The 57671-nt window shown below is 47.7% G+C and carries 46 protein-coding genes, 2 tRNA genes and 1 pseudogene (1 of these 49 running past the window's edge); 40 read left to right on the top strand and 9 right to left on the bottom strand.

The annotated features are described in order from the left end of the window. The 6 genes from DW033_RS19795 to DW033_RS19770 all read left to right on the top strand — a co-directional run. On the top strand, positions 1 to 297 hold the 3' portion of the coding sequence (locus tag DW033_RS19795; RefSeq protein WP_005865860.1) for a Fur family transcriptional regulator. The gene continues 141 nt to the left of window position 1, outside the view; 297 of the gene's 438 nt are visible here — the last part of the coding sequence; the start codon falls outside the window, past its left edge; its stop codon occupies positions 295 to 297. An 80-nt stretch (positions 298 to 377) separates the two neighbouring features. Then, positions 378 to 2288: a heavy metal translocating P-type ATPase gene (locus tag DW033_RS19790; RefSeq protein WP_122383053.1), complete on the top strand. Its 1911-nt coding sequence runs from the start codon at positions 378 to 380 to the stop codon at positions 2286 to 2288. Positions 2289 to 2389: 101 nt separating this feature from the next. Then, complete coding sequence (gene ffh, locus DW033_RS19785) at positions 2390 to 3727, top strand: signal recognition particle protein (RefSeq protein WP_122383052.1); 1338 nt, start codon at positions 2390 to 2392, stop codon at positions 3725 to 3727. Between the two features lie 22 nt (positions 3728 to 3749). After that, entirely contained in the window at positions 3750 to 4646 is an 897-nt protein-coding gene (gene folD, locus DW033_RS19780) for a bifunctional methylenetetrahydrofolate dehydrogenase/methenyltetrahydrofolate cyclohydrolase FolD (RefSeq protein WP_005865864.1), read from the top strand. A 98-nt stretch (positions 4647 to 4744) separates the two neighbouring features. Continuing rightward, positions 4745 to 4818: transfer RNA gene (locus tag DW033_RS19775), tRNA-His, on the top strand. A 92-nt stretch (positions 4819 to 4910) separates the two neighbouring features. Then, positions 4911 to 4984: transfer RNA gene (locus DW033_RS19770), tRNA-His, on the top strand. A 141-nt stretch (positions 4985 to 5125) separates the two neighbouring features. Here DW033_RS19770 and DW033_RS19765 read toward each other — a convergent pair. Further along, entirely contained in the window at positions 5126 to 6673 is a 1548-nt protein-coding gene (locus tag DW033_RS19765; RefSeq protein WP_121961628.1) for a M28 family metallopeptidase, read from the bottom strand. A gap of 128 nt (positions 6674 to 6801) precedes the next feature. Between DW033_RS19765 and DW033_RS19760 the strand changes: the two genes are divergently transcribed. The 4 genes from DW033_RS19760 to DW033_RS19745 are packed head-to-tail and all read left to right on the top strand — an operon-like array spanning position 6802 to position 12742. Beyond that, positions 6802 to 7161 carry a hypothetical protein gene (locus DW033_RS19760; protein WP_121961629.1) on the top strand — a complete coding sequence of 120 codons (360 nt, stop codon included), beginning with the start codon at positions 6802 to 6804 and terminating at the stop codon, positions 7159 to 7161. A gap of 48 nt (positions 7162 to 7209) precedes the next feature. Next, on the top strand, positions 7210 to 8319 hold the full coding sequence (locus DW033_RS19755) for an efflux RND transporter periplasmic adaptor subunit (protein WP_121961630.1): 1110 nt from the start codon (positions 7210 to 7212) through the stop codon (positions 8317 to 8319). Positions 8320 to 8325: 6 nt separating this feature from the next. Further along, complete coding sequence (locus DW033_RS19750) at positions 8326 to 11439, top strand: efflux RND transporter permease subunit (RefSeq protein ID WP_005865870.1); 3114 nt, start codon at positions 8326 to 8328, stop codon at positions 11437 to 11439. A 28-nt stretch (positions 11440 to 11467) separates the two neighbouring features. Beyond that, the gene (locus tag DW033_RS19745; protein ID WP_121961631.1) at positions 11468 to 12742 is read left to right on the top strand and encodes a TolC family protein; all 1275 of its coding nucleotides are present in this window, start codon (positions 11468 to 11470) and stop codon (positions 12740 to 12742) included. A gap of 172 nt (positions 12743 to 12914) precedes the next feature. On the opposite strand, the gene DW033_RS19740 is transcribed toward DW033_RS19745, so the two are convergent. After that, positions 12915 to 13178, bottom strand: coding sequence for a hypothetical protein (locus tag DW033_RS19740; protein ID WP_122383051.1), 264 nt, complete (start codon positions 13176 to 13178; stop codon positions 12915 to 12917). 87 nt (positions 13179 to 13265) lie between these two features. On the opposite strand from DW033_RS19740, the gene DW033_RS19735 reads away from it, so the two are divergent. Together DW033_RS19735 and DW033_RS19730 are read left to right on the top strand one after the other, a co-directional pair. Further along, on the top strand, positions 13266 to 14042 hold the full coding sequence (locus DW033_RS19735; protein ID WP_122383050.1) for an EFR1 family ferrodoxin: 777 nt from the start codon (positions 13266 to 13268) through the stop codon (positions 14040 to 14042). A 20-nt stretch (positions 14043 to 14062) separates the two neighbouring features. After that, positions 14063 to 15046 (top strand): TlpA disulfide reductase family protein, encoded by a 984-nt coding sequence (locus DW033_RS19730; RefSeq protein WP_122383049.1) that lies wholly within the window; start codon positions 14063 to 14065, stop codon positions 15044 to 15046. Positions 15047 to 15147: 101 nt separating this feature from the next. On the opposite strand, the gene DW033_RS19725 is transcribed toward DW033_RS19730, so the two are convergent. After that, complete coding sequence (locus tag DW033_RS19725) at positions 15148 to 18486, bottom strand: glycoside hydrolase family 2 TIM barrel-domain containing protein (protein ID WP_370453719.1); 3339 nt, start codon at positions 18484 to 18486, stop codon at positions 15148 to 15150. A gap of 111 nt (positions 18487 to 18597) precedes the next feature. Then, positions 18598 to 19152 carry a DUF3332 domain-containing protein gene (locus tag DW033_RS19720; RefSeq protein WP_005865883.1) on the bottom strand — a complete coding sequence of 185 codons (555 nt, stop codon included), beginning with the start codon at positions 19150 to 19152 and terminating at the stop codon, positions 18598 to 18600. A 326-nt stretch (positions 19153 to 19478) separates the two neighbouring features. Here DW033_RS19720 and DW033_RS19715 point away from each other — a divergent pair, with 326 nt between their 5' ends. From DW033_RS19715 to DW033_RS19660, 12 genes are all read left to right on the top strand, one after another. Further along, positions 19479 to 20363, top strand: a complete 885-nt coding sequence (locus DW033_RS19715) for a hypothetical protein (protein WP_122383048.1) — start codon at positions 19479 to 19481, stop codon at positions 20361 to 20363. Positions 20364 to 20632: 269 nt separating this feature from the next. Further along, complete coding sequence (locus DW033_RS19710) at positions 20633 to 21487, top strand: hypothetical protein (protein ID WP_147423685.1); 855 nt, start codon at positions 20633 to 20635, stop codon at positions 21485 to 21487. Further along, the gene (locus tag DW033_RS19705; protein WP_122383046.1) at positions 21487 to 23103 is read left to right on the top strand and encodes a major capsid protein; all 1617 of its coding nucleotides are present in this window, start codon (positions 21487 to 21489) and stop codon (positions 23101 to 23103) included. The genes DW033_RS19710 and DW033_RS19705 overlap by 1 nt, the downstream gene beginning before the upstream one ends. A gap of 48 nt (positions 23104 to 23151) precedes the next feature. Next, positions 23152 to 23514 carry a hypothetical protein gene (locus tag DW033_RS19700; protein ID WP_122383045.1) on the top strand — a complete coding sequence of 121 codons (363 nt, stop codon included), beginning with the start codon at positions 23152 to 23154 and terminating at the stop codon, positions 23512 to 23514. Between the two features lie 774 nt (positions 23515 to 24288). Next, complete coding sequence (locus DW033_RS19695; protein WP_005865885.1) at positions 24289 to 27378, top strand: TonB-dependent receptor; 3090 nt, start codon at positions 24289 to 24291, stop codon at positions 27376 to 27378. A gap of 30 nt (positions 27379 to 27408) precedes the next feature. Beyond that, positions 27409 to 29016 carry a RagB/SusD family nutrient uptake outer membrane protein gene (locus DW033_RS19690; protein ID WP_121961272.1) on the top strand — a complete coding sequence of 536 codons (1608 nt, stop codon included), beginning with the start codon at positions 27409 to 27411 and terminating at the stop codon, positions 29014 to 29016. Positions 29017 to 29139: 123 nt separating this feature from the next. Beyond that, the gene (locus DW033_RS19685) at positions 29140 to 30105 is read left to right on the top strand and encodes an alpha/beta hydrolase (protein WP_121961271.1); all 966 of its coding nucleotides are present in this window, start codon (positions 29140 to 29142) and stop codon (positions 30103 to 30105) included. A 38-nt stretch (positions 30106 to 30143) separates the two neighbouring features. After that, positions 30144 to 32093 carry an ABC-F family ATP-binding cassette domain-containing protein gene (locus DW033_RS19680; RefSeq protein ID WP_048928023.1) on the top strand — a complete coding sequence of 650 codons (1950 nt, stop codon included), beginning with the start codon at positions 30144 to 30146 and terminating at the stop codon, positions 32091 to 32093. A 584-nt stretch (positions 32094 to 32677) separates the two neighbouring features. After that, positions 32678 to 33844 carry an N-acetylglucosamine-6-phosphate deacetylase gene (nagA, locus tag DW033_RS19675; RefSeq protein WP_008774091.1) on the top strand — a complete coding sequence of 389 codons (1167 nt, stop codon included), beginning with the start codon at positions 32678 to 32680 and terminating at the stop codon, positions 33842 to 33844. 12 nt (positions 33845 to 33856) lie between these two features. Beyond that, a complete protein-coding gene (nagA, locus tag DW033_RS19670; protein WP_005865895.1) occupies positions 33857 to 35023 on the top strand; it encodes an N-acetylglucosamine-6-phosphate deacetylase in 1167 nt (388 codons plus the stop codon). 183 nt (positions 35024 to 35206) lie between these two features. Continuing rightward, positions 35207 to 37192: a glucosamine-6-phosphate deaminase gene (locus DW033_RS19665; RefSeq protein ID WP_005865897.1), complete on the top strand. Its 1986-nt coding sequence runs from the start codon at positions 35207 to 35209 to the stop codon at positions 37190 to 37192. 158 nt (positions 37193 to 37350) lie between these two features. After that, positions 37351 to 37959, top strand: coding sequence for an RNA polymerase sigma-70 factor (locus DW033_RS19660; RefSeq protein WP_122383044.1), 609 nt, complete (start codon positions 37351 to 37353; stop codon positions 37957 to 37959). A 501-nt stretch (positions 37960 to 38460) separates the two neighbouring features. Here DW033_RS19660 and DW033_RS19650 read toward each other — a convergent pair. Further along, positions 38461 to 39216, bottom strand: coding sequence for a WG repeat-containing protein (locus tag DW033_RS19650; RefSeq protein ID WP_117599357.1), 756 nt, complete (start codon positions 39214 to 39216; stop codon positions 38461 to 38463). A gap of 131 nt (positions 39217 to 39347) precedes the next feature. Between DW033_RS19650 and DW033_RS19645 the strand changes: the two genes are divergently transcribed. The 8 genes and pseudogenes from DW033_RS19645 (at position 39348) to DW033_RS19610 (ending at position 45910) form a co-directional block, all read left to right on the top strand. Continuing rightward, the gene (locus tag DW033_RS19645; protein WP_008627610.1) at positions 39348 to 39650 is read left to right on the top strand and encodes an immunity 17 family protein; all 303 of its coding nucleotides are present in this window, start codon (positions 39348 to 39350) and stop codon (positions 39648 to 39650) included. 9 nt (positions 39651 to 39659) lie between these two features. Next, positions 39660 to 39902: pseudogene (locus tag DW033_RS19640) on the top strand (hypothetical protein); the annotation flags it as partial. A 222-nt stretch (positions 39903 to 40124) separates the two neighbouring features. Continuing rightward, a complete protein-coding gene (locus DW033_RS19635) occupies positions 40125 to 40970 on the top strand; it encodes an AraC family transcriptional regulator (protein ID WP_029427377.1) in 846 nt (281 codons plus the stop codon). 147 nt (positions 40971 to 41117) lie between these two features. Beyond that, entirely contained in the window at positions 41118 to 41954 is an 837-nt protein-coding gene (locus DW033_RS19630) for an RteC domain-containing protein (RefSeq protein ID WP_004327325.1), read from the top strand. Between the two features lie 229 nt (positions 41955 to 42183). After that, positions 42184 to 42612, top strand: a complete 429-nt coding sequence (locus tag DW033_RS19625; protein ID WP_004327326.1) for a helix-turn-helix domain-containing protein — start codon at positions 42184 to 42186, stop codon at positions 42610 to 42612. Beyond that, entirely contained in the window at positions 42575 to 44674 is a 2100-nt protein-coding gene (locus tag DW033_RS19620) for a bifunctional DNA primase/helicase (RefSeq protein WP_032854687.1), read from the top strand. The genes DW033_RS19625 and DW033_RS19620 overlap by 38 nt, the downstream gene beginning before the upstream one ends. After that, complete coding sequence (locus DW033_RS19615; RefSeq protein WP_004327328.1) at positions 44649 to 45008, top strand: helix-turn-helix domain-containing protein; 360 nt, start codon at positions 44649 to 44651, stop codon at positions 45006 to 45008. The genes DW033_RS19620 and DW033_RS19615 overlap by 26 nt, the downstream gene beginning before the upstream one ends. Before the next feature lie 410 nt (positions 45009 to 45418). Then, a complete protein-coding gene (locus DW033_RS19610) occupies positions 45419 to 45910 on the top strand; it encodes a dihydrofolate reductase family protein (RefSeq protein ID WP_004327329.1) in 492 nt (163 codons plus the stop codon). Between the two features lie 174 nt (positions 45911 to 46084). Here the strand turns inward: DW033_RS19610 and DW033_RS19605 are convergent, their stop codons facing one another. The 4 genes from DW033_RS19605 to DW033_RS19590 all read right to left on the bottom strand — a co-directional run bounded on the left by DW033_RS19605 (position 46085) and on the right by DW033_RS19590 (position 51334). Beyond that, positions 46085 to 46984 (bottom strand): Abi family protein, encoded by a 900-nt coding sequence (locus tag DW033_RS19605; protein ID WP_009017655.1) that lies wholly within the window; start codon positions 46982 to 46984, stop codon positions 46085 to 46087. A 165-nt stretch (positions 46985 to 47149) separates the two neighbouring features. Then, positions 47150 to 47626, bottom strand: coding sequence for a hypothetical protein (locus tag DW033_RS19600; protein ID WP_005647596.1), 477 nt, complete (start codon positions 47624 to 47626; stop codon positions 47150 to 47152). Next, positions 47623 to 49725 carry a type IA DNA topoisomerase gene (topB, locus tag DW033_RS19595; RefSeq protein ID WP_118327866.1) on the bottom strand — a complete coding sequence of 701 codons (2103 nt, stop codon included), beginning with the start codon at positions 49723 to 49725 and terminating at the stop codon, positions 47623 to 47625. Before topB ends, DW033_RS19600 begins: the two co-directional genes overlap by 4 nt. Positions 49726 to 49813: 88 nt before the next feature. Then, positions 49814 to 51334, bottom strand: coding sequence for a DUF4099 domain-containing protein (locus tag DW033_RS19590; RefSeq protein WP_008627643.1), 1521 nt, complete (start codon positions 51332 to 51334; stop codon positions 49814 to 49816). A 277-nt stretch (positions 51335 to 51611) separates the two neighbouring features. Between DW033_RS19590 and DW033_RS19585 the strand changes: the two genes are divergently transcribed. From DW033_RS19585 to DW033_RS19550, 8 genes are all read left to right on the top strand, one after another. Further along, a complete protein-coding gene (locus DW033_RS19585) occupies positions 51612 to 52742 on the top strand; it encodes a tyrosine-type recombinase/integrase (protein ID WP_182420060.1) in 1131 nt (376 codons plus the stop codon). Between the two features lie 59 nt (positions 52743 to 52801). Next, positions 52802 to 53314 (top strand): Imm9 family immunity protein, encoded by a 513-nt coding sequence (imm9, locus tag DW033_RS19580; RefSeq protein WP_044138613.1) that lies wholly within the window; start codon positions 52802 to 52804, stop codon positions 53312 to 53314. 89 nt (positions 53315 to 53403) lie between these two features. Then, positions 53404 to 53775 carry a DUF2185 domain-containing protein gene (locus tag DW033_RS19575; protein ID WP_118058815.1) on the top strand — a complete coding sequence of 124 codons (372 nt, stop codon included), beginning with the start codon at positions 53404 to 53406 and terminating at the stop codon, positions 53773 to 53775. 69 nt (positions 53776 to 53844) lie between these two features. Beyond that, positions 53845 to 54249: an SMI1/KNR4 family protein gene (locus DW033_RS19570; protein ID WP_008627667.1), complete on the top strand. Its 405-nt coding sequence runs from the start codon at positions 53845 to 53847 to the stop codon at positions 54247 to 54249. Positions 54250 to 54331: 82 nt separating this feature from the next. Next, on the top strand, positions 54332 to 55006 hold the full coding sequence (locus DW033_RS19565; RefSeq protein WP_117709917.1) for a hypothetical protein: 675 nt from the start codon (positions 54332 to 54334) through the stop codon (positions 55004 to 55006). A 76-nt stretch (positions 55007 to 55082) separates the two neighbouring features. Continuing rightward, the gene (locus DW033_RS19560; protein ID WP_009017660.1) at positions 55083 to 55988 is read left to right on the top strand and encodes an immunity 22 family protein; all 906 of its coding nucleotides are present in this window, start codon (positions 55083 to 55085) and stop codon (positions 55986 to 55988) included. A gap of 67 nt (positions 55989 to 56055) precedes the next feature. Continuing rightward, a complete protein-coding gene (locus tag DW033_RS19555; protein ID WP_004328534.1) occupies positions 56056 to 57054 on the top strand; it encodes an SMI1/KNR4 family protein in 999 nt (332 codons plus the stop codon). A gap of 82 nt (positions 57055 to 57136) precedes the next feature. After that, positions 57137 to 57571 carry a hypothetical protein gene (locus DW033_RS19550; protein ID WP_028728890.1) on the top strand — a complete coding sequence of 145 codons (435 nt, stop codon included), beginning with the start codon at positions 57137 to 57139 and terminating at the stop codon, positions 57569 to 57571. The last annotated feature ends 100 nt before the right edge of the window (positions 57572 to 57671 follow it).

Genomic DNA, 57671 nt, shown 5'->3' with positions numbered 1-57671 from the left:
GATAAATCGACCATTTCCCGTTCATTGGCCTTGTTATTGGAACATCATGCGATCCATTCTTTCGAAGATGGTAGTGGCTCTATAAAATATGAGATATGCCAGAGCCGTTCGGAGACATGCCCAGTGGGTGATAGGCATATTCATTTTTTCTGCGAGGTATGCCGTAAAACCTCTTGTTTAAATAATATCAAGATCCCGGTCGCTCAATTGCCGGAAGGATATATAATGGATACCATTAATTATACGGTAAAGGGTGTTTGCCCATTGTGTAATAAGCGACGTTTTCAGAAACCCTGATAATTTGCAATCAAGTTGCAACTCCCTTCTCTTACCTTTGTACCGTAATCAAGAAGTAAATAATTAAAATAGATAAGATTATGAGTACAACATGTGGATGCGAACATTGCCATTCGCACGGAAGTTCCGGTTTATGGATGCCGACGGTTTCTTTCGTTTTGTTGGTGATAGGACTTATCGGGAAGTACTCGGGGATAAGTTGGTTTGCTGAGTCTTGGATAGAGGCCATTTGGTTTCTGGTCGCTTTTTTGCCGGTAGGACTTCCTGTTATGCGAGAAGCTTGGGAAGCGGCTTTGCGGAAAGACTTTTTTAGTGAGTTCTCGTTAATGGCGATCGCCTCGATCGGGGCGTTTTGTATAGGGGAGTATCCCGAGGCCGTAGCCGTGATGCTTTTCTATACGGTAGGAGAGAGGTTGCAACTTCTAGCCGTGAATAAAGCCTCGAAGAATATCAGTGACTTATTAGATGTCCGGCCGGAACGAACGGATGTATGGCGAACGGGTACATATATGAATGTATCTCCGAAGGATGTGAAAGTAGGCGAGCGGATCGAGGTGAAGCCCGGCGGACGTGTGCCTTTGGATGGCGTTTTATTGGAAGCCGAGGTACAGTTCGATACCTCGGCATTAACCGGGGAAAGTATGCCTCGTTCTATCCGTGAGGGTGAGGAGGTGCTTGCCGGAATGATCGTGCAGGGGCAGGCGGTACGTATACAAGTGAATCGGCCGTACGAGCAAAGTGCCTTGGCCCGTATTTTGGCTTTGGTGAAAGATGCCTCGGAGCGGAAAGCGCCGGCGGAATTGTTTATTCGGCGTTTCGCACGGATTTATACCCCAATCGTGATTCTTCTGTCGTTTCTAATCGTGTCGGTTCCTGCTTTGGTAGGGATGGTGACGCCTTCTTTCCAGTATGTTTTCTCGGATTGGTTATATAGGGGATTGGTTTTCTTGGTTATTTCTTGTCCTTGTGCCTTGGTTATAAGTGTTCCGCTCGGATATTTCGGTGGTATAGGCGCCGCTTCTCGTGCCGGGATATTATTTAAGGGTGGTAATTATTTAGATGCGATCACACGGGTAAATACGGTAGCGTTCGATAAGACCGGTACATTGACTACCGGGCGTTTTGAGGTCACAACGGTGGAAAGCACGGGTATCCCGGCTTCTGATCTTTTGAGTGTTTTGTTATCAGTAGAGCGGAAAAGTACCCATCCGGTAGCGCAGGCTGTAGTTCGCTATGCGGAAAAACAAGATAGCGTGCCGATGGAAATCACTGACATGCGGGAATTGGCAGGGCATGGTGTCGAGGCTATCGTGAACGGTCGGCAGGTGCTTGTCGGTAATATTCGTTTATTGGCCGAACGTGATATTCCTGTCCCGAAGGAATTATCCGATAGTGTTTCTACCGTGGTGGTTTGTGCGATCGATGGGAAATATGCGGGGCATCTTCTCCTTTCGGATACCTTGAAGAAGGATGCCGTGGATGCGATTCGTCGGTTAAAGGATCTGGATGTTAAAGATATTTGCTTGTTGTCCGGGGATAAGCAAGAGATCGTGAATCAATTCGCTGAGCGTTTGGGTGTCGATAAAGCGTATGGTAATCTGCTGCCGGAGGATAAAGCCGCTTATATAGAGCGATTAACGGCGGAGCCGGATAAGTCGGTTGCCTTTGTGGGCGATGGGATGAACGATGCGCCGGTACTGGCTTTAAGTGATGTCGGTATTGCGATGGGTGGATTGGGATCGGATGCGGCCATCGAGAGCGCGGACGTGGTTATCCAAACGGACCAGCCCTCTAAAGTAGCGGAAGCTATTTCTATCGGACGTGCTACCCGGAATATCGTCCGTCAGAATATCGTGGGATCTATTGGCGTGAAGGTGATAGTCCTTGTGGCGGGAGCCTTCGGTTTTGCCACGCTTTGGGAAGCTGTTTTCGCGGATGTAGGCGTATCTTTGCTGGCGGTTCTTAATTCGATCCGTATACTAAAACGTTGAGAAGTGAAGAATTTCGAGATCGCTTTCATCGCATACTCATCTCTTTTTCGTACCTTTGTCCCTTAATCCAGTAGAAAATAATATAAATACACATACGAATTATGTTTGAGAACTTAAGCGAAAGGTTAGACAGATCGTTTAAACTGTTGAAGGGCGAAGGCAAGATTACCGAGATCAATGTGGCGGAAACATTGAAGGATGTGCGTAAAGCGTTGTTGGATGCCGACGTCAATTATAAGGTTGCCAAGAGTTTTACGGATACGGTAAAAGAGAAGGCTTTAGGACAGAACGTGCTTACATCGGTTAAGCCTAGTCAGTTGATGGTTAAGATTGTTCACGATGAGTTGGCCAGCTTGATGGGAGGTACGGCAGTCGACGTGAATTTGCAGGGAAATCCCGCCATTATATTGATGTCCGGTTTGCAAGGTTCGGGTAAGACTACTTTCACTGGTAAACTAGCGTCTTTATTAAAGACCAAGAAAAATAAGAAACCATTATTAGCCGCTTGCGACGTGTATCGTCCGGCAGCTATCGAGCAGTTGCGTGTAGTCGGAGAGCAGGTAGGTGTTCCGGTATACATGGAATTGGAGAATAAGAATCCGGTGGAGATCGCTATGAACGCTATCTGCGAGGCACGGGCTAAAGGCAATGACGTCGTGATCGTGGATACCGCCGGCCGTTTGGCTATCGATGAGCAGATGATGAACGAGATCGCCGCTATCAAGAGCGCTATCCAGCCGGATGAGACCTTGTTCGTGGTAGATGCCATGACGGGTCAGGATGCCGTGAATACCGCGAGGGAATTTAATGAGCGGCTGAACTTCGACGGCGTCGTACTTACGAAGTTGGATGGTGATACCCGTGGTGGTGCCGCTTTGTCGATCCGTACGGTTGTTGATAAGCCGATTAAGTTTGTCGGTACGGGCGAGAAGATGGATGCCTTGGATATTTTCCACCCTGAACGTATGGCGGATCGAATCTTAGGCATGGGTGATATCGTGTCTTTGGTGGAACGTGCGCAAGAGCAATATGACGAGGAAGAAGCGAAACGTTTGCAGAAGAAGATCGCTAAGAACCAGTTCGATTTTAACGACTTTATCTCCCAGATCCAACAGATCAAGAAGATGGGTAACTTGAAAGAGTTGGCATCCATGATCCCGGGTGTAGGAAAGGCATTGAAAGATGTGGATATCGATGATAATGCGTTCAAGAGTATCGAGGCTATCATTTATTCGATGACCCCGGATGAGCGCAGTAACCCGGCTATCTTGAATGGCTCACGCCGTCAGCGTATCGCTAAAGGTAGCGGTACGAGCATCCAGGAGGTGAACAAGCTGATCAAGCAATTTGATGAGACCCGTAAGATGATGCGTATGCTTACTTCCGCGAAGTCGGGGAAGATGAAGCTACCTTCGATGAAGCCCTCGTTCAGACGTTAATTAACAGGAGACAATCAATAATATGGAAGAACAACATTATCAATTGCTGGATGGTAAGGCCGTTTCCGCTCAGATGAAGAAGGAGATGGCTGAGGAGGTAGCCCAGATCAAGGCTGCCGGAGGTAAGATCCCTCACTTGGCTGCTATTTTGGTGGGCCATGACGGTGGTAGCGAGACTTATGTGGCTAGTAAAGTCAAGACTTGTCAGGAGATTGGTTTTAAGTCTACCTTAATTCGCTTTGAGGAGGATGTTACGGAGGAAGAATTGCTTCGTAAGGTCGATGAGTTAAATAATGATCCGGATGTGGATGGCTTTATCGTACAGCTTCCGCTTCCGAAACATATATCCGAGCAGAAGGTGATTGAGGCGATCGATTATCGTAAAGACGTGGACGGTTTCCATCCGATTAACGTGGGACGTATGTCTATCGGTTTGCCTTGTTTCGTATCGGCTACGCCTGCCGGTATCTTGGAATTATTGAAGCGTTATCATATCGAGACGCAAGGAAAGCATTGCGTGGTTTTGGGACGCAGCAATATTGTCGGCAAGCCGATGGCTACCTTGATGATGCAGAAATCTTATCCGGGCGATTGTACGGTGACCGTATGCCATAGCCGTTCTAAGAACTTGAAGGAGATGTGCTTGTCTGCTGATATTATTATCGTGGCTTTAGGTGTTCCTGAATTCTTGAAAGGGGATATGGTGAAGGAAGGCGCCGTGATCGTTGACGTGGGAACAACCCGTATGCCAAGCAGCGTAACCAAGAGCGGATTTAAGTTAACGGGAGATGTCTTGTTTAACGAGGTCGCTCCTAAATGTTCCTATATCACTCCGGTTCCGGGTGGCGTAGGGCCTATGACAATCATTTCTTTGATGCGTAACACATTGTTAGCGGGAAAGAAAGCGATCTATAAGTAAGTGGATGGATAAAAAAGTTCGCAAAAGGTTTGTGTAATCAGAATTTATACCTATCTTTGCGCCGTCTTAAAGGGGGAATCCTTTGAAAGGCGGATATGGTGAGAGTAGCTCAGTTGGTTAGAGCATCGGATTGTGGTTCCGAGGGTCGTGGGTTCGAGCCCCATCTTTCACCCATTGTGGTTTTTTAGATAAAAATCTTGTTATGAATAAAACAAGGTTTTATGAACCAAGGCGTCTGTGAAGAATGAAAGGTTTTTTTATATGGTGAGAGTAGCTCAGTTGGTTAGAGCATCGGATTGTGGTTCCGAGGGTCGTGGGTTCGAGCCCCATCTTTCACCCTAGAATGAGAAAAGGATATGTCTATTAGGGCATATCCTTTTTCTATTTCTTATAATGGGCATTGTAAGTCTTTTATGATGCCCATCATAAGGAGTTTACAATGCCTATTGTAAGCTCCTTATAATAGCGATCGTGCTGACCTACTCTTCGGTATATAAACCTTCTCTTGATAATTGCTTATCCAGATTCGCTACACCGAGGGCTATGATAGCGGTAACCGTAGCCGTATGTTCTTGGTATTCGGGGATGTTCTTTGTGTATAAATCCCGTTCCGTATGCCAGATTTCGCCGTAATCAAAATCATATCCTTTGAAATCCTCTGTGGTGAAACCTAATGTGGGGACACCTTCGATGGCGAAAACTGATGCGTCTGTTCCCCCCATGCGTGTCGGGCGTTTACGAGGTTCACGAACTTTTACCTCGAAAGGATAGTCCGGACGGATTTTTTGGATGGGTTCGCTGATCTTCACGAAATCATCATACATGGCTTGAGGGACGGAGATACCGACAGGAGGTTCCGGGCCACCGTCACGGTTGAACAAATTAGCGATTTTCGGTAATTTATCCTTATGCGCTTTCACCCAAGCTTGCGCTCCTAATAAGCCAAATTCCTCACCGGCGAATCCGATAAATACGATCGTGCGCTTAGGCTTGGCTCCGGATTTGGCGATCATGCGAGCGGCTTCCATCATCGGTCCGATTCCAGTACCGCAATCGATGCCTCCGGTAGCCACGTCGAAAGCATCTAAGTGACCGCTGATAATAACATATTCGTCCGGGTATTTGCTGCCTTTGATAGACGCTACGACATTATGGTATTTAACCGGGCCTAATTTAAAATGATTACGAATATCGAACTCTAGTTCGAATGTACGTCTCTCTTTCACCATTTGTTCGATGATCGCGAATTGATGCTCGTCTAATTTGATATCCGGAAGTTCCGGCAGATTGTCGAAGTTCGTATTCGGGTCGTTCATCATTTTCCGGTCGTATAACGCACGGATAGGTACGGTGGAGGATTGGATAAAACCTAAAGCTCCGGCCTCGCACATTTCCTTATAATATAATCCGGGGAATTCTTTATAAGGCAACATCTCGTTTTTCTCCCCGTTTTCCCAGTTGCGGCGTCTTAGATCATTGTTTTTCTTCATGATCTCGTTGTTCTCTTTCTTGATCTCCGCACGGATGGAATCTCCCGAGGCGGAGCGGTCGATAGGCCAACCTACATTTTTCCCTGAAATAAGAACCCAAGCACCATTCAATCTTCCTTTGATTTGCTGGAACTCCTCGTCGTTACGAGGCTCCATCACCGCATGCCCACGTTGCACGCCTTTCGTTCCGGAAGTGTAGGAAGGGGTGGCGAAATGCAGGATCATTCCGTTGTCGCTCAACAAGCGTCCGAACCAAGGTCCTCGATTAAAGCCGACAGGGACGGTACCGGCCTCTTCTAATTGGACATCGAGTCCCCAACTCTTAAACTCACGCACCATCCACTCGGCGGCATTCTCATAAGCGTCGGAACCTATTAAACGTCCGCCAAAGCGGTTCGTAAGGATATCCAGCTGATGCATCACTTGATTATCGTTCTGACCCATCTCGATGATTTTTTTTACGGCAGCGTCCTGAGCTGGTACAGGGGAGACTGTCATGCAGGCTAATGCTGCACAAACAAGTAAGATTTTTCTCATAAAGTAGTGTTTATTTCATTGATATGACTGTTTATTATTCAGTGTATGCAAATAAAGGAATAAATTTTGACTTATTGCAAATGAAATGGCAGTTTCTTTTATAACTTTGCGGAGTAAACAGATGGCGAATGAAAACAATGCGTAGCTTGAAGTGGTTAAGACCCCTCTTGATAGTACTCTTTATGAGTTACTACGTGGGTGGCACGGCCTTTACCCATACGCATCATTTCCTAAACTATAGTATCACTCACTCTCATCCCTATCTGCCGGGAGCCGACGGCTTGCCTCATCATGAGCATAGTACGGTAGCGTTTAATACGATTGAAGAGCTGACCGAATTGTGTATGGAGTTAATTCCGTACTTACCTTTGGTTATGGCTTGGGCGCTTTTGATGGTAGTGCTCGTCTTTCTAAAGAAAGAGGTTGTCTTGCGTCTTGTGCGGCGTAGCGAATCCCGTGCGCCTCCCTCGTTTGGTATAGTAATTTGAATCAAGCATTAGAATCACTTTTTATACTAAACATTTTACGCATCTTATATGAAATCTATATTTTTACTATTGCTTCCAGCAATAGTATTATGCTCTTGCCATACCCAAAAGCAAGAGGATGAGTCTGCGCATGCCGTAACACTCAAAGGAGATATTATACATATCGGTTCCGAATCCCCTGTTTTATCCAAGTTGACAAAGGAAACGGTTAAACGGGAACCTTACCGTATGGAGTTTACCACCTCGGGGGTCGTACAGGCGATTCCTTCTAATTACGCAGAGGTGGCTTCACCGGTAAGCGGGCGAATTACGAAATCGTTCGTTCGCTTAGGGCAAAAAGTGGTCCCGGGTAGTCCGATCTTCGAGATTAGCGCTCCCGCTGTTTATGAGGCGGGGAAATCTTATTACCAAGCTCGCCAAGAGATGGAACTGGCCTTGAAAAGCTTGAATCGGGAGAAAGACTTGATGAAAAACAAGGTTGGTGTCCAAAAGGAATTGGAAGAGGCCGAGGTGAATTACGAGTTAAAGAAAAAAGACTATGAGAATATGGTCGCCGCATTGAAAGTCTTTCAGATTAATCCGGATGAAATGGCTTTGGGGCAACCATTGATCGTTCGCTCGCCTATAGCCGGTGAGGTCGTGAAAGATCGGATCGTAATCGGGCAATATATGAAAGAGGACGCCGAGCCTGTAGCTGTCATCGCCGATTTGAGCAAGGTATGGGTGGTCGCCCATGTAAAAGAGAAGGATTTGAGTTTAATACAGGCTTTGGATGAGGTGGAAATTCGGTTGGTAGCCATGCCGGATAAACCGATATCGGGAAAGATTTATCATATCAGCGAGATGCTGGACCCCGATACCCGTTCGGTGGAGGTCTTGATCGAGTGCGATAACAGTACCCGTTTGATGAAACCGGAGATGTACGGCACGGTCAAGTTGAGCGACCGTGAGGCGGAGGTGATTCGTATACCTACTTCCGCTATCTTGCAGGAAGAGGAGAATATGTACGTATTGGTGGAATTGGGGAATAACGATTACCGGAAACAAAAGATCGAGACCGGCCTTACTGAAGATGGCAAGACGGTGGTTTTATCCGGCTTGAACGTAGGTGACGAGATCGTAGCTACGGGAGCGTTTTATTTACTTGACGCACGCTAACGGATTATGAAAAGGATTATTTACTTGGCGATACATCGGCGAGGACTGATGTTCGTGTTATTTCTGTTCTTAGCGATCGTTGGTTATTATTCTTGGACGCGGTTGGCGATAGATGCTTATCCGGATATCGCCGATACCACCGTGCAAGTCGTGACGCAGGTTCCCGGATTGGCCGCCGAGGAGATCGAGCAACAAATCAGTATTCCGATCGAGCGGGCTATGAATGGTCTGCCGGGACTAAACGTAATGCGTAGCAAGAATACGTTTGGTTTATCTACGGTCGTATTGGTTTTTGATGATGGTATTGAGGATTATTGGGCCCGGCAACGTGTACAAGAGCGGTTGGTAGACGTGGAGCTTCCTTATAATGCGGTTCCCGGCTTAAATCCTTTGACTTCGCCGACGGGAGAGATCTTTCGTTATGTGGTGGAAAGTGACCGTTTAGACTTGAGGGAGTTGACCGATTTGCATAAATGGGTAATTATTCCGAGACTGAAACAGGTTACAGGTGTAGCGGATGTAAGTAATTACGGCGGTATCACTACCCAATATCAGATCGAGGTGAACCCTTATAAGATGGAGCAATATGACATTACCTTAGGGGATATTACGGAAAAGATAGAGAAGAATAACGTGAACGCCGGTGGTAGTATGTTAAGCCGGGGGGATTTGAGTTATGTGATCCGTGGAATCGGTCTGGTTAAGGACTTGGAAGACTTGGGGCATATCGTGATCAAGACCGTGAATGGTGTCCCGGTCTACTTGAATGATATCGGTAAACTGAAATACGGAAACTTGGAGCGTAAGGGCGTTTTAGGTTTTACGGACGATACCCGTGATTATTCCGATGGCGTGGAAGGCATCGTGCAAATGCTCAGGGGGGAGAATCCGTCCCGGGTGTTGGATGATGTGCATAAGGCGGTAGACGAACTAAATAACGAGACACTTCCCGAGGGAACCCGTATCCATCCGTTTATGGATCGTACGGATTTGGTTAATACGACCTTGCATACTGTATCGCATACGTTGTTCGAGGGGATGGTACTGGTTGTCTTAGTACTGATCTTATTCTTGGGGAGTTGGCGTGGCGCTTTGTTGGTGGCCTTAACCATTCCCTTGTCTCTATTGATTGCCTTTATCTTGATGCATGTTACGAATATTCCTGCGAACCTACTATCCTTAGGCGCTATAGACTTCGGTATTTTGGTAGACGGAGCGATCGTGATGATGGAGACGGTCTTGAAGAAAAGAGAACGGCATCCGGATGAGGTATTGACGGAAGATTCGATCTTGCGCCGTACGACTGAGGTGGCTCGCCCGATCTTTTTCTCTACATTAATTATTATAACGGCCTATCTTCCTTTGTTCGCTTTTGAGCATATTGAGAAAAAATTGTTTACGCCGATGGCTTATACCGTAGGGTATGCTTTGCTGGGCGCTTTGTGCGTGGCCTTGTTCTTGATTCCGGGATTGGCCTTTTATGCGTATCGTAAGCCGGGAAAGATTTACCATAATCGTTGGTTGGAGAAACTTTCCACGGCTTATCATTCACAAATTGTCCGATTGATGGAGAAGCCAAGACGGGTTATTGTACCGTTACTGGCGATATTGCTGGGAGCGGGGATTTTAAGTTATACCGTAGGAAAAGACTTCTTGCCTCCGTTGGATGAGGGGGCGATCTGGATACAGGTACAGCTTCCTCCGGGTATTTCCATTGAGAAATCTAAGGAGATGGGGGCGGAGCTTCGGAAGACTTTGAAAGAGTTTAAGGAAGTCTCATATGTAATGACCCAAGTAGGTCGCGATGATGAGGGGGCGGAAGCGTTCTCACTCTCCCATGTGGAGTGTGGCGTGGGATTGAAGCCCTATAGTACATGGGAGTTCGGTAAGACGAAAGCGGATTTGATCGAGGAGATGGCAGCTAAGTTGGAGACTATGCCCGGCTACTCGGTCGGTTTTTCACAGCCGATCATCGATATGGTGATGGATCAGATCGCCGGGGCTCATAGTGATTTGGCGCTGAAGATCTATAGCGATGATATTACGGAAAGTCGCCATATCGCAGATCAAGTCGCTAATGTGTTGAAGGAAATACCGGGTGCTGCCGACGTAGCGGTAGATCAAGAGCCTCCGTTGCCGCAATTGCAGATTATTGCGGATCGTGCCCGTATCGCCCAGTATGGCTTGAACGTGTCGGATGTGGCCGATTTGATTGAGTTAGCGATCGGTGGAGCTTCTATTTCCCAGATATTTGTCGGAAGTAAAAGTTATGACGTGATTTGTCGTTTCGATGACGCTAGTCGCAATTCTCCCGAACGTATCGGTAATCTATTGTTGACTACCGGTTCCGGAACGAAGATTCCTCTTTCGCAAGTAGCGGAGATTAAGATGACAACCGGTGCCAGTACGATTACCCGTGAGATGAATAAGCGGCACTTGACGGTACGGGTTAATTTACGTGGCGTGGACTTGACGGCGTTCTTGAATAAGGCGAATGCGTTGATTGATAAAGAGGTGAAATACGATCATGATTCCGTGCATTTGAAATGGGCCGGACAGTTTGAGAACCAGCATCGTGCGTATGCCCGTTTGGGGGCTGTGGTTCCTTTGGCGTTGGGACTGATGCTGCTTCTGTTGTTTGCGGCTTGCGGTAAATTCCGGCAGGCGGCTTTGATGATGAGTGTCGTTCCCTTGGCTTTGTTTGGTGGTATGTTGGCGTTGAATGTGCGGGGAATGACATTGAATGTTTCCTCGGCGGTTGGTTTTATTGCCTTGGTCGGTGTCGCTATCCAAAATGGCGTGATCATGATTTCCCATATCAATAACTTACGTACAAGGGAACGAGATTTGAAAGATGCGGTGATAACGGGAACTAAGCACCGTTTCCGTCCGATCTTGATGACGGCTACGGTTGCGGTCTTGGGATTGCTTCCTGCCTCTGTTAGTACAGGTATCGGTTCGGACGTGCAGCGTCCCTTGGCTACGGTAATCGTTTACGGGCTTTTATTTGCTACGGTTATTACGCTTTATGTACTTCCCGCTTTATACTATATGATCGAGAAACATTATGAGGGGAAGGATTTGACGCCGGTATCGGAGGAAAAAGAGCTGCACGCTTAATCCGGAGGTGGGATTAAAAAGATATACTATGTTTAGATTAGAAGATATGAAGAAATATATAATCCTGTCGTTACTCTGCGGATGCTTATCCGTGAATGCCCAGACCATGGTTCCGCTTACGTATCGGCAATATATGGAGCGGGTTGCGGAAGGCAACCTTGAGTATGCGTCGGAGAAATTGAATGTGCCGGCCGCTAAGGCTGAGGTAACGGCGGCAAAGGTGTTTAACGATCCGAACCTTTCCGTGTCTTATTTCAATAATGAGAATAATTCCTTGCAAATGGGAGAAGGTGTTGAAGTAGAACTGAGCAAAACTTTCTCTTTTGGAAAACGGGGTGCGAATATCTCATTGGCACGTAGCGAGAGTGAGTTGACCGAGGCCTTGTTGGCTGATTATTTCCGGAATCTCCGGGCAGACGCTACGATTGCTTATATGGAAGCCTTGAAGCAACATGAGTTGTATAAGGTAAAGGAGAATGCCTATGAGAATATCCGGACATTGGCGGAGAGCGACAGTATCCGTTTCTCATTGGGGCAAATCCGTGAGGTGGATGCTACGCAGAGCCGGGTAGAGGCCGGGGTCTTACGAAACGAGTTGCTGCAAGCCGGAGCGGAATTAAAGAATGCTTTCTCGAACTTAAACTTCTTGACGGGGACTTTCAGTACGGATACTTTATTTCACCCAGAGGCTGAGTTACGTACGGAGCCTCGGGATTTTATCCTTGCCGACTTAATCACGGCGGCAAGCGAGGGGCGTACGGATTTGGTAGCCACCTTAAAAAACAAGGAAGTGGCCGCTAGAGCTTTGAAAGTAGCTCGCCGGGAGCGGAATACGGATGTGGATTTGTCTATCGCCGTAAGCCGTAACGCCCGGGTTTATAATGAGGAAGCCCCGGCACCTCCTTTTACCGGAGTGACGGCAGGTATCGCTGTTCCTTTGAAATTCTCTAATTTCAATAAGGGAACGGTTCGTGCCGCTCGTTATCGGGAGCAACAGGCGGAAGCGCAATATAAGCAGGCTCTTTTGCAAGTACAGACGGAGGTGATGCAGGCATATCGTAATTATCAATCTTTCGCCGAGCAAGTTAATCATTATGAGGATGGGCTTTTAAGGCAAGCCCGTGAGGTGATGGATGGCAAGATTTACAGCTATAATAGGGGGGAAGTCTCTTTGTTGGAAGTCTTGGACGCCCAGCGTACTTACGATGAAGTACAAGCTCAGTATATTGAGACGCTGTTTAATTACAGCTCAGCCTTGGTCGAATTAGAACGTTCGGCGGGTATTTGGGATATTGAGATTTGATTTGCGCTATAATTCAGAAAAGTAACAAGGGATAAATTGTAAGACGCTTACATTTCTATCCCTTGTTATTTTATCTGAATAAATCCATCAGTTTATCCGGTGATTGCCTAGTATCGAATATCTGATATTTCAGTAAATGATTCTTCTGCATGTTTAGACCATTGGATTTCTTTTACCATGAAGCCAACTTTTTTTGTAGTTTTTTCTTCAGCGCTGTTTGCGTACAATAATCCCCATTGTTGAAATCTACTTCAGATTCAGCTATCTTACAAGTTAATTCAGCCTCGTCTGGTGCCCAAGGATAAAGGCTCTCCTTTTGCTTGGCAAGGCATAGACGTTTTATATAGGTCTCCACTTTCGATAATCTTTCCTCATCCATGCCTTTTATCAAGTCATAGAGATATTCTTTCCGTAAATTTAATTCCATCGTTGTCATAAGATTTGTTTTTTAGGTTTCTTAAACTAGACAAAGATAGCGTATATATTTGGATATTATGTATTTTTGCATCTAAAAAATGAGCGCATGATATTCTACTTTACAGGGACAGGAAACTCCCGTTGGGTTGCGGAAGCGTTAGGAACGGCTTTCGATGAGCCGTTGGTTTCCATTGCCGATGCGTTGAATGAGGGTAAGGATGAGAATGTTTATCCATTGAGGGAGAGGGAGAAAGTGTTTTTTGTGTTTCCTGTCCATTCTTGGGGGCCGGCTGTATTGGTGTCCCGTTTTATTTCCCGATTGATCCTATCTGGCTATAAAGGGCAAGAGGTTTATTTCGTCTGTACTTGTGGTGATGATTGTGGATATACGGATCGGATCATGAGGAATACCTTGGCGAGACGGGGAATTACACTAACTGGAGGATTCTCTATACAAATGCCGAATAATTATATCTTAATGCCCGGCTTCGACGTGGATAGTAAGGAGGTAGAGACTGAAAAACTGAAAAAAGCACCGGAACGTGTAGACGAGATCGTAGAGGCGATCCGGCAGAAGAAAAATCCCTCTTTGTATTGTGCGGGAAGTGCCCCTCTTTTGAAGAGCTATATGGTCTATCCGTTATTTACTCACTTCGCGATAGGCAGCAACCGATTTTATGCTACGGATACCTGTATCTCTTGCGGTATCTGTGCGAAGGTCTGTCCGACCGGTACGATTTCCCTGTCGGGTGACGGAAAACCGGAATGGGCTGATACTTGCGTTCAGTGCGTTGCCTGTATTCATCGTTGTCCGGTGCGTGCGATAGAATATGGGACGATCTCGTTGAAAAAGGGACGTTATCATCACCCAGAGTTTAAGTAATCAATAAATAGAATAGAGAAATGAAGCAATTTTGTATGATGGCGCTTGCCGGCCTTTTGGTGGTTGGTTGCCAAGAAGTTCCAAAAGGATATGTTATCAATGGCGAGGTAGAGAATATGCCCGACGGTAAAATTTATTTGAAGTCATTCCGTAATAAAATGTTCTTTGACGTGGATACGGCAGAGGTAAAAGACGGGAAATTCACCTTTAAGGGTGAGGTAGATCAGCCTTTACTTTTTGGTTTGGCAACCGAGAATATGAACTATCCGGTTCAGCTCTTCTTGGAGAATACGGATATGAATGTCAAGATCGGGAATGACGGGGAGACCATCACCGTACGGAACTCGCCGGTGAATGATATCTTTCAAGAAAATGCGGAGAAGGTATTTGAGGAAGGGTATGATATTGACAGTTTGATCTCGAAATGTCCGGATTCTCCGGCGGCGGCGTTCTATCTATATCGTTATTTTACCTACCAATTATCTTTGGATGATTTGAAGGCGACTCGTGCGAAGATTTCCCCGGCATTGGCGAATAGTCCTTATGTGAAGGACTTGGACGGTATTATCAAGCAATTAGAACACGTACAGATCGGACAAGTCGCTCCGGAGTTTTCCTTGCCGGATACTGCAGGAGTTTCTGTGTCATTGTCGGACTTTAGGGGAAAATATGTGTTATTGGATTTTTGGGCCTCTTGGTGTCCCCCGTGTCGCAAGGAAAACCCTAACGTGGTAAATGCCTTCCAGCAATATAAGGATAAGAACTTTACGATCGTAGGTATATCCTTGGACAAGGATAAGGCTAAATGGCAGAAAGCGATCGCAGACGATCATCTGACTTGGACTCACGTTTCCGACTTGAAATATTGGGATTCTGAGATCCCTGCTCTTTATGGGGTACGGGGTATTCCGGCAAATGTGTTATTGGATCCGAATGGGGTGATCATCGCCAAGAATATCACTGGAGAAGACTTACAGAATACCTTGAAGGAAGTGATTAAATAAGGATACGTTACTGCAAAGCCGTTGCAGTAGTATAAACAAAGGGAGTGTATTGGATTAAGCCTAATACACTCCCTTTTTTATGGATAAGTTATGACTTTTCTTTATTTAAGCGGAATAAGGGTAAAGCCCCAGTTGTATTCCCGGTTTGCGGGTAATGTATAAGCTGGTTCCGGACGTGAACCCCAGCTATCATAACCTGCTACACCTTGTTGTTTCAAGTCGACGCAAACCTCAACGAAGTCGCGAGGCGTGATATCGTTGATATGATGCTGGCGACGTAATACGTTCTTTGCTGCGGCTTCATCATGATTCGCTACTTGCTCTGGTGTGAAATTACTCCATTGACGGGATAGGCCAGTCGCTTCCTCGTCATCGAAATCCTCTATGGAATTACGCAAAGCGTTAAATCCAATCGTATTATCCGCTTGGATCAACAAGCCTTTCTTGCCGGTACTAAGTGATACCCAACGAGTGTCGGTATGATGACCGTTTTCCTGCGGGCGTACATATGGGAAATATAATTCCTCGGCTGTAGATTTATATAAGCCGACCATACTACCGGCGTTTCTATCCAAGTAGTTCTCAGCAGGTCCTCGTCCGAAATATTCCACTTGATTCATGCTTGCCGGTAAGCGGAAGCGAACACCGATACGGGGAACATTCAATTTGGAAGCCTCTTTACGGGCGGCGTCACGTCCCGGAGTGAAAGTTGCCGTGCGAGTAGATTCCGATACCTCGGTTTGGGCGGCATCCATATCCGTGGATGTGAAACGGGCGGCCACATTTACAGCTCCGCTTGGATAGATCGTATAATTAACAATGTATAGATTTCCTGCCGGCAATAAATAGTTCACGTTAACCACGGCGTTATTGCCATCCATAGTGACGGTAGCGTCTGTTACGTTGAAGTTCTTGCTGCTTTCCTTCCATACTTGTAAGCGTTTTGGCATACCATTTCCGTAATCGTTATCGGTCGGCGCACGCCAGAAGTTCGGTTGGATACCAAAACCCTCGCTGAAATATTCCGTACCATCCACTTTATAAGAAGTAACGATTCCTGTCTTCTTGTTAAACATGAAGTTTACCTTTGAGGAGGATGCCGATAAGTTATCTCCATTTGTCGAAACCGTTAATTTAGGGCCGCTGATCTTAAACGCCTTCTTGGGGCTTTCGATCGGTAAGCGGAATTGATCGCAAGCGATTTCGTGTCCGATAGGGATTAACGGCTCTTTTTCTACGGTCGTTACGTTGAAGTTTACGAAATATTCCGTACCGGCTTGTGGCTTTAAGTTGCCTACGGGAACCGTAAATTCCTTAGAAGCTTGGGGTTCTATGTCCAAAGAGACTTTACCGGAGCGTACAACTTTATTATTGGCTGTTACGCTATAGTGGACCATATATTTCTTTAGGTTCGTGAAATAAAAACGGTTCGTGACGCGGAATAAACCGTTCGCTAAATCGATCGCCTCAAACCCGATATTTTGATGGGCGTATTTAACCTCTGCCATAGCGGGATGCGGGGTACGATCCGGGTTTACTATACCGTTGCAAAGGAAGTTTCCGTCACTAGGGGCGTTTACTCCATAGTCACCACCATAGGTATAATATTCACGTCCATTCTTATCTTTTTCCAAGATACCTTGGTCCACCCAGTCCCAGATGAATCCGCCTTGCAGGTTCGGGTATTTATAGATAGCTTTCCATTGATCCCATAAGTTACCGGAAGAGTTTCCCATCGCATGTGAATACTCCGAAGGAGCTACCGGACGATCACTACCCTTACGCCCGATTTCCTCTAGCCATTCAGCGCTCGGGTATTGAGGTACGTACATATCCGTATTCCATTCCCAAAGGGCACGTTCGTAGTTCACCGGACGATTCATGCTATTTATTTCCTTGTCTTTCAGATATAAATAAGTTTGATAGAAGTTGTATCCGTTTCCAGCTTCGTTTCCGAGTGACCAGAAAGTAACGCTCGGATAATTCTTGTTTCGTTCGTACATATTCATCGTACGGTCCATATGCGGGATCAGCCATTCCGGATTATTACCCAAAGTGCCGCCTTTTTTCAGGCTGTAATACATACCGTGAGACTCGATATTCGCCTCATCGTAAACATACAATCCGTATTCGTCGCAGAGTTCATAGAATTTATGGTCTTGCGGATAGTGGCATAGGCGGACAGCGTTGATATTGTTTTGCTTCATCAGCTCGAAATCCTTACGCATGAGTTCCTCGGTAACGTAATGTCCGGTTTCTGGGTTATGCTCATGGATATTGACACCCTTGAACTTAACCGGTTGCCCATTGAACAATAAGACCGTATAAGGTTTTCCGTCTTCCGCTACTTGGTCAATTTGCTTCATCTCGAACCGGCGGAAACCAACGTTGAATGGAACTACCTCGATTACCTTACCCTCTTCTTTTATCGTCATCAATAATTTGTATAGATTCGGATGCTCGGCGCTCCAAGGGGCTACGTTCTTTAAATCATACTCGAAAGATGCTGTTTGAGGACTTGCGGGACTTACCCATATATCATTAGCCTCGGAGGCCACAAGATTACCTTTTGCGTCCAAAAGCTCATATCCGACATTTAAATTTTTCGTTTCTTGGGTATGATTCTTTAAGTCTACCGCCAGTTTGAAGATTCCATTCGTATACGTATCGTCCAAGGTTGAGACGACACGGAAATCTTGAATACTGGCCTTGGGTTGAGACCAAAGGAATACGTCACGTTCGATACCGCTCATTCTCCAGAAATCCTGACATTCCAAATAAGAACCGGTGCTCCAACGGAATATCTTTAATGTAAGCACATTCTTTCCGGGTTGCAGGTATTTATTGATCAGGAACTCGGCGGGATTTTTGGAATCCTCGCTATAACCCACTTCTTTCCCGTTTAAATATACGTAAAGGCCGGATTTAGCTCCGCCGATGTGTAAATAAATATCCCGGTTATCCCAATTTGCGGGTATCTCGATGTCCCTGCGGTATACGCCAACCGGATTCGCTTCCGGCAATAACGGAGGTTGGGGATTTCTTGGTTTAAACTCGTAACCATGATTCGTATAAATGGCTACGCCATGTCCTTGTACTTCCCAGTTTCCGGGAACGGTTATATCATCCCATGAGGAGGTATTAACGGAAGGATCTGTGATATTTTGAGGAAGATCTTTGTAAGAGTCGACAAAGAAAAATTTCCAAGTACCGTTTAATAGGGAATAGTACGGGCTTTTCTCAAATCGAGAGGTGAGGGCGGTTTCTCGGTCCGCATAACTCATGAAGGAGCTTCTGGGTTTTTCCTTGTTTACGGCTACGACTTGAATGTCTTGCCAATAAGGTTTTACGGGTTGGGGTGAAGAACCGTCCGCATAAGCCATTCCGGAAATAAGGCAACCTAATGCTCCGGAAAGCATCATTTTTTTGATAGAGTTCATATTCATCGTATTTTATTTAGATTAGCACTGGGGAATTGAAAATTGAGAATTGAGAATTGAAAATTACGTAGAGTCACTTCTAATTTTCAATTCTCAATTCTCAATTTTCAATTATTTAGCTGCATAGTAAGAATATCCGTTAGCTACTTGCTGGAATGCTAAAACCCCAGATTGGCTTAACTCGACATTCATTTCTTTTCCGTCCGGTAGGTACATGACAACTTCGTCATTGCCATTGAATTTTAACAATTTTGTGCTTTCACCGTCAGCCTCTACATTCCAGCTTTGATCTGCTTCGTTGAAAACTAAGTCAAGCGCTTTCTCGTCGCCTTCCTTTTGGATATGGTATCCGTCAACTTTTGTTTCTACGGTATAAACGCCGTCTTTACCATCGATTGTTTTAACGTTACCTACATCTGCTACAGGATTACTTCCGCTCCAAAATTCGATAGAGTTGATCACAAGGACATCAGCCAAAGCGGAAATCTCGTAAACCGGGACAATCCAGAAAGCAATGAACACTAGCTCATTAACAAACTTACTGTCGATGCTTCTATTCCACGTTAAAAGTTTGTTTGTTAAACCAAAAGATCCTATACAGGACGAAAATAGGATACTACTTGCCACCGTAGTCGCTAGTAATAAAGTTAAGCTTTTCTTTTTCATAATTTAATAATTAGTTATTACAAGGGACGAAGATAACAACTTTTTCATGATAAATAGTGGTTATAAAGGAATAAATGGAATAAGTGCCTTAATATTAATCAAGCTTCTATTAAGTACGTAGTTCTGGCGGAACTCTTTTTATTAATTATTTAAGCTTTTGATATTATGGGTTTTAAGCGTTACAAATTAACAATTTCTCTTACTACGGTAGAACAACTAGTAGAAATAGAGTTTTATAGTCTTGCTTCTCGGGTTCACAAGAATGTTCAGCGGTTCGTAAATCGCTATAACCCGGATGTTGTTAATTACTACACAATCCGTTCGTTATGAGCATCGTTGGTGGTATAATCTCTGGCGTTGGCTCTCTCCTTGGAGGTATTGGTTCTTCCGCTATGAATAACAAGGCGGTGCGAGATACCAACAAGGCTAACATGGAGATCGCAAAGTATCAAGCGCAATGGCAACAGCAAGAAAATGAGAAGGCTTACCAGCGTTCTCTAAACATGTGGAACTTACAGAATGAATACAATTCTCCAACTCAACAAATGGCTCGTATTCGTGCCGCTGGGCTTAATCCTAACCTTGTCTACGGCAACGGTGTTACTGGTAATAGCTCTGGTTCAACTCCGCAATATGAACCTGCTAAATTCAACGCTCCGACTATGCAAGCTTACCGAGGTTGGAATCTTGGCATTTCTGATGCTATTTCCCAGTTTCTTGCTTATCGTACTGTTAAAGCGCAAGTTGATAACATGGAAGCGCAAAATAGTCTCATTCGTCAACAAACAGCTACAGAGGCTACGAAACAGGCGAATATAGCCGCTTCCACTTCCCGTTCCGAGTTTGATCTGAATATGGCGAAAGAACTCAAGGATGTTTCCGTTTCGTCTGCTATTGCTGATATGAATCAAAAACAGGCTGGTGCCGCTCAAGGCTGGACGAAAGCTAATCGTGAGGTTATTCAATATGAGCTTGACAAGGCTTTGTTTGATAATAAGATCAAGTTGAGTAATCAAGAATATTTAAAGGTTCTTCAATCCGTTCGTCAACTTCAGCAAGATAACGACATAAATTCGTTTCGTTATCGTATGGAGCGTTTGTTTGGTTCGTCTTCGGATGCTAGCAAAGTAGCTTCTGAACTTTTAAAGAGAATGTCTATGTATTTGATTCGTGATAAGCATGAATTAGATACAATGTTTAATCCCAAATAATTTACATTATGAGAAGAAGAAGAGGTTTTCTCGGTCGTTCCCGTAAACGCCGTATTCGTAGTTATCGTTTAAGTAGAGGAGGAATAAGATTATGAAACCGTTCTGGAAAGTATTTATTCAAGTAGCGTTAGCGTTGATAGACGCTATTCAATCAGTGTTTGGCAAGGATGATGATACACCTAAAGCGTTAAAATCATGAGAAGAAGAAGATTTGGCCGTCGTGCTCGCCGCCTCGGTCGTATGAAACGTTTCGCTCGTAGGTTTAGATAATGGAGTGTCTTCATCGTATTCACTTACCCGACCGTGGCGCCGTTCCCTGCGGTCGGTGCGTGAACTGTCGGAAAAATAAGCGTCAATCATGGGTTTATCGATTGCAGGCCGAGGCAGATGAGTATCCTTTCTCTTTGTTCGTTACCCTTACCTATGATGATGAGCATATACCCACCGCTATAATCGGAGAGGATTTGTTCAAGTCCACGGTTGGCGTTGTATCTAAGCGTGATATTCAGTTGTTCATGAAGCGTCTTCGCAAGAAGTATGATCAATACCGTTTGCGTTATTTCTTGACCTCTGAATATGGTTCCCAAGGTGGCCGTCCGCATTATCATATGATATTGTTCGGCTTCCCCTTTACTGGTAAGCATGGTGGCGATCTTCTCGCCGAGTGTTGGAAGAATGGCTTTGTACAGGCCTATCCACTCACTACGAAAGAGATCGCTTATGTCACGAAGTATATGTACGAGAAAAGCATGGTTCCCGAGATCCTTAAAGGTATAAAGGAGTATCAACCTTTTATGTTGTGTTCTCGGATCCCCGGAATCGGCTATCATTTCTTACGTGAGCAAATATTGGATTTCTATCGTCTTCATCCCCGTGATTATGTCCGGGCTTTCAATGGTATGCGGATGGCGATGCCTCGCTATTACGCCGATAAGCTCTATGATGATGACATGAAGGAATACTTAAAAGAACTTCGTGAGGCTTTCTTTATTAATCGGATGCAGCAAGAATGGCATCATTATATTAACACGAGTCCCCGGTTGCGTTATATCGCCGATCAGCTTGAGACAGAGGGTAAGCTGGATTATGAGAGACGTGCCGAGGAAAAATTAAAATTAAAGTAATGGCTAATATTTTTAATTCCGTTAAATTAAAACGTCCTAGACGTAATGTTTTTAATCTTTCTTATGAGAATAAGTTAACAGCGAATGCTGGCGAGTTGGTTCCTATCATGTGTAAACCTGTCGTACCCGGTGATAAGTTCCGTGTCAATACGGAAATGCTGGTTCGTTTGGCTCCGCTGGTCGCTCCCATGATGCATCGAGTGGATGTGTTCACTCATTATTTCTTTGTTCCCAATCGCCTCCTTTGGAATCAATGGGAGGATTTTATTACGAAAGGTGTTGATGGTACTGATACGCCTGTCTTTCCAAAGATTGCCCTTCGTCCCGATTGGGTGAATCCTACGTCGGCCGCCGTTTTATTGGATGATGGCTCACTATGGGATTATCTAGGATTACCGACTATTGGTGGTTTTAATAATGTAGCTTTTCCGAATCGTTCTCCTAACAGCGTTATGCCTCCCGTCGGATATCAGGTGTCTGCCCTTCCTTTCCGTGCGTATCAATTGATTTATAACGAGTATTATCGAGATCAGAATTTAACGAAACCTATTGAGTTTTCTTTGAATAGCGGTATTGTTCTTAGTGCTGATGAGGTTACAAGGTTATTGACCCTTCGCCGTCGCGCGTGGGAAAAAGACTATTTTACCTCTGCTCTTCCTTGGGTGCAACGTGGTCCCGAGGTTACCGTGCCTATTCAAGGTTCCGGAGGTAATTTGGATGTAACTTTAAAAAATGATGCTCATGCTGACACGTATCGTATGCCCGGAACCTCTAATCGTCCCGCTGGTGCGATGCAGCTTGTCGGTGGTGCGCTTATAGCTGGAGGTACTGATGGCGCTTATCTTGAACCGGACAATTTTCAAGTCAACGTAGATGAGCTAGGTGTTAGTATTAATGATCTTCGTACCTCGAATGCCTTACAGCGTTGGTTTGAACGCAACGCCCGTTCCGGTTCTCGTTATATTGAGCAGATCTTGTCACACTTTGGCGTGCGTAGTTCTGACGCTCGTTTACAACGTCCTCAATTCTTAGGCGGTGGTCGTACACCCATTTCCGTTTCCGAGGTTCTTCAGACATCCTCTACTGATTCTACCAGTCCGCAGGCGAATATGGCCGGACATGGTATTTCCGCTGGTGTTAATCATGGCTTTAAGCGTTACTTTGAGGAGCATGGATATATTATCGGTATTATGTCTATTCGTCCTCGCACCGGATATCAGCAAGGTGTTCCGAAGGATTTCCGTAAATTTGACAATATGGATTTCTATTTTCCTGAGTTCGCTCATCTTGGCGAGCAGGAAATCAAGAACGAGGAGGTTTATTTGCAGCAAACTCCCGCTAGCAATAATGGAACTTTCGGTTATACGCCTCGCTATGCCGAGTATAAATATTCAATGAACGAGGTTCACGGCGATTTTCGTGGAAACATGGCTTTTTGGCATTTGAATCGTATTTTTTCCGAAAGTCCGAATTTAAATACTACTTTTGTTGAGTGTAACCCGAGTAACCGTGTATTCGCCACTGCGGAGACCTCTGATGACAAGTATTGGATTCAGCTGTACCAAGATGTCAAAGCTCTTCGTCTGATGCCGAAATATGGTACTCCAATGTTGTAATACTATGTTTGAATTTTTTGTTGTTAATTTTTTAGCTTTTTCCTGCGTATGTTTATTACCCCTTATAATTATCCTGATCTTCCTTCGGAAGTTATTCAAGAAGAAGTGAGTGAGGAATTGTTGGTAGAGCCTTCTGACGCTTATACGATTCGTGAGTTGATCTACCGTCTTGCTATGGGAATGCCTGTCTCGTCTGGACCCAATAGTGGTGAGTATCCTGACAAGGATCAAGATTTCGATGATGATCTACCCACTGAGCGTGGAGACTTCGATTTGGCCGATTACGCCCAAATGAGCGAGGAACTCCGTTCTAAGTATCAAGTAAAGATTCAAGAGAAGAAAGAGCCTGAGAAGTCAAAAGAAGAACCAAAAGAAGAGCCGAAGGCTGAGCCTGCGAGTACTTCTGAATAAAGCTCACAATCTTACGTTTTAAAGTATTGCTGACCTTTTGCCCGTGCCCATGCGTTTGGACACGGGCTTTTGTCGTTGCGAGTGATTTTTGGCATTTTTTCGGTAGAAATGAGGTAGCGCAGCGAACGAATGCAGACCGATAAAATGGTAAAAATTGCGACCTCGACGATTCCCCGAATCGACGTCACACCGAGCTAAATACATTTAACGATAGTTAAAGAATGTATTTGAAAACACGCAAGTTTTCTTGCGTGCGTGCGCATATAGGTAACTTGATAAATTATATGCGCACTGACACCAAAGATTTATTAACAAATCGATTTGGTGGCAATGAAATAAAAACAGTACGTTTGCATAGTGATCGTTTTACTGGAGTTCTGGCGGAACTCCGTTTATTACTAATATACACTAACTTCATGTTTGAATTTCAAACCATATACCTCTTTGATGTCCATAGCTCCATACTAAAAAAGATTATGGTTGGAAAGATTGTTTGTTAAATATTTTAATAACTAGGTGGTGCTGTTTTAGATTCGTATGCGAAAAATTAGTCTTTTTTGTTTTATAATTAAAAATAGTGCTATATTTGCTGCGTCTAATGATTATAAGTTCCGCCAGAACGATGAAGAAGCGCTTTCATGGTAGTTAACCGAGGATTTATAATTATACATTTAATGATTTAGAAGAGTGAATATTATAAGAAACGAGATCTAAAATAGTATGCCTTAAGTCTTATAATAGTAACAGCTATTTAATAAACAAAAAACGATTCTTATGTTGAAAATTGTAAGACCTGTCAGTTTTGTTCTATTGTCTGCAGCGTTTTGTTCCGGGGGTGTGGTTCATGCTTCTGATCGTGCGGCGATAACTCCGAGGGTAGGTATTTCCCAGCAAGAAGGTAGTTTGAAGGGAACGGTTAGTGACAGTTTTGGCCCTGTGGCTGGAGCGTCAATAGTTGTAAAAGGTACTACGAATGGTACTGTAACCGACATGAATGGTAATTTCGTGTTGGATGTGAAGAAAGGGGATGTGATCCAAGTATCCTTTATCGGTTATCTAACTCAAGAATTCAAATATAATGGAGAGCCTTCCATCAATGTGTCCTTGCAGGAAGATACCCAGAAATTAGATGAGGTGATCGTTGTCGGTTATGGTACGCAACAGAAGGCGAACTTGTCGGGAGCAGTAGCCCAATTGGATAGCAAGGAGTTGACAAGCCGTCCTATCTCTAACGTGTCTTCCGGTCTTCAAGGTATGATGCCGGGTGTAACCGTTACCTCGGGTCAAGGCCGTCCGGGACAGGATGGTAGTACGATCCGTATCCGTGGTGTCGGTACTTTGAACTCTGCCAGCCCATATATCTTGATCGATGGTATCGAGAGTGGCTCCATGAATGATATCGATCCGAATGATATTGAGAGTATTTCTGTATTGAAAGACGCTTCTTCCGCCGCTATTTACGGTTCGAAGGCTTCTAATGGTGTTATCTTGATCACGACAAAACGTGGTAAGACGGGTGCTCCTCGTATTTCTTATAACGGATATGTGGGTGCCTCGAAAGCTACTTCCATGATTGATCGTGTCAGCTCAGCCGATTACGCACGTTTGTGGAATCGTTTCGAGCCGGGACGTTATAGTGACGAGGACATCCGGATGTTTGAGGATGGCTCTGATCCTTACGGACATCCTAATACGGACTGGAATGATGAGGCTTATCGGACAGGTTTGTTGCATAAGCACAATGTTAGTATTACAGGAGGTGCGGAGAACGTGAAGTATATGGCTTCGGCCGGATATTTAGGGCAGACGGGTATCCTTCCTAACTCAGATCGTAAACAGTTTAACGGACGTACGAATCTGGATATGCAGTTGACGAAGAAACTGGCTGTTCGGATGAACATGTCTTTTATCAAGAATGACTTCTCGGATCCGAATGCTAGCTATTATGGTGGTTCTTCCGACCAGATTATCCGTCAATTGAATATTATTAGCCCGATGATCCCTGTCAAGGATAAGGATGGCAAATACGGACAAACTAACGATGGTAACCCTATCGCATGGTTGGATTCCGGGCAGACGGTGGATAATTGTAACCAGAATTTTACGGGGGCACTTTCTGTTGATTATGATATTATTGATGGGCTGAAGGCTACTGTGACGGGTGCCTACGTGAACGAGGACCAACGTCATACGGAGCGAGTCCTGAGCATACCGGATGATCCGGCATCTGCGTCTCGTACCACTTCCTTGGTTGAACGTTTCGTGAATTGGAAACGTTATAATTTCGATGCTTTGCTGAATTACAGCAAGAACTTTGGTCAGCATGGCTTGAAAGTGATGGTAGGTTATCATGCGGAGAAGTATGAGGTTAGCAAGAATCAGATGCAGAGGAATAATTTCCCGAGTAATAGCCTGAATGATATGGATGCCGGTGGGGCTTCTACACAAACAAATGATGGTTTGAGCCGAGAGCTTGCCATGCTTTCCTATTTTGGGCGTATTAATTATGATTTTGCGGGAAAATATTTATTAGAGGCAAACTTCCGTGCGGATGCTTCCTCTCGTTTTGCTCCGGGACATCGTTGGGGATATTTCCCTTCTTTCTCCGGTGCTTGGCGTATCAGCGAGGAGGAGTTTATGGAAAGTACGCATGATTGGTTGAGCAGTTTGAAGATTCGTGCTTCTTGGGGTATGTTAGGTAATCAAGACGCCTTGAATAAATCGAATCCTTGGGAGAACCAATATTATCCTTGGATGCAGACTTATAATTTGGATGGTAATTATCCTATGGGAGGCAACTTGACGACGGGATATTATCAGAAAGCCTATCGTATCGAGGATTTGTCATGGGAGAAATCTACGACTTGGGGTATTGGCTTGGATGCGGTTATTAATCATGTGACTTTCACGTTTGATTACTATGATCGCAAGACTACGGATATCATCATGGAGGTACCGGTCCCGACTGAGTTTGGCTTGGATCCTTATTTCGACAACGTGGGTTCTATGCGTAACCGAGGTGTCGAGGTACAGCTAGGTTATAACAATAAGTGGAATGACTGGTCATTGAATGTGATGGGAAATATGGCCTATAATAAGAACAAGATCGAGGATTTAGGAGGTGTAGACCGTATGACAAATCCTGATGACGGTGATTTGTGGCGTTTTGTTGGAAAGCCAATCGATTCTTACTATGTATATAAGGCTGATGGCTTTTTCCAATCTGACGCAGAGGCACAGCAATGGATGGATACCTATAAAGGAAAAGACGGCTACCCGTTCGGACAGGATTTCCAAGCCGGTGATTTACGTTATGTAGATACGAATGGAGATGGAAAGCTGGATGCGGATGACCGTGTATTGTCTAAGACTATCAATCCAGTTGTTACATTTGGTTTGAACTTGAATGTAGGCTATAAAGCATTTGACTTGACTTTGAACTTCACCGGTGCGGCTAATGTAGGCCGTGCGTTTACGAAAGAAGCGTTTGGTGAGTTCTCGGGTAGTGCCGGACATCCTTCTACTGCATGGCTGGATAGCTGGACACCGGAAAATACCAATGCAAGTATGCCGCGTGTAGCGGAGTCTAGAAAATCTCCGAGTGAGGCTTCTAACGTGATGTCTGATTTCTGGGTAATTAATACCAGTTACCTGCGTCTGAAGACATTGCAATTGGGATATACGCTTCCAAAGAGTGTGCTGAACGCTATCGGTTTGTCGAATGTACGTGTTTATTATTCTGCGGAGAATTTGTTTACGATAGATTCTATGCCATTGAACGTAGACCCGGAGACTGTTAGTTCCCGTTTGTCTAGCTACCCATTAGTGATGACAAATTCTTTTGGCGTAAATGTGACATTCTAATTAGTTAAGACCATTTAAATAGAAGATTTTATGAAACGATTATCAATATATATGTTGGCGGCTGGTATGGCTGCGTTATCTACTTCGTGTTCAGATTTTCTGGATACGGTGCCTAAGGATCAGTTGGCTCCTTCTACCACATGGCAGACAGAGGCGGATGCGAAGGGCTTCATAGTAGGCTGTTATAAGGATTTGCTAGATGGAAATACGTTGCTTTATCTGGATTGTGGCTCAGATATAGGCTATAATAATTTCCCTTGGGAAGGATTCCGCCCGTGGGGGGATGGGTCATTGTCTAGTTCTAATCCTGGGCAGATCCTTTATGATTACAAGTCGATTCGTAAGGCGAATACATTCTTGGAGAATGTAGACAAGGTGACGTTTTCTAGTGACGCTGTAAAAGCTAATTATGTGGCTCAAGCTAAAGCGATCCGTGCTTATAAGTATTTCTTGATGAATTGGTGGTATGGTGGTGTGCCTATTATTAGTTCTTATTCAAGTGCAGACGAGGCTAAAGTGGAACGCAATACGGAACAAGAGGTACGCGATTATATAGCTAAGGATTTAGACGAGGCCTTAGCTGGGATCGCGGAGGCTCCGGAGGCTCGTGGCTATATCGCTAAAGGTGCTGTTTTAGCTATCAAGATGCGTGAGGCTTTGTATTATGGTGATTGGCAAAAGGCAAAAGACGCAGCTAAGGCAATCATTGATTTGAAGCAGTATGAGTTGGATCCGGATTATACGAATCTTTTTAAGGTATCGGGAGTGGATTCTAAAGAGATAATCCTAGCGGATCAGAATATTGAGACGTTGGACGGATTGGGAACCATCGGGCAAATGTACAATAATGTAGACCAAGGTTGGTCTTCTATCGTCCCGACCCAGAATTTGGTGGATATGTATGAAATGTCTGATGGATTGACGAAAGAAGAGTCGAAGACTTATGACGCAAAGCATCCGTTTGCGAATCGCGACCCTCGTATGGCCATGACCATTTTATATCCGGGACGTGACTGGAGAGGTGATATCTTGAATACTTTAGATGAGAAACTTCAAGATGGTACTGTCAACAAGAACTTCCCGACTTATACAGATAATGCTTCCAAGAGTGCTTTGACTTGGGCGAAATACTTGGATCCAATGGATCAATATGGAGATGTTTGGAGCTCGGGAGCTTGTCCGATCGTATTCCGTTATGCGGAGGTTCTATTGACGTATGCGGAGGCTGCGAATGAGTTGAGCGGTCCTTCTGATGAGATCTATGGTTATTTGAATCAGATCCGTCAGCGTGTAGGAATGCGGGAAGTGGATAAGGCTAAATATGGGACGAAGGAGAAACTTCGTGAATTGATCCGTCGTGAGCGTACGGTAGAGTTGGCCGGCGAAGGCTTGCGTCGTGCGGACATCGTCCGTTGGCAGGAAGATGGAAAGATGCTTGCCGAGAAAGTCATGAATGGTGATTTGTTACGTGTTACAGGAACGATTAATTATGGGGAGTCTGAGCCTACTAAACGTGCGGAAATCACGGGTACGGCTGTTATTGAGACTCGTCAGTTCTCTTCTCGTAACCGTTACTTGCCGATTCCTCAAACAAGCATGGATAAGAATCCAAACTTGAAACAGAATCCGGGGTATTAGTTTCCTATGAGATGTTAGATAAAAAGGGGGGGAAGGCCGAGAGGTTCTCCCCTTTTTTAGTTACATTTGGCGAATATTGAGATTGTATGTCTCATGTGCTTAAGTATATAAATTGATTCCGTTATGAAAAAGAAACTGATAGTTTTTGCCTGCTTTCTTCTCGTATCCTTGTCTTGTTTGCCGCAGTTGCCTGTACGGTTGAACGAGCGTTCGGTGGTGCTAAATACGTCTACCGGGGCATTAAAAGGGAAGATGGTAACTCCCAATCAGGAGTCCGGTTATCCTGTGGTATTGATCATCCCCGGCTCCGGCCCTACGGATATGGACGGGAACTCCGCCGCCTTGCCGGGTAAGAATAACTCCCTTAAATACTTGGCGGAAGGGCTAGCGGGAAAAGGTATCGCTTCCTTGCGGTATGATAAACGGGGTATCGCCTCCAGCGCCTCAGCGGGAAAGGATGAGTATTCCATGCGTTTCGAGGACGGGATCAAGGACGCACGAGGCTGGATCGATTATTTGAGCCGGGATAAACGTATTTCCGGAATCTATGTGTTGGGGCATAGCGAGGGAGCGTTGATCGGTATGGCGGCTTCGGTGGATAACCCGAAAGTGAAAGGATACATTTCGGTGGCGGGTGCGGGGCGTCCGGCCTATGAGATCGTGGAGGAGCAAATGGCGGGTCAGCCGGAAGTGATCCGGGACATGGTAAAGTCGATAAATGCGTCCTTGAAGGGAGGGAAGCTCGTACCGGACGTGCCGATCGGCTTACAATCCTTGTTCCGTTCGTCGGTACAGCCTTATATGATCTCATGGTATACGTATAATCCGCAAGAAATCATCAAAAAATTAAAAGTGCCGGTGTTGATTTTACAAGGGGATAAGGATATGCAAGTATCCGTAAAAGATGCCGAACTGTTGAAGCAAGCCCAGCCTTCGGCGGATTATCATTTGATTGGAAATATGAACCATCTGATGAAGACCTGCGATACGATGGACCAGCAGAGGCAAATGGCTACCTATACCGATCCCGCCCTTCCGTTGCATAAGGATGTGCTGATATTAATTGAAAAGTTTGTGAGTAAACCTTGAACTGTTGTATCTTTGCGGTCATAAATTAAAGAGACAGTATGATTTCGGTTGAAGGACTAACAGTTGAGTTTGGCGGTTTTACGCTTTTTGATGACATTTCATTTGTGGTAAACAAGAAGGACCGTATCGCCTTGGTGGGCAAGAACGGTGCGGGTAAATCGACGATGTTGAAGATATTCGCCGGTTTGCAATCACCCACTTCCGGAACTGTTAGCGTACCGAAAGATGTTACGATCGGGTATTTGCCCCAGCACATGCAATTAGTTGATACCCGTACGGTGCGGGAGGAGGCGGAATGCGCTTTCGAGCATATCCATGAGATGGAGGAGGAGATCAACCGCTTGAATACCCAATTGGCGGAGCGTACGGATTATGACTCCGAGAGCTATCAAAAGCTGATCGATCGTGTCACGTACCTATCCGAGCATTTCCAGATGATGGGAGGAAACAACTACCATGCGGAGTTGGAGCGTACATTGGTCGGATTAGGCTTTAGCCGTAGCGATTTCGACCGCCCGACGTCTGAGTTCAGCGGAGGCTGGCGTATGCGTATCGAGCTGGCAAAGCTCTTACTCCGGCAACCGGACGTGTTGTTGCTGGACGAGCCGACGAATCATCTGGATATAGAATCCATCCAATGGCTGGAGAACTTTATCGCTACCCGTGCCAACGCCGTGATCTTAGTATCGCACGACCGTGCCTTTATTGATAATACGACTTTCCGCACCTTGGAGATCGAATTAGGCAAGGTCTACGATTATAAAGTGAAATATTCGGAGTACGTCGTACTTCGCCAAGAACGCCGTGAGCAGCAGCAGCGCGCTTATGAGAACCAACAAAAGAAATTGGCCGATACCGAGGCGTTTATCGAGCGTTTTCGTTATAAAGCCACGAAGTCCGTACAAGTACAATCCCGCATCAAGCAATTGGAGAAGGTGGAACGTATCGAGGTAGACGATGTGGATACAGCCATGCTGCGGCTGAAATTCCCGCCTGCTCCCCGTTCCGGCTCCTATCCGGTGATTTGTGAGGAGGTGGCGAAGCGTTATGGCGATCATCTGATCTTCGACCATGTGACGCTTACGATCAACCGGGGCGATAAAGTAGCTTTCGTCGGAAAGAACGGCGAGGGTAAATCTACCTTGGTGAAATGTATCATGGGAGAGATTGCCGATTTCACCGGAAAGCTCCAATTAGGTCATAACGTGAAGATCGGTTACTTCGCCCAGAACCAAGCGCAACTATTGAACGAGAATCTTACCGTTTTTGATACGATCGATTACGTAGCGCAAGGAGATATCCGCTTGAAGATACGGGATATCCTAGGCGCTTTCATGTTTGGTGGCGAGGCTTCCGATAAGAAGGTGAAAGTCCTGTCGGGTGGCGAGCGTACCCGTTTGGCGATGATCCGCTTGTTATTGGAGCCGGTCAACCTGCTGATTCTCGATGAGCCGACGAACCACTTAGATATGCGTTCGAAAGACGTGCTGAAAGACGCCTTGAGGGAGTTCGACGGCACGGTGATTCTGGTTTCCCACGACCGTGAGTTCTTGGATGGCCTAGTCGATAAGGTCTATGAGTTCGGTAACCAGAAAGTCGTCGAGCACTTAGGCGGCATCTATAATTTCTTGGAGCATAAGAAAATGGATAGCTTGCGTGAATTGGAACGTTCTACCGGGACGAGCACTTCCACATCCGGTACCGGTGAGGCTCAGGTATCTCAAAACAAGCTCTCCTATGAGGCAAGGAAGGAACTGAGTAAAGCGATTAAGAAAGCGGAGAAAGCAGTTGCCGAGGCCGAGGCCCGTATCTCGGAGCTTGAGAATGGCATTGCCGTTATCGAGGCGAAGCTGGCTACGCCGGAAGGTGCCTCCGACGCTTCTCTCTACGGTGAATATTCTGCCCTAAAAAAAGAACTTTCCGATGCGATGGATCTATGGACCGAACGGACAATGGAGTTGGAAGAGCTGAATACGCAGGATTCATGAAAAGGCTGCTAGTCAGTGAAAGGCTGCTTATCTGATCTTTTTGATCCAAATACTCCTGTTTTCGTGACAAGCGCTTGCCGTTGATGACGCAAAATAGCGGAAGGGAGAGTACGAGAGCTGGCTTTTAAAGGGGAGAATATCCCTTTTCTCATGCGTGATAGGCTGCGTTGGGCTACGCCAGTACTGCCATCGGCCGATGCGTATGCCGCCGTTGGGCATCGTGACTACTCAAGAATAGGGTTATGACTACTCGTGAATAGGCATTCTTACCCTGCTAGAACCCTATTGTAACCCTATAAATGATACCAATCTTTCCCTTTGATATGAATTAGGATGAATTGATTTCGCTAGAATAAAAGGCTATTTTCGGGTATAGAGTTGGCTATTAGTTGTTTGCTGAAATTTTCTTTCGGATTTGGAGGCGAGCAGTACTTAGGCCCGGAATATTCGGTTCTCCGGAGGTTCGGATTACAAAGTGTCATTTTGATTATTCCTTGAAAATAACCTTTAATAGCTTACCCGTTTTAAAAAGAAAGTCCTTAACTTTGCTATCCAAAAAAACGCGAAAGCTTAAAGCACATATCATGTTAACACAGATCATTAATGGAAAGATTCTTACCCCGCAAGGCTGGCTGAAAGACGGCTCGGTACTGATAAGCGACGGTAAGATTTTAGAAGTAACAAACTGCGACTTAGCGGTAGTAGGGGCAACCTTGATAGACGCCAAAGGTATGTATATCGTCCCCGGGGGTGTGGAAATTCACGTGCACGGAGGTGGAGGCCGTGATTTTATGGAAGGTACCGAGGAAGCTTTCCGTGCGGCGGTAGCCACGCACATGAAACACGGTACGACCAGTATCTTCCCCACCTTATCCTCTTCTACCATCCCGATGATCCGTGCCGCCGCCGAGACCACCGAGAAACTGATGGCTGAGAAAGATAGCCCGGTTCTGGGGCTTCACTTAGAAGGACATTATTTCAATATGAAAATGGCTGGTGGACAAATCCCGGAGAACATCAAGAATCCCGATCCCGAGGAATATATCCCTCTGTTGGAGGAAACGCATTGCATCAAGCGCTGGGACGCCGCTCCGGAACTTCCGGGAGCGATGCAGTTCGGTAAATATATCACCTCGAAAGGCGTACTCGCCTCGGTAGGGCATACCCAAGCCGAGTTTGAGGATATCTTGACCGCTTATGAGGTAGGTTATACCCACGCCACCCATTTCTATAACGCCATGCCGGGCTTCCATAAACGCCGCGAGTATAAGTATGAGGGAACGGTGGAAAGTATCTATTTGCTCGATGATATGACCGTCGAGGTCGTTGCGGATGGTATCCATGTGCCGCCTACGATCCTTCGTCTGGTCTATAAGATAAAAGGTGTGGAACGCACTTGTCTGATCACGGATGCCTTGGCTTGCGCCGCCAGTGATAGCCAAGTCGCTTTCGATCCCCGTGTCATCATCGAGGATGGCGTGTGTAAGTTGGCCGACCGCTCGGCCTTGGCGGGTAGTGTCGCCACGATGGACCGCTTGATCCGTACGATGGTGCAAAAGGCCGAGATTCCCTTGGAGGATGCCGTGCGTATGGCCTCGGAGACTCCCGCCCGTATCATGGGCGTATCCGATCGCAAGGGAACGTTGCAGCGGGGCAAAGACGCGGATATCGTCTTGTTGGACCGTGACTTGAATGTCCGTGCGGTTTGGGCGATGGGTAAGTTGGTTGAAGGTACGAATAAACTATTCTAAACAAGAACGATTATGTTGACACAGATTATAAATGGCCATATCCTTACGCCGCAAGGATGGATGAAGGATGGTTCCGTATTGATTAGCGACGGGAAGATCTTAGAGGTTACAAATAGCGATTTAGCGGTGATTGGCGCCAAGGTGGTGGACGCGAAAGGAATGTCTATCGTCCCCGGTTTCGTGGCGATGAATATCCATGGCGGTGGGGGCTTCGACTTCTCCGAATGTACGGAAGAGGCTTTCCACGGTGCGGTAGCTGCTCATCAGAAACATGGGGCCACGACGATATTCCCTACCGTGTTGGCTCCAGAAATCGGGGTGATCGATAAGGCGGTAACTGTATGCGAGGAGATGATGAGGAAAAAAGACGGTCCTATCTTAGGATTGCACATTGAGGGACCGTATTTGAATCCGAAGATGGCGGCGAGTTTATTTATCGATAAGGAGAATCCCGCCGACCCGAAAGAGTATAAAGAGATATTGGAACGTACGGATTGCATCAAGCGTTGGGATTCCAGCCCGGAGATACCGGGTGCGCTTGAGTTCGCCCAATACTTGAAGTCGAGGGGAATCCTATCCGCTATCTCGCATACGGAAGCGGAGTTTGATGATATTAAGACCGCTTACAATGCCGGTTTCACGCATGCGGCTCATTTCTATAACGCTATGCCCGGTTTCCATAAGCGTCGTGAATATAAGTACGAGGGAACGGTGGAAAGTGTTTTCTTGATGGACGATATGACGGTAGAGGTGATCGCTGACGGGCGTCATTTACCCTCTACGATTCTCCGATTGGTCTATAAGCTGAAAGGAGTGGAACGTACTTGCTTGGTTACGGATGCTCTTTCTTGCGCAGCCAACGAGGGTAAGCCGTTATCCGATCCCCGCATTATCATTGAGGATGGCGTATGCAAGTTGGCGGATCATTCCTCATTGGTGGGAAGTATCGCCACGATGGACGTACTGGTACGTACGATGGTGCAGAAGGCCGATATTCCTTTGGCCGACGCTGTCCGTATGGCTTCCGAGACTCCGGCCCGCCTGATGGGGGTAAGCGATCGCACCGGAACCTTGCAAAGAGGGAAGGACGCGGATATCGTGATCTTGGATCGTAAGTTGAATGTGCGTGCGGTATGGAGCATGGGAAACTTAGTTCCGGAGACAAATACATTGGTCTAAGCTCGTTAATAATATAAGGAAGGGACTGTCTTGGCTGGCCGGGACGGTTCTTTTTTATTTTTAGGCGATATAGATCAAACCTTTCGGCTAATAAATTTGTTCTATCAACGTATGGCGAAATCAGTACTTATTTCATATATTTGTGATTCAAGTAAGATTGTAATACTAAATCAATAATTAAACATGAAAACGAACCTTAGTTCTCAAATTACTCTGACGCGTATACCGTTGCGGTATTATCGCCCGGAAAATGCTTTCGAGCATTCAGTTTTAACTCGTTTGGAAAAGATTCCGACAAACATTTACGAATCGGCCGAGGAAGGTTCTTTCGCTATCGCTAAAGAGATAGCAACACAAATCCGTAAAAAACAAGATATTGGTAAGCCCTTCGTGATCGCTTTACCCGGCGGACGTTCTCCGCTAAGCGTTTACAAGGAGTTGATCCGTATGCATAAAGAGGAGAATTTAAGTTTCCGCAACGTGATTGCTTTCGTGGAATATGAGTTCTATCCATTGGCTAATCCCAGCGCCGGAAATCTGGCTCGCCTAAAAGAGGAGTTATTCGATCAGGTCGATATCGATCCTGCGAATATCTATTGCCCGGACGGAAGCATGCCGAAAGACGCTATCCTAGATTTCTGTCGCCAGTATGAGGAGACGATCCAATCCGTGGGAGGTATCGATTGCATGTTGCTAGGTATCGGTAACTCCAGCAATATCATGTTCAACGTGGGTGGAACGACGATCAGCTCGCGTACCCGTATGGTCTTGTTGGAAGGCGCTTCCCGCAAGGAGGCTGCCCGTACGTTCCCTTCGCAGGAGAATGTCCCGGCAGGTATCATCACGATGGGTATCTCTACGATGATGAACGCCCGCAGCGTGATCTTGATGGCTTGGGGCGAGGATAAGGCTAGCATTGTCGCTAAGACCGTTGAAGGCAAGGTTAGCGATGCCGTTCCTTCCAGCTATTTGCAGAATCATCCGAACGCCAAGGTCGTGATCGATCTTTCAGCCGCTTACGACTTGACTCGTATCAGTCATCCTTGGTTGGTGACTAGCTGCGAGTGGGATAATAAGTTGATCCGCCGTGCGATCGTTTGGTTGTGTCAGTTGACGGACAAACCGATCTTGAAATTGACAAACAAGGATTATAGCGAGCACGGATTGGGTGAGTTGTTAGCCTTGTATGGTTCGGCGTATAATGTAAATATCAAGATATTCAATGATATCCAGCATACGATTACCGGATGGCCGGGTGGTAAACCGAACGCCGACGATTCCAATCGTCCGGAGCGTGCTAACCCGTATCCGAAGAAAGTGATCGTATTCAGTCCGCACCCGGATGATGACGTGATCTCCATGGGCGGTACCTTGCGCCGTTTGTGCGACCAACATCATGATGTGCATGTGGCTTACGAGACTTCCGGTAATATTGCCGTAGGCGACGAGGAGGTAATCCGTTATTGCGAGTATTTGCGTGATGTATGTGAGAAATACTCTCCCGACTCGGCCGTGAAGGATAAAGCGAACGAGATCATCAACTACCTGCGTTACGAGAAGGTGGAGAACGGCGAGCCGGAGAGAAAGGATGTCCTCTTTATGAAAGGAACGATCCGTCGTGAGGAAGCCCGTCACGGTTGCCGCTACTCGGGCGTGAAGGACGATCATGTTCATTTCTTGGATCTTCCGTTCTACGAGACCGGATTAGTGAAAAAGAATGATTTGAGTGAGGCCGACAAGGATATCGTAAAGGCGCTGTTGCTCGAGATCAAGCCGGATCAAATGTTTGTCGCCGGTGACTTGGCTGACCCGCACGGAACTCACAAGGTTTGTCTGGATGCCGTACTGGCCGCTATCGACGAGGTGAAAGACGAGGAATGGATGAAGAACTGCCGTGTATGGATGTATCGCGGCGCATGGGCAGAATGGGAAATGGACCATATCGAGATGGCCGTACCTATCAGTCCGGAGGAGTTGCGCTTCAAACGTAACGCTATCTTGAAGCATCAATCGCAGGCCGAGAGCGCTCCGTATCTGGGTGACGACGAGCGTTTGTTCTGGCAGCGTGCCGAAGATCGCAACCGTGCTACCGCGGAGTTGTATCGTCAATTAGGTTTGGCTTCTTATGAGGCGATCGAGGCGTTTGTACAATATATCCCGTTGAGATAATATCTAGCGATAGAATAATCTGAAAGCCCTATCTGATTAAGTTCGGATAGGGCTTTTTGTTTTTGTGTTATTTTTTTCGTGTGGGCGTAAGTAGATCTGTTTCTATGATCGTATATAGATAAAGGAGAAGCCTTGAATTGTCTAATATAATACAAGAAATGCCCACATTGAGCATGAAAGACTATATTATTAAGAACCATGAGTTAGATAAATTTAAATTATTATATCTGGAGAATGCCCCCAGACTGATCTTTTATGCCTCGAAATATGTGGATAGCGATACGGCGGAAGATTTAGTGCATGATATATTCATCAAGATCTGGCAAAAGAAAGAGATTTATTCCGTGGAAGAAGGCTTGAAGACATACCTATTCCGTTCCGTTCAAAATGCTTGCCTCGATTACCTAAAGCATAAATCAATAGAAATGACTTATGCGGATGAGGTTGCTCGTAGACTAAAGATAGAGGAGATAGGTTATTATAATCAGTCGGATGCGGCGGAGCTGGAGAAAGAGCGTCTGGACTCCGTTTACCGGGAAATAGCCAAGTTACCGGACAGATGCCGAGAGGTTTTTACGTTGGCTTATGTGGACGGGAAGAAATCAGTGGAGATCGCAGGAATGCTAAATATCTCTCAACGTACGGTAGAGGCGCAACTCTATAAAGGATTGAAGATCATACGGAATGTGTTGGCACTTCTGGCACTGGTTTTATTTTTGAGTAAAAAACAATCGTTTTTTTGTAATCGGTTGGTAGATAAGACTTAAAGAGTAGAAAGTTCGGTAGCCGGTAGCGATTTGGTAGCTGTGCGGGTTTCGCTGCATTGCTTCGCTCTGCTCTTGGAACTGATGCAAATATACTAATTTTGACCGAAAAAGGGAAATGTTTCGGGGATTTTTTATTTTTCGGGATTACCGGATTACAGGAAAAGCATAAAAGCAGGAGGCGGTGCAAGAAACGAGGTTGCACCCGTGGTTTTACCCGAAGTGTAAAGTGTTGATTTTCAGTGTGTATTTCTGTGGTGCAAGGTGCAGCTATATTTATATATATAGCTGCACCTTGCACCAGCCACACAGAGCTGTTTTGCGGCTTGCACCGATATTCTTTTAAGTTGCTGTAAATGAGTTGGTTTTGAATTTTTGTGTTTGTTTCGGGGAAAGGTGGGATGAACGGGGTGTTCCGATAGGGCTTGATTGCTTTGTGTTTGCCCTGCAAGGGCTTGGCAGGCGGGGGGCTGGAATGTCGGGCTTAGGGCAGTCTTGAGGCTTTTATTCAATCCTTTGCCCTTTGCGGTCGATGTAATACCAATCATCGCTTTCCCAATAGTGGTATTCCCCATCCGAACCGGGAACTTCTTCCAGTTCTCCCGTGTCGGTTACTTTCGCCTTCCCGTTCTCGAAAGGAAAGCCAAAAGCGAAGCGTGGTTCTACGAGGGTATTGCCATGCTCGTCCGCATATCCGATACGCCCTTTTTCATCGACGATGCGGTAAACGCCTTCCTGCACGGGGTCGTTGCCGTTGTCATACCGATACGGGACATAGAGGCTTGCGGGATGGCTGTTGCCGGAGGATATGGCCGTGCAGCGGTCATGATAAAGGGTGAACAGCCGTATTTCAAGCAGGATGGCGAGAACTGCAAGCACCATGCAGACAAGGAAACGAAGGCGATAGCGTTGCCGTACCGATACATGGAACGCCCCGTAATAGTCGTGCATCATGCGGTAACGCTCCTCGGTATAGATGCGCATATTCCTCCAGAGCAATACGGGGAACGGCAGTATCAGCGGGAAAAGGGTAAGGCGGTTGTCTGTTTCGTAAAGAAAGCGGACAGCCGGAGTGTCCAAGAACTGTAAAGCGATGGCGACAGGAAACAGGAGGCAGGCGAACTGAACCACACTGATGACCGCAAAACTACGATCCGGGAAGCCGTGCCGACAACTGCGCCACGTCCAATAAAAGAGGTGGTCGAAGAATCCGGGGAGCTTCAACCGGCTGGTTCTTTTATGTGGGGAGGCTTTCTTCATACGTTTGCGGCTATATAGGTGCAAATAAAACGTATTTCTTCCAAACGGAAAAGAATTTTGCGGTGAAACTTTTTGAGTGATTGGACTTTTCGCTATTTTTGTTTTGAGGTATAACGGTTCGTCCGTAAGGTATGAATTTGGCTTTTTCTGTTATTGCTATGGAATGGTTCGATAAGATAAGCGAGTTTATGGAGGGTCTGCCGGAGTGGTTGCAGGCGCATCCGAGGTACGGCTACCTGATCGTGGCGGGAATCCTGCTGCTGTGGCTTGTGGGGATTGTCTGCGGATGGCGGTGGACGTACTCCCGTCCGGGAAGTTGGGAAGGGAATTTCTGGCTGGGTACGCTGGGTGAAAGGAGTTACCGTTTCTGGCTGGGGCTGATCGTTGCCGCCGCAACGGGATGCGCCCTGTTGCTGTTCTTCGTAACGGGATAAGCAAGCGGAAAGCTGTATTACCGTCCTGCGAAGCTGAAAGCGATGCAGGCGAAGTACGAGACAATGGGCGAATACCGGAAATTGCTCGGTCAATGCCTGTTCTGGCTGTATGTTATCGGCAGTTTTGCATCGTTCTTCATTATAGCCGAACAAAAGAACCATTCCAAGGAGCAACCACTGATCGAAAGGTTGCAGGAGATACGGGACGGTAAATATCCCGTTGAAAAGACGCACTCACCAACCGGCGAATGACTTTCTTCCGGCTCCCCCTGCTTACTGTCATGCCGTTCTGCGGGTGGAACCGGTACAGCCTTTCTGTTTTTCACGATTGAATATCCGGACCTATGGAGCAAAATCCGAATCTGTAATTCAAGGAAATATCGTGACCGATACGGGGTGTCGGCAGGACATCTATTGCAAACAATTTGTAATTTCGTGTAAGATTTGTATTATTTAATATCGTATTGAAACAAAATGAAACAGAATCTTACACTAATTCTAATGAATGAAGCCGTCCGGGAGGGATGGCGGGAATGGATGGAAAAGGTACGCAGGGTATTGCCGCAAACGGATGCGGAGCGTCCGGTGACATGGATTGCGGCGGAACGGCTCGCACGGGAGAACGGACGGATGGTGCGGCTGGTGGAGCTGCTGCGGGAACACCGCCCCGTACTTTCGTACCGGGTGAAGGAGGAAGCCGGACTGCTGATACTGGTCGCCTATCACCGCCACGGAAGCTCGTCAGACTTCCTGCTGGAAACGGCGGAGGCGTATTTCCGGGAAAGGGACTGCGGAGGATTCCTGTTCCTCTGCCGGATGCAGGCAAGCATCAACGCCTACGACGAATACCCGCACCTGAACGTGCTCTGCAACCGTCTGGCGGGACTGCTGTTCCGCTTCCGCCGTGAACGGGCGTCCGAGTACCGCAAGGGCATACCGCCGATGTTCGGCAAGGCGGACTTGCAGGAGGTGGAAAAGTACCTGCCGCACCTGCGGGGCTGCTCGTTCCGGGAAGAAATCGCACTGGCTCTGCCCAAGGTGAAGAACGTGGAGGAACTGGCACGGGAATGCGCCATGTCGGTCAATACGCTGGGACGGCGTTTCAAGGAGGAGCTGAACACCACTCCGCACCGCTGGCTGACGGAACAGCGGAAGGCGCACGTGACCTCCCTGCTGGCGGACACGGACATGCCCCTTCAAGAGATTGCCGACGTGTGCGGCTTCGCCACTCCGAGCTACCTGTGGGACTTCTGCAAGAAGCACCTGAAGGCTACTCCTGCCGAAATCCGTGAAATCGCCCGGTGCGCCCGTACAGTTTAGCCTCCCTTTTCCAGCCCTGCCGTGAAAAAACGACCGTCCGGAGCCGATTGGCGGACAATCCGAATCCGGCGGTGAAGATTCAGAACGCCCGTTTCCCTGCCGTCCGCTAACTTTGCGCCCTTATAAACAACATGAAACAAGATTTATATGGAAGAATATTTTAACGGGCTGCTGAAGGAGGTGGATCAGCGCATGGCGACCACAGCCCCCGGCATGGACGGCAAGGAGGTGATAGGCGTCTGCCGTGAGATGGTCTCGTACCTGAAAGGCAAGAACCGGGAACTGAAGGAGTACGCCCTCGCCCATCCGTTCGCCGGGGACGCAAAGGAGATCCTCTACTTCAAGTATTACAAGCCCGCCCTGACGGGCAGGCTGCTGTACTATTACCGGGTGTACCAGATAGAGAGCGGCTGCCCCGCCTGCCTGCGTGTCGCCGAACCGTACTACCGCAAGGCGATGGAGCGTGCCGAGCGGATGATGGAACGCTACCTGCCCTTTTACCAGTATTACCACAGCGGGGCGACGTACCGGGACAGCTACTATTTCCTGCGGGCGAAGGGCGAGCTAAGCCCCGAGAGCGGCAGCTTCGTGCTGGACGAGGAGGCGGAGTTCTCCACGGGCTACGACATACTGGCGGCACGGCTGATCTCGGTGGAGATGCTGCTGGTACACCTGAGCCGCCGGATGGAGCGTGCGGCGCAGGGGACGGAAACGGAAGCCGTGCCGGAGAAGGAACACCGCTGGACGAACACGAAGGTTGCCGCCATACTGCTCGTCTATGGCATACACGTGACGGGAAGCGTGGACGAGGGCAACGCCGAGATCGGCGAGCTGGCTGCGCTGTTCGAGAAGCATTTCCACGTGGATCTGGGCAACGTGTACCACGCTTTCGGCAGGCTGCGGGGGCAACAGAACCCGACGGCGTTCTTGGACGAGATGAAGGAGAGGCTGCTGAAAAAGATGCGGGACATGGATAGCCGGTAGCAAGTTGGCAACGGGGCGGCAGGACACGGGAAGGGAGCGTCCGAAGGGCTGGAAAGAGCCTTCCGGACGCTCTTTTTTACCCCGTCTCGGTCCTTTTTACCGCCCGGAACGGCGGCAAGGGCGAAAATGCGCCCCGAAAAAAAATCTTTGCCAAGGTGCTGATATAGTGGCAGGAAAAACCGGCGAATCGGGCGACATTTGCGGCAGAAACCTAAAAATGAGTACGACAATGGAAATAATGACCATCGAGAGCAACGCCTACCGCCTGCTCGTGGAGAAGATCGAGAAGATAACCGCCTACGTGGAGGAATCTCGGAACCGGGAGGAAACGGAGCGCAAACGGAAAGAGGAAGCGGAAAGCCCTGCGACCAAGGGACGGAAAGCCGACCCGAAGTGGATGACGCACAAGGAGGTGTGCGAGGCGCTGGACATCAGCCACCGCACCCTGCAACGCTACCGGCAGAAGCATATCATTCCCTATTCGATGATCGGGCGGCAGATACGCTATCCCCGGCAGGCTGTCGAGAGCCTGCGTGAGCGGTGGATGGTGGAGACGCCCGCCGCCAAGATCGACCGGATGATAGCGGAACATCCCCTGCATAACCGAAAAAACGGCAGCTATGGTAAGAAAGGAAGAAGTGCTGGCAAGAACCAGTAACGGGCTGGACGTGTTCCGCCACTACCTGCCCGTGAAGTGGCGGGTGGGCAGGAACTTCCTGAACCCGCTGTACGCCGACAGCAAGGCTTCGTGCAACGTGTATTACGACCGCCGGAGCGGTACGTACCGGATGAAGGACTTCGGCAACGGGGACTATTCGGGCGACTGTTTCTTCCTCGTGGCGAAGCTGAAAGGGCTGGACTGCCGGAACGCCGCCGACTTCGTGGAGGTGCTGCACACCATCGACCGGGAGCTGTGCCTCGGACTGGACGGGGACAGCCCGACCGACGGGACGGTGGGAACCGGGGGCTGCCGGAGATTGCGGCCCGTGCCGGGCGCAAGGGGCGGCGGTGCCGGGGAAGCCGGAACGGACACGGAAGAGGCGGCAGTGTCCGCCGACCGTCCCGAGCCGAAGCCCTACCGGGCGGCGGAGAAGCCCTTCACCGAGGGGGAGCTTGCCTACTGGGGCGCATCGGGCATCACCGTGGAGGTGCTGCGCCGCTACGGGACGGTATCGCTCGCCGAGTACCGGGGCAAGACGAGGGAGGGCAAGGCGTTCGGCTTCAGCTCCACCCCGGCGGAACCGATGTTCGGGTACAGGGGGAAATGGGGCGTGAAGGTCTATCGCCCGATGTCGGAGGTGCGCTTCGTCTATGGCGGGCACACGGGCGACAACTACTGCTTCGGGCTGGAGCAACTGCCCTCGAAGGGCGACCTGCTCTTCCTCACGGGCGGCGAGAAGGACGTGCTGACGCTGGCGGCGCACGGCTTCCACGCCATCTGCTTCAACTCGGAGACCTCGGTCATCCCGGCGAAGACCGTGCGCAAGCTGGTCTATCGCTTCAAGCACATCGTGCTGCTGTACGACACGGACAAGACGGGGCTGGAATGCTCGGAGAAGCACCGTGCGCAACTGGCGGAGTACGGGGTGAAACGGCTGGTGCTGCCGCTGCCGGGGACGAAGGCGGAGAAGGACGTGACGGACTACTTCAAAGCCGGGCACACGAGGGAGGAGCTGATGGGGCTGTTCCTGAAACTGCTCGACACGCTGTACGGGGACACGCTGGCGATGCTGAAATCGTGCGAGATCGACTATGACCACCCGCCCGAACAGGCGGTCGCCATCGTTACCGCCGGGGACGTGCCGTTAGGCTCGGAAGAGAACATCCTCTGCATCACGGGCGGCGAAGGGACGGGCAAGAGCAACTACACCGCCGCACTGGTCGCCGGGGCGATCATGGAACGGGAGACGGACGCCGATCTCTTGGGGGTGCGGGTGGAGCCGAACCGCAAGGGGCGTGCGGTGCTGCTCTACGACACGGAACAGAGCGAGCAACAGCTCCACAAGAACACGGGGCGGCTGCTGCGCCGTGCCGGGCGTGAGCGGATGCCGGAGTACCTGCACGTGTACTGCCTGACGGGGATGTCGAGAAGCGAGCGGCTGACCGCCATCGTGCAGAGCATGGACCGGTACCACTACCTGCACGGGGGCATCCATCTGGTCGTCATCGACGGGGTGGCGGACCTGATCCGCTGCGCCAACGACGAGGCGGAGAGCGTGGCGCTGATTGACGAGATCTACCGGCTGGCGGGAATCTACCGCACGTGCATCGCCGCCGTGGTGCATTTCGTGCCGAACGGACTGAAGCTGCGGGGACACCTCGGCAGCGAGCTGCAACGCAAGTCCGCCGCCATCCTCTCCATCGAGAAGGACGAGAACCCGGAGGTGTCGGTGGTGAAGGCGTTGAAGGTCAGGGACGGCAGCCCGCTGGATATTCCGCTGATGCAGTTCAGATGGGACAAGCAAGCCGGGATGCCCGTCTATGTGGGCGAGAAGCCGAGGGCGGAGAAAGAGAAGCGCAAGGAAAAGGAGCTGGCGGAGATGGCACGGGAGGCGTTCGCCCGGCAGGAGAAGTACGGCTACATCGAACTGTGCGAGCTGATACAGGAGATGCTGGAAGTGAAGGAACGGACGGCGAAAGGCTACATCCGCTATATGCGGGAAAAGGAAATCATCGAAAAGGAGGGCGACTGCTATGTACACGGACAGGGAAGAGTTTGAGGGCTGGATGGAGCGCATCATGGAACGCTTCGACCGGACGGAGAAATTGCTGGAAAGGGTGCTGAAGAAGAACAACACGCTCGACGGCGAGGAGGTGCTGGACAACCAAGACCTGTGCCTGCTGCTGAAGGTGGGCATCCGCACGCTGCAACGCTACCGTGCCATCGGGGTGCTGCCGTACTTCACCATCAGCGGCAAGGTGTTCTACCGCACGAAGGACGTGCACGAGTTCATCCGCACCCGTTTCGCCGACGTGGAGGAACGGGCTGCGAAACGCAAGGAGAAGGAAGCCCGGAAAGAGGAAAGGCGCAGGAAAAGGGGGCTGTTCCCGTGAGAATGACATTTTTCTGACGGTGCTTTTAGTGGATGAAGCCCTGCCGGATCGTGAGATTAGGCGGGGCTATTGTTTTGTTATTCGGGAAGTTTTGCTATCTTTGTTCGCACGAAGACAGAAGGCGGTGCTCTCGGGCACGGTCGCTGTCGTGACATAGAAGATTCATGCCCGGCTTGGAAGCAGGCGGGGATTGATATACATATTGTACGTTCGCTGAACGTCTTGAAGTAAAAAACTGGTAATTTTTGATAAGCAAGACGAATGGCGCAATGTTCATGCTGTATGCTTATACGGCGTGGGCTTGCCTATTCTGCTTATCGGGTAATACCAGTACCTTTACTTCGGAATAGCGTGAGTTCACGCTGTTCTTTTGGGTGCGAGGCGGACATAATCCTTAAAAACACATTGATATGAAACAGATTACCTTGCACGTGTACCAATCCATTGACGGTTGTCCGGTCAGATCGGACAAGTATTTCGATGCGGCGGTGGACGCCTCCGGCTGCGTGCTGATCGACGAGGAAACCTACCTGCGCATTTACCTGAACCATCTGGGCTGGCCGCTCACGGCAAAAGAAACTTTGGTCGTGACGGACGGCTGTATTGACCTGACGGAGAAGGAACGGGTGCGGTTTGTTACAGGGGATGCGGCAGCGGAACTGCGGGGAATAAAAGCGGACGGCGAAGGGACGGTAACGGCTTACGGAGCGGAAACCGGGGCTTTGCTCTTGGATAACGGGCTGGCGGACGAAATCGTGGTGATAACCGTGCCGGTGCTGGTCGGCGGCGGCGAGAAGGCACTGGAGTGCGGGCTGAATGACGGCAGGACGTGGGTCGTGCGGTCGAGCAAGGTATTGGAGGACGGGAAAATCCGGACGGTGTACGGAAGGGTATGCCCATGAAATACAAAAAGCCACTGAAAAGTGGCTTGGGGCATTCAGGAAAGGATGACGGGTTATAAAAAAACGACCCGCCGATTTGAGCATTATCAAGAGGCTTGGCAGGTTCTACTGGCGCAAAGATAACGAAAATATCCTGAATGGCAAAGAAATATTAAATTTAGGCAACGGTGTTGCCTATTTCCAAATATCCTCGCTTTCCCAATCGGACGGAAATCCCATCGCTGCCGTATCTATATTAGGATAGGCAGCCAACAAGGTTTTCAGCTTGTCCTTGAAACTGTTATTAGGCGATACGGTATAAAGGAAATAACGTATCATGCAGATACGGTAATACATCCTGCGCTTGTCTGTCCGGGAAGAGTCAATCCAACCGTATTTTGTCCTGCGTGGTTCCGTGGTGATGGTCGCCAGTTCCCTGTTCCATGTACGACAATGGTGGCAACACATATTGCGCAAGCCAGCCAGAATGACAATCCATGAACTGAACACCGGGACTTGCAAACCGAAATGTTGGGCGACACGTTTTTTTATCACATTATCTTTCAGGTTCGTGTAAATCCTGCAAAGCAATCCTAACGGCAGAATTTCAGCAATCATCCATGCAGGCGGATAATCGTCCGTATAAGCGGAACGGAAATGGAGTATAAAGTCTTCCTTTGATTTTTTCAATTCCGCATCTATCGTGTCCTGTGTGTATCGGAAACTCTGCATATTGAAAAAATATGCAGGGTTGGTAATCCAAAACAAATCGTTAAAATATTCGCTGACCGCATTGGTTATGCAACTGCGGATAGCCACTTCTATCTTCTCTATCTCGTTAAAGAGCAACAACCTTAGTTTGCGGTCGAAACGATACATGTTCAACGCCTGCACGAAAGTTGCCCCCGGCTTGTACAGATGTTGTTCCTTGGGGAACTTCAACAACGGATAGAAGTAAGCACTTAGACGGAAATAACCGATATTGTAAATATACCCGGCGGCTTTTTCCTCGTCCGCTATTAACAAACCTCTATTCTTTAAAAGGACAATATGCTGTTGTGGGGAGTAGAATGTTTTGGTAAACAGTTGTTTCATAGGTGTATATAAAAAAACGACCCGCCTATTTGAGCATTGTTAAGAGGCTTGGCAGGTTCTATTGGTTGCAAATATAGAACTTATCTCTTAAACTACAAAATATATCCGGAAATAATTTTGTGATAAGTGCGACATTGCCGCACTTATTTACCTGTATTGCCGGGATTACGGGTACAAGACCTTGAAATCCCGTGGGCTGCCGCCGTCTGTCAAGCCGTCCTGCCGGAGCCGCCGGAGGGTCTCGGCTGCCGATCCGCTGCCGAAGTTGCGGACACAGTACAGGCGGGAGAAGCGGAAGCGGCGGAGGTGGACGAGCAGGTGCTCCACGGTGAAGACGCCCAGCTCCCGGCACGCCCGGACGATGCGCTGCGACAAGCCGAAGGCGTCGAGCGGGGTGTCGAGCAGGCGGCGGAGCCTGCCCGGTCTGCCGGGCTTGCCCCGCTGTTGCGCCACGTCCTCGTAGATGGTGGCGACCCGGTTGCGGCTGAACAGGGCGGCAAGGGATGCGCCGTCGATCATCAGGATGCCGTCGAAACGGGCGTAGGCGATGTGGTTGCCGTTCATCCAGAGGGTGATGCGCAGCTCGTCCGTGCCGCAGAGCCGGGCGGCTTCCGCCACGGTGATCCAACCGATGCCGTTCATCGCCTGCGCTCCTTTCCTTTGGGCTTGTCCGTGCGGGGCGGGAACCCGTACACGGTGCGGAAGTCCTTGTCGAAGGTGAGGTACGCATCGAAGGGCTTACCCTCCCTGCTCCTGAATCCTTTGATAAGGGATGTTTTGCCTTTGGTTACAAGGTCGGCAATCTGGCTGTCGGTGAGCTGCTTCTCCCCCTTGTTGCGGAAGACGGTAAGCCCACAATCGACGTTGCTGCACTTGGCGACCTTCGGGTAAAGGAGGATGCGACCGGAACGGCACTTGGGGCACGGGATATGTCCGCCGTCCGCTACGGACACCTGCACTTGCAGGAGTTCTTCGGTAATCTGGGCGGCATAGACCTCGATGCCCTTGCGGAAGGTGTCGGGATTCATCTCCCCGCTCTCGATCTTGGCAAGGGCGGTCTCCCACTGCCCGGTCATCTCGACATCGGCGATGCGCTTGTCCTTCACTATCTGATACACGGCAAGCCCCTTGTCGGTCGGCACGAGGCTCCTCTTCTCCCGGCGCACGTAATCACGGGCAAAGAGGGTCTCGATGATGGAGGCACGGGTGGCGGGCGTGCCGATACCGTTCCCTTTCAGGCTGTCCCGCAGCTCGTCGTCCTGCAACTCCCTGCCGCAATGCTCCATCGCCGAAAGGAGGCTGCTCTCGGTGTGCAGGGGACGGGGCTTGGTCTGTTTCTCCACGCACTCCGCCGATTGCAGGGGGAAAGACTCGCCGGGCTGCAAGGGCGGCAAAGCGGCTGTTCCCTCGTCGTCCTCGTCCCGCTCGTTCCGCACGGCACGCCATCCGGCAGACCTGACGACCGTTCCCTTGGCGGTGAACACGCTGTTCCCCGCCGTGAAAGAGACGGTGGTAACATCCTTGAGGCAACGGGCGGAGAAGGATTCGAGCAGGCGGGCGGCTACCATGTCGTACACCGTGCGCTCGTCGGCGGACAGCTCGCCGGGCAGACACTCGGTGATGATGAGCGCATGGTGGTCGGTAACTTTCCCCGCATCCACGCTGCGGCGGTTGAGCGAAGCCCCTTTCAGGGCGGCGGCATGGGCGGCGAAAGCTGGGTACCGCTCCAGCAGGGCGATGCGGTCGGGTATCTCGTCGAACACATCGTCCGAGAGGTAGCGGGAGCCGGTACGGGGATAGCTCAACACCTTCTTCTCGTAAAGCGACTGGGCGACGGAGAGGGTCTTGTCCGCCGAGAAGCCGTACCTGCCGTTCGCCTCTTTCTGCAAGGCGGTCAGGTCATAGAGCAAGGGAGGTTCTTGGCTCACCTCCCTGCGCTGTACGTCGACAACCTCCACCGTCCCCGTTGCGGTTACAGCGGCGAGGGCGGCGTTTGCCGCCGGAAGGGTTTCGTAACGCAATTCAGAGATGGCGGCGAAGGGCGTGCCGTCCTTTTCCGCCGTGACCTTCAGCCGGAAATAGGTCTGCGGGGTGAAATCCCTGTTCTCCAGATAACGGGAGCAAATCATCATCAAGGTGGGCGTCTGTACCCGTCCGAGGGAGTAGATGCCCTGCCCGGCGGCGATGCTGAGAGCTTGGGTGGCGTTCAGCCCAATCTCCCAGTCGGCGATGGCACGGGCTTCGGCGGCACGGTAGAGGTTGTCGTAGTCGCTTCCGGGCTTGAGGTTATCCAGCCCCTCCCGGATGGCACGGTCGGTCAGCGAGGAGATCCAGAGGCGCAGGCAGGGCTTGCGGCAGCCAAGGTAATTGTAGATGTACCGATGAATGGCTTCGCCCTCACGCCCGGCATCGGTCGCCACGACGATACGGTCGGAACGGTCGAAAACCTCCTTGATGACCTTCAACTGTTTGAGCACGCCGGGATCGGGCTTATACTCCTTGCCCTCCCGTATCTGGCGGGGGATGTACTTGAACTCCTGCGGCAGAATGGGCAGGTTCTCACGCCGGAAGCCCGTGTAGCCGTATGCTTCGGGCATGGCGAGCTGGACGAGATGGCCGAACGCCCAGGTAACGAGGTAGCCGTTACCTGAGAGGTAGCCATCGTGCCGCTCCCGGACATTCAACACGTTTGCTATATCCTTCGCTACGGAAGGCTTTTCAGCGATGACTGCTGTAATCATATTTCTTTAATTTTTAACGGTTTGACAAAAGTTATCCCGCCGCTCGGACGGGATAACCGGGTAATTCATTTACAGAATGGCGGGGAAATCATCGGCGGACACCCCGGCTGCGCTTGGGCTTGTCGGGCTGTTCCTGCTTCTGTGCCTGTTTCCGGTCCTCTTTCTGCTCCTGCCTGCGCTCCTGCTGCTGTTTCTGCTCCCCGGTGGGTCGCTGCTGTGCGGATTGCAGGGCTTCTTTCAGGTTGCGGGTCGCCTCGACGGTCTTGCCCTCGGAATTGACCGCCACCTGCACCTCGTTCTCCACGGCGGGCTTGACACGCCCCTCTTCGAGCGCCGCCTTGTAGTCCTTGGGGAACATGAAGGCGGGCTTCTCGCCGGGTTTCCATGTGATGTAACCTTGGTAGGCTTTTCCTTTCTTGTCCACCAAGCCGGAGACCTTGACCGTTCCCCCGGCTTCGAGTTCGAGGCGGGACTTCTCGGTAAGCTCCTGCTTGCGGAAGGTCTTCGGCACCTCCTGATTAGCGGTCTGTTTCAGGTTCGCCTTGTACGCATCCATCGCCAGCCTGCCCCGGTCGCCGAAGAGAAATTCGAGCTGCATCTTGGCTGCGCTGAACTGCACGGGAGCCGGGTAGAGCTTGGGCTGCTCCCCCTCCTTGGCTCTGGAAAGGAACTGGCAGACCACCGCCTCGCCCTGTTTGAGCCGGGCTATCTCGTCCGGGGTGAAGGTGTGCCCGTTCTTCTCCGCCGGGATATTGACCTTGGAGAGCGGGAAGGCGACCAGCTCGTTGGTCTTGAGGTTGCGGCTGACAAGGGCTTCGACCTGCTCGCCCGCCCGGTTGGTGACAGTCGCCGGATGCCCCATGTTGCCTGTCTGCCGGAGCACCTGCTTGTCGGAGTCGGTGATGTCGTAGCCGAAGAACTGCTTCTGCATCTTCTCCGGGTCGAGGATGCCGTGGCTGCACACGGTCAGCCTGCCGTCCGTGCCGGGCTTGAGCGAGAGCTGGCTGTCGTTGCTGTGCGAGATGCCGTCGAAGTGGAAATGCACCCGGACGGTCTTGTCGGTCTGGAAGCCCCGGAGCATCTGGTCGAGCATCCCGTTGCCCTCGATCTGCTCCCGCTGCACGCCGAGTGCGGCGAGGCTGTTCCAGTCGATGTCCTCCGGGCGGTACTTGTACTGCGGGTTCTGTTCGGTCTGCCCGGCGGACTGCTGCGGCGCACCCTCCGGCTGTTGCTGCTGCCCGGCTTGGGTCTGCTGCTGCGCCTGCACGGGCGGCTGCACCTCGTACTGCGCAACGAGCGGCTCGCCCGTCTTGACGGACTGGCTCTCCCGCTGCCGGAAATCGGCGGCTACCCGTTGCACCTCCTCTTCCGGCACACGGAAGAAGTGGAAGCGGGTCGGGTCTTTCAACTGGTTCCAGAGGTTGGAAAAGAAATTCGAAAACATATCGCCGTGGCGATCCACCCGCAGGAGGTCGTTGTTGTCCTCCAAGGGGTTCTTGGTCTGTAACTCGCCGTCCTTTACTCCGCTGACGGCTTGGAGCGTGCCTTTCTCGTCCATGACGAGCAGGATGTCCATCAACTGCTGGCTGCTGTCCGGTCGTTCGTCCATAATCTAATGTTTTTAAATGGTGAATACTATTGGTTCTCAAGTGAAACCGGGCGTAAATATAGAGGGAGAAACACGGGGAACGTGCAAGTCCGGGGCGGGCTGTCCGCACTTGTCGTCCGGTTCGCAGGTTTGTCGCAGCCCTTTCCTGTGAAAAATACCAAAAAATCATGCCCAGCACGCATTTTTCTCCTCCGGAAAACGGCGATAATTCGTTGTTTTCTCTATATTTGTAAAATATGGGTAATGAGGGACACGGTCTGTCATTGCCACCCATGCGATGCGTATGAAAGTCTATCAGAGCAAACCGAGAATAACGCTTTCACCTGCCATCCGTGACGGGCAGAAATACGTGGAAGTGGAGTTCGACGAGGACGATGCCATCCGGCTGTCGCTGTCGAAAGAGAAGGGCGTGCGGTTCGAGGGGGACAGAGCCTACCTGCCGGAAGAAGGGTTCGACCTGTCCGGCTTTTTCGACCGCCATGTGGAAACGGCGTATATTGACTACTCCGCCCTGAAAAACACCCAGCCCAAGAAAAACGGGAAAACCAGCCCCGCCATCCCGCCCGGCTATGCCGAGACGCTGCGGCAACTGCGGTACAGCGAGCATACCGTCCGTGCGTACACCGCCTATTTCAAGGAGTTCCAGCAATACTTTGCGGGAAGAAACCTCCGCTACATCCGACCGGAAGAAATCAACGCCTACATCGTGCACCTGATTGACACACGGGGGATCTCGTCGTGCCAACAGAACTTGCGCATCAACTCGATCAAGTTTTATTTCGAGAAAGTGCTGGGATTGGAACGGAAATGTTACGAGGTAAAGCGAGCCAAACGGGAACGGACGCTGCCCGACGTGCTGAGCAAGGAGGAGATAAAATCCATCCTTGACGCAACCGGTCCGGACATCCGGCTGTTCTGCATGTTCTCGCTGCTCTACTCCGCCGGGTTGAGAATCAGCGAGCTGCTGGACTTGAAGCCCCACGACATTAACGTGAGCCGTTCGCTGATACGGGTACGGCAGGGCAAAGGGAGGAAAGACCGCTACACGCTGCTGTCGAAGCCCCTTGTCAGGAAACTGACCGAGTACACCAAGCTGTACAAGCCGCAGGAATGGCTCTTCGAGCGGTACAAGGGCGAGCCGTTTACGGAGAGCATCGTGTCGAAGAAGCTGAAAGAGGCGGCGAAGGAAGCCGGAATCACCAAGCGGGTGTACCCCCACCTGTTGCGGCACTCGTTCGCCACGCATCTGATCGAACAAGGCACGGACTTGAAAATCGTGAAAGAGCTGTTGGGACATAACCAACTGAAAACGACGGAAATGTACGTGCATATAGCCGACACTTTCAAGAGCAGCATCCGCACTCCATTGGATGATATTCTTGAAAGTGATAATGAGATAGTTAAATAAGAAAATAACAGCGAAAACCGCTGATAATTACATGTTATCAACAGTGCAAATAGTGAAATATGAAATTTAAAATAAAGGTTAGATCGGGACTTTATTGTCAGAATCAATATCAAAAACATATGAATTTTGATTATTCAAGTGGTTATCCAGAAATGAGTTGCTTTGATGATAATGCCATTGAAACTTATTTTCAAGATTTGACAGGACAAATTAAAGTGGATGATTCAATAACTAATTGGACTTTATCTATTGAAATTTCTCTTGGCGGAGCAATTGGAGAAAAGGAAATTTGTATTGGAAAACGAGGTATCACTTATTTGAAAGATAAGGAAAAGATCATAGGCATTAATATATCTTTACCAATAAAAGACGAAATAAGTTGGGGTATTGATAAAAAACACCGTTTCAATGAATATGCTAAAAGAAAATCAGACAAGGGCGTAACAATAATCCCCGTTGATTATGCTCAATTTAAAGATATGACAGATTATGTGGAAAGTAGTATTAAGCTATCCTTAAAACAAGTTTTCACTGACGGGATTACTTTGAAAGGGCATACAATAAAGTTATAATCATTATAGAATTTAGTTGATAACAATCAGCAAACATCCGAAAATCGGTTAGCCGCCAAACATTACCAGCAAATAAAAATAAAGAATATATGAAAAAGAAAAACTTTTTTATTCCAGCAAATGACATAAAAGACCTCCTTACCGATTGGAATGAAACAGGAGGGTGTTTTGCAAGTGATAGAATAACAGTCGATGGTCTTCCTGTAGGATATATGTATCGGGAAATCCCAGATGAAGAAAGTTCTTTTGGCGAGTATGATAGCGGTTGGAGATTCTTTTCTGGTGATGAAGATGACGAGTATGCTAATAATCCTGATAATTTAGGCATTTATAGTCTGAATACGATTTGTAATTACTCGCCAGATATTATACCACTTCTTCATGCGCCTTACGGTACTGCATACGGCAGAGATGAAAATGGTATATTTCAAGAAGAATCTTTTGAATCATTAGAAGAATAATGCTGGTAACACGCACCTGTGCCGCCTAATGGCGGCAAGCTGCAAACCATTAGCAACCGAGAAATAAAAATGAAAAAGGAACTTATAGAACGATTGAGAAGATTTCTAACGGCACATGATATGATTGGGACACCAGCATCTGATGACCAGATATTATGCGCGGAACAAGAATTAGGTGTAAAATTTAGTTCTGACTATATAGACTTTATCAAAAGTTTCGGAACAGCCTACGCTGGAATGATGATTAATGCTTTAGACGGCAATGAAAATGTGGTCGATGAAACTAAATCATTAAGAGAAGTTCATCCTGAAGTTACAGACACTTATGTGATTTCAGATGATGGTTCTGGCAATCCCATAATGATAAATTCTAAAGGGGAGATTGAAATATACTATCATGATAGTGACGCCGAAAGAGAAATCATCGCTTTATCGTTAGAACAATATATAGAAGATAATTTTCATGAATGGTAAAAGCGGTTGCTAACAAGCAGATGAAACTTTTAAGGTAAGGTGGTTTATCCGCCGAACATTATCGACCTGAAAAGAACAAGAAATGAAACCAAGAGATATATTTATTAAAGCCTGCAATGAGATAGCTATTCCTTTTATCGCAATGGGATTTAAGCCGTCTAAAAATGGACAATGCCTAAAAAAGATTTCAAAAGACAAAAATTTGACTTTTGAAATATGGTTTCGTTCAAGTGTATATAATTCATCTTGTAGTGTGGCTATATACCCACTGATTACGATTACCTGTAAAAACTTGAAAAAGTGGGTGCAAGAAGAGAATCTCAATGTCAATGATGATGGCTTAGTATATCATAATCATATTGGATACCTATCGCCAATAAATCAATATCAATCTTGGGATCTTGCCGGACTAAGCTATGCTCCATCAATAAAAACAATAATTGATTTACTTGAAAAATATGCTTGTCCGATATTTGATTTATTTGAGAATAGACAAATGGCTATTGACTTCATTACGCAACATGGCTGTTGTTTCAATCAATACACGAAAGACTCTCTCCTTGCCCTGCCATATATGTTGAGATATGGTGAAAAGGAACAAGCCGAGAACTACTTCAATCATTACATACATTCAAGTAAATGTCGAAATAGATTTGTAAAAGCCTATTCTCAATTAGAAAAGAATGAAGTAATTGATTGTGGATTAGATAATCGTTTCGTAATACTTGCATATAGTCAAAAACTAAAAATAAAATAGGTCGATAACAAACTGATGAAACTTTTAAGGTGGTTTATCCGCCGAACATTAGTCGCTTGAAAAATAAAAAAAGAAAATGAGCAAGATAATGATATGGGTCGGTCAATTCGATTCCGAAGCTGACTTTGAGAAATATATGGATCAATCGGCTTTCCGTCAATGGTGGAAAGAATACGATGAAGACAATAAGGAACTTCGTTGCCAGTTCTGTAAAGAGCTTGGTGTAATGGACTATGACGAAGATTCTCTTATTATGAAATATTCTTCTGAAGGACTTGAGAATCTGTTGAATGTTATTCCGGCAGACACAGATAAAATCAAGGAAATACTAAGAGCGAAAAAAATAACTGTCGCAAATGCGGCAATCATGTATAATAGCCATGAGGGTATATCATTGCAGAAAGCGACGAATACCGTATCGGTATCCTTCTTGGGCTCTTTTATTTTTGAACTTAATCCGACTGGTACAACAGCCTCGACTGCCGGTTTGAAATATATGACATGGATTGGGCATACCGATAAAAATGAAACCGAATTTATGGAGTATTTTAATCAAGAGCAATACCTCAAGGAGTTGGAAGCGTATGAATCCGGTCAGAGCAAAAAGCGTCCCAATCCCGAACATCGTTGTCAGTTCTGTAAAGACTTAGGTATAAAATTCTATTATCCAGAGTTTTTAAGAATTAAAATTGACAAAACATGTACAATGAATTCTGTTCAATTAATTCAATCAGTTATAATAGACAATAATGTACTTGATTGTTGGGTTGAAAAATCATTAAATAGAAATGGCCTTAATAATGCCTCAAATAATTGTACTTTCTGCTATATCCCGAATGGTTTTAGAGATAAAAAGAAAAACCAAAAAGTTTTTATTCTTAAAGAAAACATGAAAGGTCATCTTGGCATACCTAAAAAATATGTTGAAGAGATTGCGGACTATAATGGTCTTCGTTACTTATCAACATTTGAATGGGAATAAGCGACTAACAAACAGCAAACCGACTAAAAAGCGGAACGCTGCCAAACATTATCTGCCCATAAAAAGAATGAATATGAAAATAGAATTAGAAAATTGTCAAAAAAGTCTTACTCTCAAAGATTTTGAAGAAGTTGAGAGCAAGTTGGGTCATGTTTTGCCGGAAAGACTGAAAGAGTTCTATTTACAATATAATGGAGGAGAACCTAAACAGCAAACCATCTCCATAAACAAATATTACGAAGTGGAAATTAGAATTTTCCAACCGTTCAAATATAATAAGAGTTTTAAGAATGCTCTTTTTCATACTGTTGAAGGAGAAACCTTGGAGCATCGTAGTTCTAATTCGATTTCTGACAATATTCTGCTATTTGCCAGTGGACATAACAATTTGAGAAATATTGGTGTAATTGCAATCAATATAAAAAACAGAGCTGTATATTTTTATAAAATTATTGGTTTTGTAAAAAATAGCGATGCATTTATTTTTGATGAACCTCAATTGATAGCGGATTCAATAGATGATTTTTTCAATAATCTCGTTGCTTTCCCAAAAATCGAAGAGGAACAACAAACGGAGATTATAGAAATAGAAGGTGTAATGCCTGAACTTTCGGACTGTTCGGCTTCGCTAACAAAAGAAGATATAAAGAATTTTGAGGTTGAGTTGAATGTAAAGATTCCGGCAGGCATGAAGAACTTTTACCTCAAGTTCAACGGTGGTATGCCATCACCATATTGTTTTCAACCGCAGGACGAGGATTTGGATTGGGTGGAGATAAATGCGTTCTTTCCGATAAAGGAACGCACCAATGCTTTTGAAACAATTGAAGTCATAGCCAAAGACATGTGGAGCAGAAATCTAATGCCAAGCAACCTGTTGCCTTTTGCTATGGATTCGGGTGGAAACTATTATGCGTTGAACTTGAAGAATAAAAAGATTTACTATTACTTGACTGACGAGTGGGACGAAAACGCTTCAAGAGAATACAACTTTGAAACAAATACTCGTTACATCGCCCAGTCATTCAATTACTTTATAAATCATTTTATCGAAGAAGAGGAATAAAGCGGGCAGATAACAAGCGGATCAATCTCCTTTAATGATGATTATCCACCAAACATTAGCAATTGACGAAAAAAAGAAAGCAATGAGTGAAATTATAGAATACCGTCCAATTAATGAGGACGAACGAATAGAAATAGATCAGCTTGCGGCTAAAGGTTTAGTCCTTATAGGTTTGCAGGAAAGTGCTGAATCCTCTGCCATCCTTGATGGCATAAAGAACTATCTCAATAATTTTGAAAGTTCAGATGACGAGGAAATTACGGATAGGGCTTATGAGTTAGGTTCCCTGTTAGGAAACACCATCCAAAAGCACTATGGATGGAACTGGTTTTGTGTAGAGGAAAATACAGATGATTCTTTTCATTGTGTTGCTTCTAATAAAGAACGAGCCTGCTGCGCCTGTCATGAATATATATACTCCATATTGACAAAACAGCATTCCAATAATGTAAAGTTGTTGTTCAATATGATAAAGAAGGACTATCCTAAAGAATGGCACTTCATGTTGCTTTCTTAAAAGATTGCTAACAAACAGATGAAACATTTAAGGCAGTTTATCTGCTAAACATTAGCAATAAAATGTAAAATGAATAAAATACCATTCAATTATGCTGAGC

The sequence above is a fragment of the Parabacteroides sp. AF39-10AC genome (assembly GCF_003635405.1).
GTDB lineage: Bacteria > Bacteroidota > Bacteroidia > Bacteroidales > Tannerellaceae > Parabacteroides > Parabacteroides distasonis.
The sequence above is the reverse complement of the archived record's forward strand: the minus strand, read 5'-3'. Positions and strand labels throughout refer to the sequence as shown.

Excerpts from the sequence above, each read along its gene's own strand:
- DW033_RS19570 (WP_008627667.1), top strand. The coding sequence starts at position 53,845 with ATGAAAAAGGAACTTATAGAACGATTGAGAAGATTTCTAACGGCACAT.
- DW033_RS19645 (WP_008627610.1), top strand. The coding sequence starts at position 39,348 with ATGAATTTGGCTTTTTCTGTTATTGCTATGGAATGGTTCGATAAGATA.
- DW033_RS19610 (WP_004327329.1), top strand. The coding sequence starts at position 45,419 with ATGAAACAGATTACCTTGCACGTGTACCAATCCATTGACGGTTGTCCG.
- DW033_RS19565 (WP_117709917.1), top strand. The coding sequence starts at position 54,332 with ATGAAACCAAGAGATATATTTATTAAAGCCTGCAATGAGATAGCTATT.
- DW033_RS19615 (WP_004327328.1), top strand. The coding sequence starts at position 44,649 with ATGTACACGGACAGGGAAGAGTTTGAGGGCTGGATGGAGCGCATCATG.
- DW033_RS19750 (WP_005865870.1), top strand. The coding sequence starts at position 8,326 with ATGAAAAGGATTATTTACTTGGCGATACATCGGCGAGGACTGATGTTC.
- imm9 (WP_044138613.1), top strand. The coding sequence starts at position 52,802 with ATGAAATTTAAAATAAAGGTTAGATCGGGACTTTATTGTCAGAATCAA.
- DW033_RS19725 (WP_370453719.1), bottom strand. The coding sequence starts at position 18,486 with ATGAACTCTATCAAAAAAATGATGCTTTCCGGAGCATTAGGTTGCCTT.
- nagA (WP_008774091.1), top strand. The coding sequence starts at position 32,678 with ATGTTAACACAGATCATTAATGGAAAGATTCTTACCCCGCAAGGCTGG.
- DW033_RS19555 (WP_004328534.1), top strand. The coding sequence starts at position 56,056 with ATGAATATGAAAATAGAATTAGAAAATTGTCAAAAAAGTCTTACTCTC.
- ffh (WP_122383052.1), top strand. The coding sequence starts at position 2,390 with ATGTTTGAGAACTTAAGCGAAAGGTTAGACAGATCGTTTAAACTGTTG.
- DW033_RS19765 (WP_121961628.1), bottom strand. The coding sequence starts at position 6,673 with ATGAGAAAAATCTTACTTGTTTGTGCAGCATTAGCCTGCATGACAGTC.
- DW033_RS19685 (WP_121961271.1), top strand. The coding sequence starts at position 29,140 with ATGAAAAAGAAACTGATAGTTTTTGCCTGCTTTCTTCTCGTATCCTTG.
- DW033_RS19690 (WP_121961272.1), top strand. The coding sequence starts at position 27,409 with ATGAAACGATTATCAATATATATGTTGGCGGCTGGTATGGCTGCGTTA.
- topB (WP_118327866.1), bottom strand. The coding sequence starts at position 49,725 with ATGATTACAGCAGTCATCGCTGAAAAGCCTTCCGTAGCGAAGGATATA.
- DW033_RS19710 (WP_147423685.1), top strand. The coding sequence starts at position 20,633 with ATGGAGTGTCTTCATCGTATTCACTTACCCGACCGTGGCGCCGTTCCC.
- DW033_RS19575 (WP_118058815.1), top strand. The coding sequence starts at position 53,404 with ATGAAAAAGAAAAACTTTTTTATTCCAGCAAATGACATAAAAGACCTC.
- DW033_RS19590 (WP_008627643.1), bottom strand. The coding sequence starts at position 51,334 with ATGGACGAACGACCGGACAGCAGCCAGCAGTTGATGGACATCCTGCTC.
- DW033_RS19695 (WP_005865885.1), top strand. The coding sequence starts at position 24,289 with ATGTTGAAAATTGTAAGACCTGTCAGTTTTGTTCTATTGTCTGCAGCG.
- nagA (WP_005865895.1), top strand. The coding sequence starts at position 33,857 with ATGTTGACACAGATTATAAATGGCCATATCCTTACGCCGCAAGGATGG.
- DW033_RS19790 (WP_122383053.1), top strand. The coding sequence starts at position 378 with ATGAGTACAACATGTGGATGCGAACATTGCCATTCGCACGGAAGTTCC.
- DW033_RS19605 (WP_009017655.1), bottom strand. The coding sequence starts at position 46,984 with ATGAAACAACTGTTTACCAAAACATTCTACTCCCCACAACAGCATATT.
- DW033_RS19740 (WP_122383051.1), bottom strand. The coding sequence starts at position 13,178 with ATGACAACGATGGAATTAAATTTACGGAAAGAATATCTCTATGACTTG.
- folD (WP_005865864.1), top strand. The coding sequence starts at position 3,750 with ATGGAAGAACAACATTATCAATTGCTGGATGGTAAGGCCGTTTCCGCT.
- DW033_RS19660 (WP_122383044.1), top strand. The coding sequence starts at position 37,351 with ATGCCCACATTGAGCATGAAAGACTATATTATTAAGAACCATGAGTTA.
- DW033_RS19650 (WP_117599357.1), bottom strand. The coding sequence starts at position 39,216 with ATGAAGAAAGCCTCCCCACATAAAAGAACCAGCCGGTTGAAGCTCCCC.
- DW033_RS19600 (WP_005647596.1), bottom strand. The coding sequence starts at position 47,626 with ATGAACGGCATCGGTTGGATCACCGTGGCGGAAGCCGCCCGGCTCTGC.
- DW033_RS19760 (WP_121961629.1), top strand. The coding sequence starts at position 6,802 with ATGAAAACAATGCGTAGCTTGAAGTGGTTAAGACCCCTCTTGATAGTA.
- DW033_RS19755 (WP_121961630.1), top strand. The coding sequence starts at position 7,210 with ATGAAATCTATATTTTTACTATTGCTTCCAGCAATAGTATTATGCTCT.
- DW033_RS19735 (WP_122383050.1), top strand. The coding sequence starts at position 13,266 with ATGATATTCTACTTTACAGGGACAGGAAACTCCCGTTGGGTTGCGGAA.
- DW033_RS19715 (WP_122383048.1), top strand. The coding sequence starts at position 19,479 with ATGAGCATCGTTGGTGGTATAATCTCTGGCGTTGGCTCTCTCCTTGGA.
- DW033_RS19745 (WP_121961631.1), top strand. The coding sequence starts at position 11,468 with ATGTTTAGATTAGAAGATATGAAGAAATATATAATCCTGTCGTTACTC.
- DW033_RS19665 (WP_005865897.1), top strand. The coding sequence starts at position 35,207 with ATGAAAACGAACCTTAGTTCTCAAATTACTCTGACGCGTATACCGTTG.
- DW033_RS19630 (WP_004327325.1), top strand. The coding sequence starts at position 41,118 with ATGGAAGAATATTTTAACGGGCTGCTGAAGGAGGTGGATCAGCGCATG.
- DW033_RS19560 (WP_009017660.1), top strand. The coding sequence starts at position 55,083 with ATGAGCAAGATAATGATATGGGTCGGTCAATTCGATTCCGAAGCTGAC.
- DW033_RS19635 (WP_029427377.1), top strand. The coding sequence starts at position 40,125 with ATGAAACAGAATCTTACACTAATTCTAATGAATGAAGCCGTCCGGGAG.
- DW033_RS19720 (WP_005865883.1), bottom strand. The coding sequence starts at position 19,152 with ATGAAAAAGAAAAGCTTAACTTTATTACTAGCGACTACGGTGGCAAGT.
- DW033_RS19625 (WP_004327326.1), top strand. The coding sequence starts at position 42,184 with ATGGAAATAATGACCATCGAGAGCAACGCCTACCGCCTGCTCGTGGAG.
- DW033_RS19620 (WP_032854687.1), top strand. The coding sequence starts at position 42,575 with ATGGTAAGAAAGGAAGAAGTGCTGGCAAGAACCAGTAACGGGCTGGAC.
- DW033_RS19550 (WP_028728890.1), top strand. The coding sequence starts at position 57,137 with ATGAGTGAAATTATAGAATACCGTCCAATTAATGAGGACGAACGAATA.
- DW033_RS19680 (WP_048928023.1), top strand. The coding sequence starts at position 30,144 with ATGATTTCGGTTGAAGGACTAACAGTTGAGTTTGGCGGTTTTACGCTT.
- DW033_RS19730 (WP_122383049.1), top strand. The coding sequence starts at position 14,063 with ATGAAGCAATTTTGTATGATGGCGCTTGCCGGCCTTTTGGTGGTTGGT.
- DW033_RS19700 (WP_122383045.1), top strand. The coding sequence starts at position 23,152 with ATGTTTATTACCCCTTATAATTATCCTGATCTTCCTTCGGAAGTTATT.
- DW033_RS19585 (WP_182420060.1), top strand. The coding sequence starts at position 51,612 with ATGCGTATGAAAGTCTATCAGAGCAAACCGAGAATAACGCTTTCACCT.
- DW033_RS19705 (WP_122383046.1), top strand. The coding sequence starts at position 21,487 with ATGGCTAATATTTTTAATTCCGTTAAATTAAAACGTCCTAGACGTAAT.